Source organism: Streptococcus sp. NLAE-zl-C503 (assembly GCF_900104285.1).
Classification (GTDB): Bacteria; Bacillota; Bacilli; order Lactobacillales; family Streptococcaceae; genus Streptococcus.
In genome coordinates, this window is the sequence record NZ_FNJT01000001.1 from 243398 (window position 1) to 301068 (window position 57671).

At 41.6% G+C, this 57671-nt stretch carries 60 protein-coding genes, 2 pseudogenes and 1 other annotated feature (1 of these 63 cut by a window edge); of the genes and pseudogenes, 59 read left to right on the plus strand and 3 right to left on the minus strand.

Annotation, left to right across the window (positions count from 1 at the left end; translation table 11 throughout):
• From BLS46_RS01155 to BLS46_RS01190, 8 genes are all read left to right on the plus strand, one after another.
• Nucleotides 1–678, plus strand: a 678-nt coding sequence (locus BLS46_RS01155) for an LPXTG cell wall anchor domain-containing protein (RefSeq protein ID WP_257365823.1), incomplete at its 5' end; no start/stop codon positions are given.
• Between the two features lie 253 nt (nt 679–931).
• Nucleotides 932–2266, plus strand: coding sequence for a methylenetetrahydrofolate--tRNA-(uracil(54)-C(5))-methyltransferase (FADH(2)-oxidizing) TrmFO (trmFO, locus tag BLS46_RS01160; RefSeq protein ID WP_093584916.1), 1335 nt, complete (start codon nt 932–934; stop codon nt 2264–2266).
• Nucleotides 2267–2349: 83 nt separating this feature from the next.
• A complete protein-coding gene (gene pyrH, locus BLS46_RS01165; protein WP_000002990.1) occupies nt 2350–3087 on the plus strand; it encodes a UMP kinase in 738 nt (245 codons plus the stop codon).
• Nucleotides 3088–3095: 8 nt separating this feature from the next.
• A complete protein-coding gene (frr, locus tag BLS46_RS01170) occupies nt 3096–3653 on the plus strand; it encodes a ribosome recycling factor (RefSeq protein ID WP_093584919.1) in 558 nt (185 codons plus the stop codon).
• Nucleotides 3654–3712: 59 nt separating this feature from the next.
• Nucleotides 3713–4567 (plus strand): RNA-binding virulence regulatory protein CvfB, encoded by an 855-nt coding sequence (gene cvfB / locus BLS46_RS01175; RefSeq protein ID WP_093584922.1) that lies wholly within the window; start codon nt 3713–3715, stop codon nt 4565–4567.
• 11 nt (nt 4568–4578) lie between these two features.
• Nucleotides 4579–5184, plus strand: coding sequence for a GrpB family protein (locus BLS46_RS01180; RefSeq protein ID WP_093584925.1), 606 nt, complete (start codon nt 4579–4581; stop codon nt 5182–5184).
• Nucleotides 5181–5396 carry a YozE family protein gene (locus BLS46_RS01185; protein ID WP_001232085.1) on the plus strand — a complete coding sequence of 72 codons (216 nt, stop codon included), beginning with the start codon at nt 5181–5183 and terminating at the stop codon, nt 5394–5396. Before BLS46_RS01180 ends, BLS46_RS01185 begins: the two co-directional genes overlap by 4 nt.
• A gap of 80 nt (nt 5397–5476) precedes the next feature.
• Complete coding sequence (locus BLS46_RS01190) at nt 5477–6463, plus strand: PhoH family protein (protein WP_093584928.1); 987 nt, start codon at nt 5477–5479, stop codon at nt 6461–6463.
• A 57-nt stretch (nt 6464–6520) separates the two neighbouring features.
• Here BLS46_RS01190 and ald read toward each other — a convergent pair whose 3' ends face one another.
• A complete protein-coding gene (gene ald / locus BLS46_RS01195) occupies nt 6521–7633 on the minus strand; it encodes an alanine dehydrogenase (protein ID WP_093584931.1) in 1113 nt (370 codons plus the stop codon).
• Nucleotides 7634–7812: 179 nt separating this feature from the next.
• Here ald and BLS46_RS01200 point away from each other — a divergent pair, with 179 nt between their 5' ends.
• The 24 genes and pseudogenes from BLS46_RS01200 (at nt 7813) to BLS46_RS01315 (ending at nt 30147) form a co-directional block, all read left to right on the plus strand.
• A complete protein-coding gene (locus tag BLS46_RS01200) occupies nt 7813–8382 on the plus strand; it encodes a GNAT family N-acetyltransferase (protein ID WP_093584934.1) in 570 nt (189 codons plus the stop codon).
• A gap of 65 nt (nt 8383–8447) precedes the next feature.
• Nucleotides 8448–9098, plus strand: coding sequence for a helix-hairpin-helix domain-containing protein (locus tag BLS46_RS01205; RefSeq protein WP_093584937.1), 651 nt, complete (start codon nt 8448–8450; stop codon nt 9096–9098).
• Complete coding sequence (locus BLS46_RS01210) at nt 9082–11322, plus strand: DNA internalization-related competence protein ComEC/Rec2 (RefSeq protein WP_093584940.1); 2241 nt, start codon at nt 9082–9084, stop codon at nt 11320–11322. The genes BLS46_RS01205 and BLS46_RS01210 overlap by 17 nt, the downstream gene beginning before the upstream one ends.
• A 211-nt stretch (nt 11323–11533) precedes the next feature.
• Nucleotides 11534–11674 carry a hypothetical protein gene (locus tag BLS46_RS09865; protein WP_180364028.1) on the plus strand — a complete coding sequence of 47 codons (141 nt, stop codon included), beginning with the start codon at nt 11534–11536 and terminating at the stop codon, nt 11672–11674.
• Nucleotides 11675–11717: 43 nt separating this feature from the next.
• On the plus strand, nt 11718–12311 hold the full coding sequence (locus BLS46_RS01220) for an ATP-binding cassette domain-containing protein (RefSeq protein ID WP_093584946.1): 594 nt from the start codon (nt 11718–11720) through the stop codon (nt 12309–12311).
• A complete protein-coding gene (locus BLS46_RS01225) occupies nt 12308–13492 on the plus strand; it encodes a hypothetical protein (RefSeq protein WP_093584949.1) in 1185 nt (394 codons plus the stop codon). The genes BLS46_RS01220 and BLS46_RS01225 overlap by 4 nt, the downstream gene beginning before the upstream one ends.
• 157 nt (nt 13493–13649) lie before the next feature.
• Nucleotides 13650–13781, plus strand: a sequence feature (ribosomal protein L20 leader region).
• Between the two features lie 15 nt (nt 13782–13796).
• Complete coding sequence (gene infC / locus BLS46_RS01230) at nt 13797–14327, plus strand: translation initiation factor IF-3 (RefSeq protein ID WP_000848184.1); 531 nt, start codon at nt 13797–13799, stop codon at nt 14325–14327.
• Nucleotides 14328–14359: 32 nt separating this feature from the next.
• Nucleotides 14360–14560, plus strand: a complete 201-nt coding sequence (gene rpmI / locus BLS46_RS01235) for a 50S ribosomal protein L35 (RefSeq protein WP_001125942.1) — start codon at nt 14360–14362, stop codon at nt 14558–14560.
• A gap of 51 nt (nt 14561–14611) precedes the next feature.
• Nucleotides 14612–14971: a 50S ribosomal protein L20 gene (gene rplT, locus BLS46_RS01240; RefSeq protein ID WP_000124830.1), complete on the plus strand. Its 360-nt coding sequence runs from the start codon at nt 14612–14614 to the stop codon at nt 14969–14971.
• 58 nt (nt 14972–15029) lie between these two features.
• The gene (locus tag BLS46_RS01245; protein WP_061416641.1) at nt 15030–15410 is read left to right on the plus strand and encodes a lactoylglutathione lyase; all 381 of its coding nucleotides are present in this window, start codon (nt 15030–15032) and stop codon (nt 15408–15410) included.
• A gap of 247 nt (nt 15411–15657) precedes the next feature.
• A complete protein-coding gene (locus BLS46_RS01250) occupies nt 15658–16458 on the plus strand; it encodes a dihydroorotate dehydrogenase electron transfer subunit (RefSeq protein ID WP_093584952.1) in 801 nt (266 codons plus the stop codon).
• Nucleotides 16421–17407: a dihydroorotate dehydrogenase gene (locus tag BLS46_RS01255; RefSeq protein ID WP_180364029.1), complete on the plus strand. Its 987-nt coding sequence runs from the start codon at nt 16421–16423 to the stop codon at nt 17405–17407. The genes BLS46_RS01250 and BLS46_RS01255 overlap by 38 nt, the downstream gene beginning before the upstream one ends.
• 131 nt (nt 17408–17538) lie before the next feature.
• On the plus strand, nt 17539–19548 hold the full coding sequence (locus tag BLS46_RS01260; protein WP_093584958.1) for a glucosaminidase domain-containing protein: 2010 nt from the start codon (nt 17539–17541) through the stop codon (nt 19546–19548).
• A gap of 171 nt (nt 19549–19719) precedes the next feature.
• A complete protein-coding gene (locus tag BLS46_RS01265; RefSeq protein WP_093584962.1) occupies nt 19720–20763 on the plus strand; it encodes a DNA/RNA non-specific endonuclease in 1044 nt (347 codons plus the stop codon).
• A gap of 98 nt (nt 20764–20861) precedes the next feature.
• Complete coding sequence (locus tag BLS46_RS01270; RefSeq protein WP_093584966.1) at nt 20862–21788, plus strand: aldo/keto reductase; 927 nt, start codon at nt 20862–20864, stop codon at nt 21786–21788.
• A gap of 99 nt (nt 21789–21887) precedes the next feature.
• Nucleotides 21888–22124 carry a DUF2829 domain-containing protein gene (locus BLS46_RS01275; protein WP_045591612.1) on the plus strand — a complete coding sequence of 79 codons (237 nt, stop codon included), beginning with the start codon at nt 21888–21890 and terminating at the stop codon, nt 22122–22124.
• Entirely contained in the window at nt 22117–22815 is a 699-nt protein-coding gene (locus BLS46_RS01280) for a 3-oxoacyl-ACP reductase (RefSeq protein ID WP_093584969.1), read from the plus strand. The genes BLS46_RS01275 and BLS46_RS01280 overlap by 8 nt, the downstream gene beginning before the upstream one ends.
• A gap of 9 nt (nt 22816–22824) precedes the next feature.
• A complete protein-coding gene (locus BLS46_RS01285) occupies nt 22825–23304 on the plus strand; it encodes an NUDIX hydrolase (RefSeq protein ID WP_093584972.1) in 480 nt (159 codons plus the stop codon).
• A 7-nt stretch (nt 23305–23311) separates the two neighbouring features.
• Nucleotides 23312–24041 (plus strand): annotated as a pseudogene (locus tag BLS46_RS01290) (GNAT family N-acetyltransferase).
• Between the two features lie 41 nt (nt 24042–24082).
• Nucleotides 24083–24931, plus strand: coding sequence for a putative PEP-binding protein (locus tag BLS46_RS01295; protein WP_125415119.1), 849 nt, complete (start codon nt 24083–24085; stop codon nt 24929–24931).
• A complete protein-coding gene (locus BLS46_RS01300) occupies nt 24928–25368 on the plus strand; it encodes an ASCH domain-containing protein (protein WP_093584975.1) in 441 nt (146 codons plus the stop codon). The genes BLS46_RS01295 and BLS46_RS01300 overlap by 4 nt, the downstream gene beginning before the upstream one ends.
• Nucleotides 25369–25489: 121 nt before the next feature.
• Nucleotides 25490–28036 (plus strand): M1 family metallopeptidase, encoded by a 2547-nt coding sequence (locus BLS46_RS01305; protein ID WP_093584978.1) that lies wholly within the window; start codon nt 25490–25492, stop codon nt 28034–28036.
• A gap of 109 nt (nt 28037–28145) precedes the next feature.
• Entirely contained in the window at nt 28146–28820 is a 675-nt protein-coding gene (gene ciaR / locus BLS46_RS01310) for a two-component system response regulator CiaR (protein WP_000590630.1), read from the plus strand.
• Nucleotides 28810–30147 (plus strand): sensor histidine kinase, encoded by a 1338-nt coding sequence (locus tag BLS46_RS01315; RefSeq protein WP_093584981.1) that lies wholly within the window; start codon nt 28810–28812, stop codon nt 30145–30147. The genes ciaR and BLS46_RS01315 overlap by 11 nt, the downstream gene beginning before the upstream one ends.
• A gap of 66 nt (nt 30148–30213) precedes the next feature.
• Here BLS46_RS01315 and BLS46_RS01320 read toward each other — a convergent pair whose 3' ends face one another.
• Complete coding sequence (locus BLS46_RS01320; RefSeq protein ID WP_093584984.1) at nt 30214–30498, minus strand: DUF3270 domain-containing protein; 285 nt, start codon at nt 30496–30498, stop codon at nt 30214–30216.
• A 386-nt stretch (nt 30499–30884) separates the two neighbouring features.
• Between BLS46_RS01320 and BLS46_RS01325 the strand changes: the two genes are divergently transcribed.
• The 10 genes from BLS46_RS01325 (at nt 30885) to BLS46_RS01370 (ending at nt 40355) form a co-directional block, all read left to right on the plus strand.
• Entirely contained in the window at nt 30885–31940 is a 1056-nt protein-coding gene (locus BLS46_RS01325; protein WP_093584987.1) for an ABC transporter permease, read from the plus strand.
• 13 nt (nt 31941–31953) lie between these two features.
• Entirely contained in the window at nt 31954–32634 is a 681-nt protein-coding gene (locus BLS46_RS01330; protein WP_093584990.1) for an ABC transporter ATP-binding protein, read from the plus strand.
• Nucleotides 32635–32758: 124 nt separating this feature from the next.
• Nucleotides 32759–33688, plus strand: coding sequence for a peptidase U32 family protein (locus tag BLS46_RS01335; protein WP_093584993.1), 930 nt, complete (start codon nt 32759–32761; stop codon nt 33686–33688).
• Between the two features lie 105 nt (nt 33689–33793).
• Entirely contained in the window at nt 33794–34477 is a 684-nt protein-coding gene (rpiA, locus tag BLS46_RS01340) for a ribose-5-phosphate isomerase RpiA (protein ID WP_093584997.1), read from the plus strand.
• A gap of 13 nt (nt 34478–34490) precedes the next feature.
• A complete protein-coding gene (locus tag BLS46_RS01345; protein ID WP_093585000.1) occupies nt 34491–35702 on the plus strand; it encodes a phosphopentomutase in 1212 nt (403 codons plus the stop codon).
• 1 nt (nt 35703) lies between these two features.
• Nucleotides 35704–36264, plus strand: coding sequence for a DUF1697 domain-containing protein (locus BLS46_RS01350; protein WP_093585003.1), 561 nt, complete (start codon nt 35704–35706; stop codon nt 36262–36264).
• Nucleotides 36261–37070, plus strand: coding sequence for a purine-nucleoside phosphorylase (locus tag BLS46_RS01355; RefSeq protein ID WP_093585006.1), 810 nt, complete (start codon nt 36261–36263; stop codon nt 37068–37070). Before BLS46_RS01350 ends, BLS46_RS01355 begins: the two co-directional genes overlap by 4 nt.
• Before the next feature lie 2 nt (nt 37071–37072).
• The gene (locus BLS46_RS01360; RefSeq protein WP_038805089.1) at nt 37073–38356 is read left to right on the plus strand and encodes a chloride channel protein; all 1284 of its coding nucleotides are present in this window, start codon (nt 37073–37075) and stop codon (nt 38354–38356) included.
• 402 nt (nt 38357–38758) lie between these two features.
• Nucleotides 38759–39469: a purine-nucleoside phosphorylase gene (deoD, locus tag BLS46_RS01365; RefSeq protein WP_093585009.1), complete on the plus strand. Its 711-nt coding sequence runs from the start codon at nt 38759–38761 to the stop codon at nt 39467–39469.
• Between the two features lie 154 nt (nt 39470–39623).
• A complete protein-coding gene (locus tag BLS46_RS01370; protein ID WP_093585012.1) occupies nt 39624–40355 on the plus strand; it encodes an NAD-dependent protein deacylase in 732 nt (243 codons plus the stop codon).
• A 199-nt stretch (nt 40356–40554) separates the two neighbouring features.
• Here the strand turns inward: BLS46_RS01370 and pavA are convergent, their stop codons facing one another.
• Nucleotides 40555–42210 (minus strand): Rqc2 family fibronectin-binding protein PavA, encoded by a 1656-nt coding sequence (pavA, locus tag BLS46_RS01375; RefSeq protein WP_093585015.1) that lies wholly within the window; start codon nt 42208–42210, stop codon nt 40555–40557.
• 104 nt (nt 42211–42314) lie between these two features.
• Between pavA and ybeY the strand changes: the two genes are divergently transcribed.
• From ybeY to BLS46_RS09870, 17 genes and pseudogenes are all read left to right on the plus strand, one after another.
• The gene (ybeY, locus tag BLS46_RS01380) at nt 42315–42812 is read left to right on the plus strand and encodes an rRNA maturation RNase YbeY (protein ID WP_093585018.1); all 498 of its coding nucleotides are present in this window, start codon (nt 42315–42317) and stop codon (nt 42810–42812) included.
• Entirely contained in the window at nt 42793–43188 is a 396-nt protein-coding gene (locus BLS46_RS01385) for a diacylglycerol kinase family protein (protein WP_084947806.1), read from the plus strand. The genes ybeY and BLS46_RS01385 overlap by 20 nt, the downstream gene beginning before the upstream one ends.
• Before the next feature lie 16 nt (nt 43189–43204).
• On the plus strand, nt 43205–44104 hold the full coding sequence (gene era / locus BLS46_RS01390) for a GTPase Era (RefSeq protein ID WP_000143275.1): 900 nt from the start codon (nt 43205–43207) through the stop codon (nt 44102–44104).
• Nucleotides 44105–44152: 48 nt separating this feature from the next.
• Nucleotides 44153–44977 carry a DNA-formamidopyrimidine glycosylase gene (mutM, locus tag BLS46_RS01395; RefSeq protein ID WP_093585022.1) on the plus strand — a complete coding sequence of 275 codons (825 nt, stop codon included), beginning with the start codon at nt 44153–44155 and terminating at the stop codon, nt 44975–44977.
• Nucleotides 44977–45582, plus strand: a complete 606-nt coding sequence (gene coaE / locus BLS46_RS01400; protein ID WP_093585025.1) for a dephospho-CoA kinase — start codon at nt 44977–44979, stop codon at nt 45580–45582. The genes mutM and coaE overlap by 1 nt, the downstream gene beginning before the upstream one ends.
• Nucleotides 45569–46768 (plus strand): multidrug efflux MFS transporter PmrA, encoded by a 1200-nt coding sequence (locus BLS46_RS01405; RefSeq protein WP_093585028.1) that lies wholly within the window; start codon nt 45569–45571, stop codon nt 46766–46768. The genes coaE and BLS46_RS01405 overlap by 14 nt, the downstream gene beginning before the upstream one ends.
• Nucleotides 46768–46917, plus strand: coding sequence for a 50S ribosomal protein L33 (rpmG, locus tag BLS46_RS01410; RefSeq protein ID WP_007519517.1), 150 nt, complete (start codon nt 46768–46770; stop codon nt 46915–46917). The genes BLS46_RS01405 and rpmG overlap by 1 nt, the downstream gene beginning before the upstream one ends.
• A 39-nt stretch (nt 46918–46956) precedes the next feature.
• Nucleotides 46957–47190, plus strand: coding sequence for a preprotein translocase subunit SecG (gene secG, locus BLS46_RS01415; RefSeq protein WP_000282517.1), 234 nt, complete (start codon nt 46957–46959; stop codon nt 47188–47190).
• A 96-nt stretch (nt 47191–47286) separates the two neighbouring features.
• On the plus strand, nt 47287–49641 hold the full coding sequence (rnr, locus tag BLS46_RS01420; RefSeq protein ID WP_093585031.1) for a ribonuclease R: 2355 nt from the start codon (nt 47287–47289) through the stop codon (nt 49639–49641).
• Complete coding sequence (gene smpB / locus BLS46_RS01425; protein WP_001051742.1) at nt 49604–50071, plus strand: SsrA-binding protein SmpB; 468 nt, start codon at nt 49604–49606, stop codon at nt 50069–50071. Before rnr ends, smpB begins: the two co-directional genes overlap by 38 nt.
• Nucleotides 50072–50085: 14 nt before the next feature.
• Nucleotides 50086–50946 carry an SAM-dependent methyltransferase TehB gene (tehB, locus tag BLS46_RS01430; protein WP_093585034.1) on the plus strand — a complete coding sequence of 287 codons (861 nt, stop codon included), beginning with the start codon at nt 50086–50088 and terminating at the stop codon, nt 50944–50946.
• 177 nt (nt 50947–51123) lie between these two features.
• The gene (locus tag BLS46_RS01435; RefSeq protein WP_093585037.1) at nt 51124–52272 is read left to right on the plus strand and encodes a PDDEXK family nuclease; all 1149 of its coding nucleotides are present in this window, start codon (nt 51124–51126) and stop codon (nt 52270–52272) included.
• Between the two features lie 74 nt (nt 52273–52346).
• Nucleotides 52347–53303 carry a competence protein CoiA gene (locus tag BLS46_RS01440; protein WP_093585040.1) on the plus strand — a complete coding sequence of 319 codons (957 nt, stop codon included), beginning with the start codon at nt 52347–52349 and terminating at the stop codon, nt 53301–53303.
• 18 nt (nt 53304–53321) lie between these two features.
• A complete protein-coding gene (pepF, locus tag BLS46_RS01445; RefSeq protein ID WP_093585044.1) occupies nt 53322–55124 on the plus strand; it encodes an oligoendopeptidase F in 1803 nt (600 codons plus the stop codon).
• 1 nt (nt 55125) lies between these two features.
• Nucleotides 55126–55839 carry an O-methyltransferase gene (locus BLS46_RS01450; RefSeq protein WP_093585047.1) on the plus strand — a complete coding sequence of 238 codons (714 nt, stop codon included), beginning with the start codon at nt 55126–55128 and terminating at the stop codon, nt 55837–55839.
• A 47-nt stretch (nt 55840–55886) separates the two neighbouring features.
• Nucleotides 55887–56510, plus strand: coding sequence for a recombinase family protein (locus BLS46_RS01455; protein ID WP_093585050.1), 624 nt, complete (start codon nt 55887–55889; stop codon nt 56508–56510).
• Nucleotides 56511–56816: 306 nt separating this feature from the next.
• Nucleotides 56817–57671, plus strand: a pseudogene (locus tag BLS46_RS09870) (hypothetical protein) (its annotated part continues 32 nt past the right edge of the window); the annotation flags it as partial.

Sequence of the window (57671 nt, forward strand, 5' to 3'; positions counted from 1 at the left end):
AGCGTATCTGCTTCAATCAGTGCATCTGAATCAGCAAGCAACAACTCAAGTAGTACTTCAGTTTCAACAAGTACTTCAGTAAGCTTGAGTAACAGCGTAAGCACATCTACATCACTTAGCAATAGCGTTTCAAGTAGTTTGAGTACAAGTGCGTCACAACAATCTAACTCATTCAGCTATAGTAAGGGTGAGCCAACAAGCGAATCTAAGCCAGAGTTTAACCTTCCTAGCTACCTTGAATCTGTAAGTGCAAGTGAATCAGTTTCACTCAGCAAATCAGTAAGTGTGTCATTGAGCGATAGTACTTCAGCATCAATCAGCGCAAGTGAGTCAGTCTCAACAAGCACAAGCTTGAGTGACAGCATTTCTGCATCAATCAGTGCAAGCAACAACTCAGGTAGTGGTTCAGGTTCAACAAGCACAAGCTTGAGCAACAGCGCAAGCACCTCAGCTAGCTTGTCTGACAGTGCTTCAATCTCAAGTGCATTGAACCACTCACAAGCTCCTGCACAACAACCTGCTGGACCAGGACGTTCAAACGGTAGAAAACTTCCAAATACAGGAACTGCAAGTAACCAATTTGCTGGTCTTGGATTAGGAGTAGCTGCCTTGGCAACTGCCTCTCTTCTTGGCAAGAAGAAGAAATCAGCAGCTTCTGAAATGGACCTAGAGGATTAAGTTTCAGGAACTGTCTAAAATGGAATGCTTGTTCCCATTCTAGCGATTGAAACAAGAACCCCAGATAGCCTTAGGCTATCTGGGGTTTATTTGTGGACTTATTTTTAATCTATAGGCCTTTTTAGTTCTTTCTGTCTACCTTTTTTGTTATACTAGTAGGAGTGATTATTTATAGAAAGTTTATGGGAGGCTGTTACTAAAAGCCTGAAAAAGGAAGAACGGATTTTTCTCCCATAATGGTAAAAAAAGTCTTATGTCTCAATCTTATATCAATGTTATCGGAGCGGGATTGGCTGGTTCTGAAGCAGCCTACCGAATCGCAGAGCGTGGTATTCCAGTTAAACTCTATGAAATGCGAGGCATCAAGTCAACGCCCCAGCACAAAACAGACAATTTTGCTGAGTTGGTTTGTTCCAATTCCTTGCGTGGAGATGCTCTGACAAATGCTGTTGGGCTTCTCAAGGAAGAAATGCGTCGTTTGGGTTCTGTTATCTTGGAATCTGCTGAGGCAACACGAGTTCCTGCTGGTGGAGCCCTTGCAGTGGACAGAGACGGTTTCTCCCAAATGGTGACCGAAAAAGTAGCCAACCATCCCTTGATTGAAGTGGTTCGTGATGAAATTACAGAATTGCCGACTGATGTTATTACGGTTGTCGCTACTGGTCCTTTGACTAGTGACTCTCTAGCTGAGAAGATTCATGCTCTTAATGGCGGAGACGGTTTTTATTTCTATGATGCTGCAGCGCCTATCATCGATGTCAACACCATTGATATGAGCAAGGTCTATCTCAAGTCTCGATACGATAAGGGAGAAGCAGCCTATCTCAACGCTCCCATGACCAAGCAAGAATTTATGGATTTCCATGAAGCCTTGGTCAATGCGGAAGAAGCACCGCTCAATTCTTTTGAAAAAGAAAAGTACTTTGAGGGTTGTATGCCAATCGAAGTCATGGCTAAGCGTGGCATTAAAACCATGCTTTATGGTCCTATGAAGCCAGTCGGTCTTGAGTATCCAGACGACTATACAGGACCTCGTGATGGAGAATTCAAAACACCTTATGCAGTTGTCCAGCTCCGTCAGGACAATGCGGCTGGTAGTCTCTACAATATCGTTGGATTCCAGACCCATCTTAAATGGGGAGAACAAAAGCGTGTCTTCCAAATGATCCCAGGTCTTGAAAATGCGGAGTTCGTCCGTTATGGTGTCATGCACAGAAATTCTTACATGGATTCCCCAAATCTTCTTGAGCAGACCTATCGTTCTAAGAAACAGCCAAATCTATTCTTTGCTGGCCAGATGACGGGTGTGGAAGGCTATGTCGAGTCAGCAGCGTCAGGCTTAGTTGCGGGTATTAACGCGGCTCGACTCTTCAAGGGAGAAAGTGAGGCTATTTTCCCAGAGACCACAGCGATTGGAAGTCTGGCTCATTACATCACTCATGCTGACAGCAAACACTTCCAACCAATGAATGTCAATTTTGGGATTATCAAGGAGTTAGAAGGCGAGCGTATCCGTGATAAGAAGGCTCGTTATGAAAAAATTGCAGAGCGTGCTCTTACTGACTTAGAGGAATTTTTGACTGTCTAATTTTTTTGAAAGAATTGCTCATGATACTATAAAAATCTAAGAAATTGTGATAAAATAGGTAGGATGAAAAAAGGAGAGTAAAAATGGCGAACCCCAAGTATAAACGTATTTTAATCAAGTTATCAGGTGAGGCCCTTGCAGGCGAACGTGGCGTAGGGATTGATATCCAAACAGTTCAAAAAATCGCAAAAGAGATTCAAGAGGTTCATAGTCTAGGGATCGAAATTGCCCTTGTTATTGGTGGAGGAAATCTCTGGCGTGGTGAACCTGCAGCAGAAGCAGGAATGGACCGCGTTCAGGCAGATTACACTGGAATGCTTGGGACCGTTATGAATGCTCTTGTGATGGCAGATTCATTGCAACAAGTTGGTGTTGATACGCGTGTGCAGACAGCTATTTCTATGCAACAAGTGGCTGAGCCTTATGTACGTGGACGTGCCCTTCGTCATCTTGAAAAAGGTCGAATCGTTATCTTTGGTGCCGGAATTGGTTCACCTTACTTCTCAACAGATACAACAGCAGCTCTTCGTGCGGCTGAAATCGAAGCAGATGCCATTCTTATGGCTAAAAATGGTGTCGATGGTGTTTACAATGCCGATCCTAAGAAAGACAAGACAGCCGTTAAGTTTGAAGAATTGACTCACCGTGATGTTATCAATAAAGGTCTTCGTATCATGGATTCAACAGCTTCAACTCTCTCTATGGACAACGACATTGACTTGGTGGTCTTCAACATGAACCAACCAGGCAACATCAAACGTGTCGTATTTGGTGAAAATATCGGAACAACAGTTTCAAACAATATCGAAGAAAAGGAATAAGAAAGATTATGGCTAACGCAATTATTGAAAAAGCGAAAGAGAGAATGACTCAGTCTCACCACTCACTTGCACGTGAATTTGGAGGTATCCGTGCAGGTCGTGCCAATGCAAGCTTGCTAGACCGTATACATGTAGAATACTATGGAGTAGAAACTCCACTAAATCAAATCGCATCTATCACTATTCCAGAAGCGCGTGTTTTGTTGGTAACACCATTTGACAAGTCTTCATTGAAAGACATCGAACGCGCCTTGAACGCTTCAGACCTTGGTATTACACCAGCTAACGACGGCTCTGTGATCCGCTTGGTTATCCCAGCTCTTACAGAAGAAACTCGTCGTGACCTTGCTAAAGAAGTGAAGAAGGTCGGTGAAAATGCTAAAGTGGCTGTCCGTAACATCCGCCGCGACGCTATGGACGAAGCTAAAAAACAAGAAAAAGCAAAAGAAATCACTGAAGACGAATTGAAGACTCTTGAAAAAGATATTCAAAAAGTAACAGACGATGCTGTTAAACACATCGACGACATGACTGCCAATAAGGAAAAAGAACTTTTGGAAGTCTAAAAATAAACAGAAAAACTCAGTTGGCATTGCTGGCTGAGTTTTATTCGAAAGAAGGAAATATGAATACAAATCTTGCAAGTTTTATCGTTGGACTCATCATCGATGAAAATGACCGTTTTTACTTTGTGCAAAAGGATGGTCAAACTTATGCCCTTGCTAAGGAAGAAGGTCAGCATACAGTAGGGGATACGGTCAAAGGTTTTGCCTACACGGATATGAAGCAAAAACTACGTTTGACAACCTTAGAAGTGACTGCCACTCAGGACCAATTTGGGTGGGGAACGGTAACAGAAGTTCGTAAGGACTTGGGTGTTTTTGTCGATACCGGTCTACCTGATAAAGAAATCGTTGTGTCACTCGATATCCTCCCTGAGCTCAAGGAACTCTGGCCTAAGAAGGGTGACAAACTCTACATCCGTCTTGAAGTGGACAAAAAAGACCGAATCTGGGGACTCTTGGCTTATCAAGAAGATTTCCAACGTCTGGCTCGTCCTGCCTACAACAACATGCAGAACCAAAACTGGCCAGCCATTGTTTACCGTCTCAAGCTGTCAGGGACCTTTGTCTATCTGCCAGAGAATAATATGCTTGGTTTCATTCACCCAAGTGAGCGCTATGCAGAGCCACGTTTGGGCCAAGTTCTAGATGCGCGTGTCATCGGTTTCCGTGAAGTGGACCGTACCTTGAACCTATCCCTCAAACCACGTTCTTTTGAAATGTTGGAAAATGATGCCCAGATGATTTTGACCTACTTGGAAAGCAATGGCGGTTTCATGACCTTAAATGATAAGTCATCCCCTGAGGACATCAAAGCAACCTTTGGTATCTCTAAAGGTCAGTTCAAGAAAGCACTCGGTGGCTTGATGAAGGCTGACAAAATTAAGCAGGACCAGTTTGGGACAGAGTTGATTTAAGCCTTATAGACATGAAAAAGAAACTTGAAGAAATGAGTTTAGAGGAACTCTGGCAACTTTTTCCTATTTTTCTGGTAGAGCACAAGTCAGAGTGGAAAGACTGGTATGAATCGGAAAAAGCAAATCTGAAAAAAATATTGGGCGCAAATCTTATTAAAAGAATAGAACATATCGGTAGCACTGCTATTCCTAATATTTGGGCTAAGAACATCGTTGATATTTTATTAGAAGTAGGTAGAATAGAGGATTTAGCAAGAGTTAGGGATCTATTGGTGAAGAATGGTTGGCTAGTGATGTCGGAGAGTCCTAACAGGATTTCGCTAAATAAAGGCTATACAGAGAAGGGATTTGCTGAGAAAATTTTTCATCTACATTTGAGAATGACGGGAGATCATGACGAGATTTATTTTAGAGATTATCTCTGTCAGCATCCAGATATCGCCCAAGCGTATCAGGAATTAAAACTAGGTTTGTGGAAAAAATTTGAACATAATCGAGATGCCTATACAGATGCGAAAACAGATTTTATAAATCACTATGTATCAGAGGCTAAGTCCAGGAATTTTCAAGAATCAGAAAAGTGTCATCCAAAAAGTCTTGATAGGAGAAAAAATTGAGAAAATCATTTTACACATGGCTCATGACCGAGCGCAATCCTAAAAGTAACAGTCCCAAAGCCATCCTAGCAGACCTCGCTTTTGAAGAGTCGGCTTTTCCAAAACACACAGATGATTTTGATGAGGTGAGTCGCTTTTTGGAGGAGCATGCCAGTTTCTCTTTTAACTTAGGAGACTTTGACTCTATCTGGCAAGAATACTTAGAACACTAGAGACAATGAGATGATGCTAGTATTTTATTGTTCTCTTTGCTATAATAAAAAGAAATAAAAGGATTAGAGAGGTTCTTTATTTGAAGGAACATTCAATAGACATTCAACTTAGTCATCCGGATGACCTGTTTCATCTTTTTGGATCCAATGAGCGCCATCTTCGTTTGATGGAAGAAGAGCTCGATGTGGTGATTCATGCCCGTACGGAGATTGTCCAGGTTTTGGGAGAAGAGTCTGCTTGCAAGGAAGCTCGTCAGGTTATCCAAGCCTTGATGGTCTTGGTGAATCGTGGAATGACCGTTGGTACGCCAGATGTGGTGACAGCGATTAATATGGTTAAAAACGATGAAATCGACAAGTTTGTCGCCCTTTACGAAGAAGAAATCATCAAGGATAATACTGGGAAGCCTATCCGTGTCAAAACACTGGGTCAAAAACTTTATGTGGATAGTGTCAAACAGCACGATGTGACCTTTGGAATTGGGCCAGCAGGGACAGGGAAGACCTTTCTTGCAGTGACCTTGGCAGTGACAGCTCTTAAACGTGGGCAGGTCAAGCGAATTATCCTAACTCGTCCAGCAGTGGAAGCAGGTGAGAGTCTAGGATTTCTTCCGGGTGATCTCAAAGAGAAGGTGGATCCTTACCTTCGACCAGTTTATGATGCCTTGTATCAGATTCTGGGGAAAGACCAGACGACTCGTCTCATGGAGCGTGAAATTATCGAAATCGCTCCCCTTGCCTACATGCGTGGTCGGACCTTGGACGATGCCTTTGTCATTCTGGATGAGGCGCAAAATACGACCATCATGCAGATGAAGATGTTCCTGACTCGTTTAGGTTTTAATTCTAAGATGATTGTCAATGGAGATATCAGCCAAATTGACCTGCCGCGAAATGTCAAATCAGGTTTGATTGATGCTCAAGAAAAGCTCAAGAACATTCATCAAATTGACTTTGTTCATTTTTCAGCTAAGGATGTGGTTCGCCATCCAGTTGTCGCTCAAATTATCCGAGCCTATGAACCAGCTCCAGTTAAAAATGAAGAGAAGAACCAAGAAACAGAATAGCAAAAAAAGCAGTTCACATCTGAACTGCTCTTTTTGCTTTTTTATGAGTGTCTAACTTTAAACAAGTTCGTCGATAGACGTATGATCTTTATCGAGTCCTTCGGCAACTGGTAGGCTAGTTAAGTAACCTTGATAAGTGGTCACACCTTGACGTAAGCCTTCATCTTCAGAGATTGCTTTCTTAAATCCTTTCCCGGCCAAAGCCTCGATATAAGGAAGGGTGACATTGGTTAGGGCGATGGTTGAAGTACGAGCAACCGCACCAGGAATATTGGCAACGGCATAGTGGAGAACACCGTGTTTTTCATAAATAGGCTCATCGTGCGTGGTCACACGGTCAGCTGTTTCGATGACGCCACCTTGGTCAACAGCAACGTCAACGATGACAGAGCCTGGACGCATTTGTTTGACCATCTCATCTGTCACCAATTTCGGTGCTTTGGCACCAGGGATGAGAACCGCTCCAATAACCACATCAGCATCTCTCACACTTGCTTCAATGTTGAAAGAATTTGACATAAGAGTTTGGATTTGGTTCCCAAAGACTTCTTCTAGAACCGAGAGACGCTTAGCACTGATATCTAAAATAGTCACTTGAGCACCAAGACCAAGGGCGATGCGGGCAGCATGTGTACCGACGACACCACCACCGATGATGGTTACTTTTCCTTTTGGAACACCCGGTACGCCACCAAGTAGGACACCAGAGCCACCAGCTTGTTTGGTAAGGAAGTGAGCTCCGATTTGAACCGCCATACGACCAGCAACTTCACTCATAGGAACGAGGAGTGGCAGGTGACCTTGGCTGTCACGGACAGTTTCATAGGCAATTCCTGTTGTTTTTGCTGCTAACATAGCATCTGCTAATTCTGGAGCAGCGGCCATGTGCAAGTAGGTGAAGAGGAGAAGGTCGTCGCGCAAGTAGCCATATTCAGAAGCTAGTGGTTCCTTTACTTTCACGACTAACTCAGCTGCCCAAGCTTCGTCAGCAGTAGCGACAATCTCAGCTCCTTGCTTTTGATAGTCTGCATCAGTAAATCCTGAACCGAGACCAGCATTTGTTTCGATGAGGACACGATGTCCACGAGAAACTAAGCTATGGACACCAGCAGGTGTGAGGGCGACACGGTTTTCATTATTTTTAATTTCTTTTGGAATTCCGATTAACATATAGGTTTACTCCATTTTCTAAATTCGGGTCTTTAAAATCAAACATCACAGAGAAACCCGATTATCGTGATGTTTTTATTTTATATAAATCTGTTTCGAAAATCAAGAAAAACTTTTGCTTTGATGAGCTTTTTTTGATAAGCTAGTAGGAAAATACTTGTAAATAGGGGGAAGTGTGTATGGAATCAATATTTGTGAAATTTGCCCAGTATCCATCTATAGAAACGGAGCGTTTATTGCTCCGACCTGTAACCTTGGATGATGCGGAAGCTATGTTTGAGTATGCCTCAGACAGAGAAAATACGCGTTACACTTTTCCAACCAATCAAAGCTTGGAAGAAACTCAAAATAATATTGCTCAGTTCTACTTGGCCAATCCCTTGGGACGGTGGGGAATAGAATTAAAAAGCAATGGTCAGTTTATTGGAACCATTGATTTGCACAAGATTGATCCTGTTCTTAAGAAGGCGTCTATTGGCTACATTATCAATAAAAAGTATTGGAATCAAGGATTAACGACAGAAGCCAATCGTGCTGTGATTGAGCTAGCTTTTGAGAAAATTGGAATGAATAAGTTGACCGCCCTTCACGATAAGGACAATCCTGCATCTGGAAAGGTCATGGAGAAATCAGGCATGCGTTTTTCACATGCAGAACCATATGCTTGTATGGACCAGCATGAAGAAGGACGAATCGTTACAAGAGTTCATTATGTCTTGACCAAGGAAGACTATTTTGCAAATAAATAAGCAGTTGAAAAGATTTTTCAGCTGTTTTTTCTTCCTCTTGCGAATAACTTAAGAGAGGAGAAAATATGGAAGCAATTATCGAGAAAATAAAAGAGTATAAAATCATTGTCATCTGTGCTTGTTTGGGTTTGGCCCTGGGCGGATTTCTCCTGCTAAAGCCATCTACACAAAAACCCGTCACAGAAACAAATTTGCAGGCTGAAGTTGCAGCTGTTTCAAAGGATTCATCTACAGAAAAAGAAGTGAAAAAGGAGGAAAAGGAAGAGCCTCTGGAACAAGATCAGATCACAGTGGATGTAAAAGGTGCTGTCAAATCGCCAGGGATTTATGATTTGCCAGTAGGGAGTCGGATTCATGATGCCGTTCAGAAAGCTGGTGGCTTGACAGAGGAAGCAGATAGCAAGTCGCTCAATCTAGCTCAGAAAGTTAGTGACGAGGCTCTGGTCTACGTCCCGAGTAAGGGAGAAGAAGCAGTGAGTCAGCAGACTGGTTCTGGAACGACTGCTTCGACAAGTAAAGATAAGAAAGTCAACCTCAACAAAGCCAGTCTGGAAGAACTCAAACAGGTCAAAGGCTTGGGAGGAAAACGAGCTCAGGACATTATCGACCATCGTGAGGCAAATGGCAAATTCAAGTCGGTAGATGAACTCAAGAAAGTCTCTGGCATTGGGGCTAAGACTATAGAAAAGCTAAAAGATTATGTTACCGTGGATTAAGAACTTCCCTATCCCCCTAATCTATCTGAGCTTTTTGTTGCTTTGGCTTTACTATGCTATTTTTGGAGCGTCCTATCTCGCACTGCTAGGTTTTGTTTTTTTGCTGGTCTGCCTCTTTTTCCAATTTCCTTGGAAATCTGCTGGCAAAGTTTTAGCGCTTTGTGGCTTCTTTGGCTTCTGGTTTTTGTTTCAAACTTGGCAGCAGAGTCAAGCTAGTCAAGACTTAGTCGCTTATGTTGAAAAGGTGAGGATTTTACCAGATACCATTAAGGTTAATGGAGATAGTCTGTCATTTCGGGGCAAGGCTGACGGCCGTACCTTCCAAATTTACTATAAACTCCAGTCCGAGGAGGAGAAAGAGCACTTTCAGGCCTTAACAGATCTTCATGAGATTGAACTAGAAGGAAAACTTTCCGAGCCAGAAGGACAGAGAAATTTTGGTGGATTTGACTACCAAGCCTATCTGAAGACTCAGGGAATTTACCAGATACTGACTATCAAGAGCATCCAGTCACTTAAAAAGATTAACAGTTGGGATATAGGTGAAAACCTATCGAGTCTACGTAGAAAGGCTATTGTTTGGATTAAGAGCCATTTTCCCGACCCTATGCGTAACTACATGACGGGGCTCTTGCTGGGACATTTGGACACGGACTTTGAGGAGATGAATGAGCTCTATTCCAGTCTTGGAATTATCCATCTCTTTGCCTTGTCGGGTATGCAGGTGGGCTTTTTCATGGATGCCTTTAAGAAACTCCTTTTGCGATTGGGCTTGACCCAAGAAAAGTTGCAATGGCTGACCTATCCTTTTTCTCTTATCTATGCAGGTCTGACAGGGTTTTCAGCTTCAGTCATTCGCAGTCTTTTGCAAAAGTTACTAGCCCAACATGGTGTTAAGGGCTTGGACAATTTTGCCTTGACGGTTCTTGTCCTCTTTATCATCATGCCCAACTTTTTCCTGACGGCAGGAGGTGTCTTGTCCTGTGCCTACGCTTTTATCTTGACTATGACAAGCAAAGAAGGGGAGGGGCTCAAGGCTGTTGCCAGAGAAAGTCTTGTCATTTCCTTGGGAATATTGCCCATTCTTTCCTTTTATTTTGCAGAATTTCAACCTTGGTCTATCCTTTTGACCTTTGTCTTTTCCTTTCTTTTTGACTTGGTCTTCTTACCGCTTTTGTCTATCTTATTCATTCTGTCTTTTGTTTATCCGGTCACTCAGCTTAACCTTGTCTTTGAATGGTTGGAGAGCATCATTCGCTTGGTATCGCAGATGGCAAGTAGGCCATTAGTCTTTGGACAACCCAGCGCATGGCTTTTGATTCTTCTCTTAGTTTCATTGGCCTTGGTCTATGACTTTAGGAAAAATGTCAAAAGACTAGCAATACTAGGCTTGTTTGTCGTGGGTCTCTTTTTCTTGACCAAGCATCCGCTGGAAAATGAAATCACCATGCTGGATGTTGGACAGGGGGAAAGTATTTTCCTATGGGATGTAACAGGTAAAACCATTCTCATAGATGTAGGAGGCAAGGCAGAATCTAATAAGAAAGTTGAGGATTGGCAAGAAAAGTCGACAACCAGCAATGCCCAGCGAACTTTAATTCCTTATCTTAAAAGTCGAGGAGTAGCCAAGATTGACCAGCTTGTTTTGACCAACACAGACAAGGAACATGTTGGAGATTTGTTGGAGGTGACCAAGGCTTTCCATGTCGGAGAGATTTTAGTATCAAAAGGAAGTTTGACACAGAAGGAATTTGTGGCAGAACTAGAAGCAAGCCAAACCAAGGTGCGCAGTGTGACAGCAGGGGAGAATTTACCGATTTTTGGCGGTTACTTAGAAGTCCTATCTCCAAGGAAGATTGGATATGGGGATCGTGATGATTCCCTGGTTCTTTATGGGAGACTTTTGGATAAGCACTTTCTCTTCACAGGAAATTTGGATGAAAAAGGAGAGAAGGAGTTGATGAAGCACTATCCAGACTTGAAAGTAGATGTCTTGAAAGTCGGTCAACATGGTTCTAAAGCATCATCAAATCCAGTTTTCCTAGAAAAACTCAAACCAGAAATTACACTCATCTCAGTTGGAAAGAACAATCGTGCTAAACTCCCCCATCAGGAAACCCTGACCCGACTGGAAGGTATCAATAGCAAAGTTTACCGAACAGACCAGAACGGAGCTATTCGCTTTAAAGGATGGAATAGTTGGCGAATTGAAAGCGTTCGTTAGGAAGAAAAATGTTATATATTAGTGAAATAAACTAAAAATCTGTTGCATAATACCGAGAAAAACGATATAATGAGAGTGCTTTCAAGAGTAATGATATAAATGCAATGAAAACATGAAAAATCAGAAAAAGTCGTTTTATTAGCTAGTTTGTTCTCTATTGGTCTTTTTCAGTCCAGTGTATCTGCTGTGACAGTCACTAAGAGTTATCGGTATGATTGGAACACTGTTGGGGGATATAGTACCAACTATCACAACCATCAATATGCTTGGATTCCGTCATGGTCTCGTTATGACAGCTACGATGAATATAAAGTTGATTCTGGCTGGAATTACGATCGTTATGAGGTCATAAAATACTATTAATCGTTAAAGAGTTAGAAAAAGGAGGGCTGGATATGATAACTCTTACTCATGTTACCTTAAAAACGCGACAAGTCATCTTGCAAGATGTTGATTTCACCTTTAAAAAAGGTAGGATTTATGGCCTTCTTGCTATCAATGGCTCTGGAAAGACGACACTGTTCCGAGCTATTAGCAAGCTGCTTCCCCTTAGTAGTGGACATATCGCAGCCTCTCCTTCTTTGTTTTATTATGAGAGCGTTGAATGGCTGGATGGAAACTTAAGTGGGATGGACTACCTTCGTCTCATAAAAAACATCTGGAAGTCAGATCTAAACTTGGGGGACGAAATCGCCTATTGGGAAATGTCTGACTATATCAACCTTCCCATCCGCAAGTATTCCTTAGGGATGAAGCAACGCTTGGTGATTGCTATGTATTTCCTTAGTCAGGCGAAATGCTGGCTCATGGATGAGATTACAAATGGCTTAGACGAGTATTATCGACAGAAGTTTTTTGATAGACTGGCACAAATCAATAGAAAAGAACAGCTGGTTCTTTTGAGTTCCCACTACAAAGAGGAGTTAGTGGAGATTTGCGATAGCATGGTAACCATTCATCAGGGGCAGATAGAAGAGGTTCCGTTATGAAAGATATTAGCCTATTTTTATTAAAAAAAGTTTTCAAAAGTCGCTTAAACTGGATTATCTTAGCTTTATTTGTATCTGGACTCGGTGTTACCTTTTATCTTAATAGTCAGACTGCAAACTCCGTCAGCTTGGAGAGCGAGTTGGAAACCCGTCTTGTAAAAAATGAGAGAGTCATCAATGAATATGAAGAGAAACTCTCCCAAATATCTGATACCAACTCGGAGGAATACCAGATTGCTAAAATTAATTTAGAATCGCAAAAAAATCTTTTGACTCAAAAGAAAGAAATTCTGGCTTTGTTAAAAGAAGGACGCTGGAAAGAAGCCTACTATTTGCAGTGGCAAGCTGAGGAAAAGAGTTATGAAATTGTATCGAAGCAACCGACTTCTAGCTCTGACTTTAAAATGGCGGTTGACCGCCAACGGAAGATTTATCAAGCCCTGTATCCCCTGAACATAAAAGCACATACTTTGGAGTTTCCGACCCACGGGATTGATCAGATTGTCTGGATTTTAGAGGTTATCATCCCAACCTTATTTGTGATTGGTATTATTTTTATGCTAACACAACTGTTCGCAGAAAGATATCAAAATAATCTCGATACAGCTCAGTTATATCCTTTTTCAAAAGTGACATTTGCCATGTCCTCTCTTGGAGTTGGGGTGAGTTATGTAACCGTGCTGTTTATCGGAATCTGTGGATTTTCTTTTCTAGTGGGAAGTCTGATAAGTGGTTTTGGACAGTTAGACTATCCCTACCCGTTCTATAGCTTAACCAATCAAGAGGTAACTATTGGGAAGATACAAGATGTGTTATTTCCTAGCTTGCTCTTAGCTTTCTTAGCCTTTATCGTCATTGTGGAAGTCGTCTACTTGATTGCTTACTTTTTCAAGCAAAAAATGCCTGTCCTCTTTCTTTCCCTCATTGGGATTGTTGGCTTGTTGTTTGGTATCCAAACGATCCAGCCTCTTCAAAGGATTGCACATCTGATTCCCTTTACTTACTTGCGTTCAGTGGAGATTTTATCTGGAAGATTACCTAAGCAAATTGATAATGTCAATCTAAATTGGAGCATGGGGCTAGTCTTACTTCCTTGCCTGATTATCCTTTTGTTAGCGGGGATTCTATTTATCGAAAGATTGGGAAGTTCACGTAAAAAGGAAGTTTTTAATAGGTCTTAGCGTTTCTATACTGAAGGTGAGGAAAAAACTAACACAGGGAGGGAACCAACTAGGTTCTCTCTTTTTGATGCGGACATCAAGAAGAAAACAGAAAGTTTTTTTAAAAAATAACTTTTTATCTTGACAAGGGATAGAAAACTTGGTATCATATAAAAGTTGAGAAAAGCAGAAGTGAGAGCTTCTCGCCTTGTGACATCAAGTTGCCTGGCCCTACGGATGAAAAGTTTCTAAGAAACGCTATCATAACGTGCGGGCTTGTATTATTACGAGCCCGCTCTTGTTTTTCTCTAATAATAAAAAAGAGGTGAAAACCATAGCAAAGCAAGACTTATTCATCAATGATGAAATTCGTGTACGTGAAGTTCGCTTGATCGGTCTTGAGGGAGAACAGCTAGGCATCAAGCCACTCAGTGAAGCGCAAGCATTGGCTGATAGTGCAAATGTTGACTTAGTATTGATTCAACCCCAAGCCAAACCGCCTGTTGCTAAAATTATGGACTACGGCAAGTTCAAATTTGAGTACCAGAAAAAGCAAAAAGAACAACGTAAAAAACAAAGTGTTGTTACTGTGAAAGAAGTTCGTCTGAGTCCAACTATTGACAAGGGAGACTTTGACACAAAACTTCGCAATGCACGTAAATTCCTTGAAAAAGGAAATAAAGTTAAGGTATCTATTCGCTTTAAAGGGCGTATGATCACCCATAAAGAGATTGGTGCAAAAGTTTTAGCCGAGTTTGCTGAAGCAACACAAGATATTGCGATCATCGAACAACGAGCTAAGATGGATGGACGCCAAATGTTCATGCAGTTGGCGCCAGCAACTGACAAAAAATAATTGTCAGAAAGTTAAATAAAGGAGAAAAAATCATGCCAAAACAAAAAACACACCGCGCATCAGCTAAACGTTTCAAACGTACAGGTTCTGGTGGACTTAAACGTTTCCGTGCTTACACTTCTCACCGTTTCCACGGAAAAACTAAGAAACAACGTCGTCATCTTCGTAAAGCATCTATGGTGCATTCAGGAGATTTCAAACGTATCAAAGCAATGCTTACTCGCTTGAAATAATAGCCTAATAGTAAGTAAACAATTCTAGGAAATATTTGGAGGAAATAAAACATGGCACGTGTTAAAGGTGGCGTTGTATCACGCAAACGTCGTAAACGTATTCTTAAATTAGCAAAAGGTTACTATGGAGCTAAACACATCTTGTTCCGTACTGCAAAAGAACAAGTAATGAACTCTTACTATTATGCATACCGTGACCGTCGTCAGAAAAAACGTGACTTCCGTAAATTGTGGATCACTCGTATCAATGCGGCAGCTCGTTTGAACGGACTTTCATACTCACAATTGATGCATGGTTTGAAATTGGCTGAAATCGAAGTTAACCGTAAAATGCTTGCTGACTTGGCTGTTAACGATGCAGCAGCTTTCACAGCTCTTGCAGATGCAGCTAAAGCAAAACTTGGTAAATAATAATTGATAAGACTGGAACAGAATTGTCCCAGTCTTTTTAGAAATAAAGGAGAAAGCTATGGCTTCAAAAATGCTACACACTTGCTTGCGAGTAGAAAACCTTGAAAAATCAATCGCATTTTATCAAGACGCTTTTGGTTTTAAAGAATTACGTCGCAAGGATTTTCCAGATTATGCCTTCACCATTGTCTATCTAGGACTTGATGGTGACGACTACGAGTTGGAATTGACCTATAACTATGACCACGGCCCTTACGTGGTAGGAGATGGATTCGCCCATATCGCCCTCAGTACACCTGACCTTGAAGCACTTCATCAAGAACATAGCGCGAAAGGCTATGAGGTTACAGAGCCAAAAGGCCTACCAGGAACCCCACCAAACTATTACTTTGTCAAGGATCCTGATGGCTACAAGGTTGAAGTCATTCGTGAAAAATAATCCCGTACAGTCAAGTAGAATGTTCGTTTTCTACTTGACTTTTTTACTTTGAAAGAGTATACTAATACAAATTTAACCTTTAAGGGGAGTCCAGAGAGACTCACAAGGTGTCAGATAAAAGGGATAGGGGGTTCTCTGTGGGGACTTTTTAAGTGTGCGCATGAGTTCTAGCCTAACCCAACTGAGGCCTTGCATTAGCAAGGCCTTTTCTTTATCTGGTCCCCTTAAAATTTAAGGAGGAAAAGTCATGAATCCCACATGTAAGAAGCGTTTGGGTGCCATTCGTTTGGAAACCATGAAGGTGGTCGCACAAGAGGAAATTGCGCCAGCAATCTTTGAATTAGTCCTAGAAGGGGAGATGGTTGAAACCATGCGAGCAGGTCAATTTCTACATCTGCGCGTGCCTGATGATGCCCATCTCTTGCGCCGTCCTATTTCAATTTCGTCTATCAATAAGGATAAGAAGCAGTGTCATCTCATTTATCGGATTGAGGGTGCTGGGACCGCCATTTTTTCAACATTAAGTCAGGGTGATACTCTTGATGTGATGGGGCCTCAGGGAAATGGTTTTGACTTGTCTGACTTGGACGACCAGAACCGAGTTCTCCTCGTTGGTGGTGGGATTGGTGTTCCACCCTTGCTCGAGGTAGCCAAGGAATTGCATGCGCGTGGGGTGAAAGTAGTGACAGTCCTCGGTTTTGCCAACAAGGATGCTGTTATTCTCGAAACCGAATTGTCCCAATATGGTCAGGTCTTTGTAACGACAGATGATGGTTCGTATGGCATCAAGGGAAATGTGTCAGTCGTCATCAATGATTTAGACGGTCAATTTGATGCTGTTTACTCATGTGGGGCTCCGGGAATGATGAAGTACATCAATCAAAGATTTTATGATCATCCAAGAGCCTACCTATCTCTGGAATCTCGTATGGCTTGTGGGATGGGGGCTTGCTATGCCTGCGTCCTAAAAGTTCCAGATAGTGAGACTGTCAGTCAACGCGTCTGTGAAGATGGCCCTGTTTTCCGCACAGGAACAGTTGTATTATAAGGAGAAAGTCATGACTACAAATCGCTTACAAGTTTCTCTACCAGGCTTGGACTTGAAAAATCCTATCATACCAGCATCAGGCTGTTTTGGTTTTGGTCAAGAATATGCCAAGTATTATGATTTAGACCTTTTAGGCTCTATTATGATCAAGGCGACGACACTTGAACCCCGTTTTGGCAATCCTACTCCTAGGGTGGCAGAAACAACTGCTGGTATGCTCAATGCAATCGGCTTGCAAAATCCTGGTTTAGAAGCTGTTTTAGCTGAAAAGTTGCCTTGGTTGGAAAGAGAATACCCAAATCTTCCTATCATCGCAAATGTTGCAGGCTTTTCAAAACAAGAGTACGCTGCTGTTTCTCGAGGAATTTCCAAGGCTACAAATGTAAAAGCTATCGAGCTCAATATCTCTTGTCCGAATGTGGATCACGGCAATCATGGACTTTTGATTGGGCAAGATCCTGACTTGGCTTATGAAGTGGTAAAGGCAGCTGTGGAAGCTTCCCATGTGCCAGTTTATGTCAAGTTAACCCCTAGTGTGACGGATGTTGTCACCATTGCCAAAGCCGCAGAAGATGCAGGAGCAAGTGGCTTAACCATGATCAATACCCTTGTTGGTATGCGCTTTGACCTCAAAACTAGAAAACCAATCCTAGCCAATGGAACAGGTGGAATGTCAGGTCCAGCAGTCTTTCCAGTAGCCCTCAAACTCATCCGCCAAGTCGCCCAAACAACAGGCCTTCCCATCATTGGAATGGGGGGAGTGGATTCGGCTGAAGCAGCCCTAGAAATGTATTTGGCAGGAGCATCTGCTATTGGTGTTGGAACAGCCAATTTTACCAACCCTTATGCTTGTCCTGATATCATCGAACATCTGCCAAAAGTCATGGACAAATATGGCATTAGCAGTTTGGAAGATCTCCGTCGAGAAGTTAAAGCCAGTCTGAGATAAACTAGGTCTTCCTTATCGTCAACAAGACATAGAATCTTCATCAATTTGTAATATTTTCGTTAGTCAACTATGTTACAATAGGTTTTATAAAATAGTAATAGTGTAGATAGTTTTCTACTGAGGAGAATAAAATGAAGAAGATACTACTTGCAAGTACTGTTGTTCTTTCTATGGCAGGATTTGCAAAGACATCTGTACATGCTGAAGAATCTCAGGTTACGAAAAAAACTCAGACCACAGATGTAGTCGAGAAAAAAGAGGAAGCTGCTCCCAAGAAAGAAGTTCCTAAAGTCGAGGCGAAGAAAGAGCCAGCTGTAAAAGAGGAAAATCCTTCCAAAAAGGAAAAAAAAGAGGAAGTTATTAAGGAAGGTTGGAAAAAAGAGCAAGGAAACTGGCGTTTTTATGAAAATAACCAGCCTGTCGTAAACTGGAAAAAAATTAGTGGTACTTGGTATTACTTTGACAAAAACGGTATTATGCTCAGCAATACTATAGTTGATGGTTACCTTATCAAAGGTAACGGTACTATGGCAGAAAATGTTTGGGTGAAAATATCTGACAAGTGGTACTATGCTACAGCTTCGGGAAAGATTTCTCGCGACAAATGGGAAAATATTGAAGGTAGCTGGTACTATTTTGATAAAAACGGAATCATGCTTAGTCGCACCATCTATAATGACTATCTCTTCCAAGGTAGTGGCGCAATGGCAGAAAATGATTGGGTAAAAATATCTGACAAGTGGTACTATGCAACAGCTTCGGGCAAGATTTCTCGCAATAAGTGGGAAAAGATTGAAGGTTCTTGGTATTACTTTGATAAAGATGGTGTCATGCTTAGTCGCACCATCTATAATGACTATCTCTTCCAAGGTAGTGGCGCAATGGCAGAAAATGATTGGGTAAAAATATCTGACAAGTGGTACTATGCAACAGCTTCGGGCAAGATTTCTCGCAATAAATGGGAAAAAATCAAAGGAACATGGTACTATTTTAATAGCGATGGTGTGATGGCAAGTAGCCAGTGGAAAAGTGACTACTTTCTGAAAGATAGTGGCGCTATGGCGGAAAAAGAGTGGATTTTTGATAAATCCTACAATAGCTGGTTCTACTTGAAGTCAGGTGGGGCCTACGCTTCCCGTGAATGGATTGGCTCATACTACCTTAAATCTGGTGGCTATATGGCCAAAAATGAATGGATTTTTGACAAAGATTACGATGCTTGGTACTATCTAAAAGATGATGGTCGATATGTAACAGGTACTTTTAAGATCAAAGGTAAAGAGTATTCCTTTCAGAATAATGGGAAGTGGATCTCAGAGGCAAAATATTACAAAGTAAAACCGATTACTGCTTATGTTTATAGTGCTTCTGGTGAAAGATTGAGTTATGTATCACAGGGAACCATCGTCTCGCTTGGAGATGCCCAATCTAAAAAAGATAGTCAAATACCAGTCAATATTTCTGGTTTATCCGGCTTCATGAATAAAAGTGATTTAGTAGCTATTGATAAAGATAGTGAATTTGTCCCTCATTATACAAGTGATGGCAAGTATTTTTACCATGAGTTATCACCTTATGTAAGTCTCCGTGTTGCGCCACATAGCTCAGCTATGACTATTGGTAAGAAATATTATTCAACTGATGGAATTCATTTTGATGGTTTCACCATTGAAAATCCCTTCCTCTTTAGAAATTTAACTAAACCAAGTAATTACAGCGCAGCTGAATTGGATAAAATTTATTCTTTGATGAATATTCGGGATAGTCGCCTCGCTGGTAAGGGAGCTGTTTTTAAGGAAGCTGAGGAACGATATGGTGTAAATGCTCTTTACCTAATGGCTCATAGTGCACTTGAGAGTGCTTGGGGGCGGAGCCAGATTGCCAAGGATAAGAATAACTTCTTTGGAATTGCGGCTTATGATTCGAGCCCATATGCCTCAGCCAAAAAATTTGACGATGTGGACAAGGGAATTCTCGGAGCGGCCAAGTGGATTCGTGAAAATTACATTGACTATGGCAGAGACCACCTTGGAAACAAAGCGACAGGAATGAATGTTCGCTATGCTTCTGATCCATACTGGGGTGAGAAAATAGCCAGCATCATGATGACCATTAACAGCAAACTTGGTGGGAAAGACTAATCAAAAGAAATCAACGGTAACTACTGAAAAGTGGTTATCGTTTTTGTTTTGGACATTGGAAGAAAAATAGTATAATAACGGCCTCTTTATTCTTGAATAATTAACAAAATGATAGTAGAATGAAAGAGGAGATGTTAATCTAATTACTATATGAAAACAAAGGAGACTTTCATGAAAAAGTTACTATCCTTCTCAATTGCCTTGCTTTCGATTACAACACTAGTTGCATGTTCTGGACATAAGGTAGAATCAAAGGTTCCAGAAGAAAAAATTGAACAGAAGCAAATTAAGTTCGATGAAAAGTTATTTAAAGAAGCTGGACTCTTGCCTTTTAAAAATGAAAAGCAACTAGAACTTGGGGAATTGGATTCTAAATCACGCGCGACGGGTGCTCATATTCAACTCAAGGACAGCGATGAACCAACTGAGAAGAGAGAGCCTAAGATAAGTTATAACCCAGTTGGTTGGCACAATTATAATTTTTATTATGGAGATGGCTCTAAAAAGGCTTGGTTGATGAATCGTGGTCATTTGATTGGGTACCAGTTTAGCGGATTGAACGATGAAAAGAAAAACTTGGTTCCTATGACTAACTGGCTCAATGCTGGTACATATTATGGTACAGATAACACAAATCAAGAAAGCATGCTTTATTACGAAAATCGATTGGACTCTTGGTTGGCCAATCATCCGAACTACTATCTTGACTACAAGGTGACCCCAATCTATCAGAAAGATGAATTGATTCCGAGACAAATTGAATTGCAGTATGTGGGAATTGATGAAAATGGCAAACTCTTGGAAATCAAGTTGGGTGGTAGTAAGGAAAAGATTGATCAGTATTCTGTGACGCATGTCGTTTTAGACAATGTTTCAGCTAATGCGGAAATCAATTACTTGGACGGTACGGCTAAAAATACAGTTGAAAACAAAGAAGAAAAAGCTAAAAAAGAAGCTGAAGAAAAGGCCAAGAAGGAAGCTGAGGAAAAAGCCAAGAAAGAGGCTGAAGAAAAAGAAGCAGCTGAAAAGAAAGCAAAAGAAGAAGAACAGGAAAAAGCACGTCAGGCCGCACAAGAAAAGGAAGAAAGCCAAGAATCAAACTCGCAATCAACTAATTCAGGTGGCTACTTTAGAGATAAAAACGGAAGATGGCACAGACCAAATGGTAAATTTGCTTCTAAGAAAGAAATTAGAGAAGCGGGATTGCAGTGGTAGGAAGAATTTAGTAGATATACAGTCAAAAAGCCGTTGGAAAACGGTTTTTTGTTATAATTAATTAAATGAAGAATTTAGCATTAAAGGAGAAAAACTTGATGAGATACATAACTCTTGGTCAAGATGACAAAGAATTATCAGAAATTGTTCTCGGAATGATGAGAATAAAAGATAAGTCTGTAAAAGAAGTTGAAGAGCTTGTAGAAACAGCACTTTCTGTTGGAATCAATGCTTTTGACTTGGCTGATATTTATGGTCGTGGTCGTTGTGAAGAACTGTTAGGTATTGTCCTAAAAAATCGTTCAGATTTAAGAGAAAAGATGTGGATTCAGTCCAAATGTGGCATTCGCATTGAAGAATTTACCTATTTTGATTTTTCTAAGGACTATATTATAAAATCAGTTGACGGAATTTTGCAAAGATTGAAGATTGATCATCTAGATAGCTTGCTTCTTCATCGACCAGATGCTTTGATGGAATCTGACCAAGTAGCAGAAGCCTTTGATCTTCTTTATAAACAAGGTAAGGTCCGAGATTTTGGAGTTTCTAATCAAAATCCTATGATGATGGAGTTGCTTAAAAAAGATGTCAAGCAGCCGTTAGCTGTTAATCAACTACAATTGAGTGCGGCTTTTACTCCAGGATTCGAATCAGGTTTTCATGTTAATATGGAAGATAGTCAAGCAACTATGCGAGATGGCAGCGTTTTTGAATATTGCAAATTACACGATGTGGTCATTCAAGCATGGTCTGTCTTACAATTCGGGTATTTTAAAGGGAACTTTGTTGGTAATGAGAAATTTCAAGCTTTGAATCAAGTACTTGATCGTCTAGCTTTTAAATATGGAGTAACCCCTTCAACTATTGCCATTTCTTGGATATTGCGTTATCCAGCAAAAATGCAGGCAGTCGTAGGTACAACAAATCCTAAGCATTTGAGAGAAGTTAGCCAAGCGGCAAACTTTAGCTTAACAAGAAAAGAATGGTATGAAATTTATCTTGCAGCAGGGAATAATTTGCCGTAAGTAGAAGCAGATTTAAATAAATCACAGTCAAAAAGCCGTTGTAAAGCGGTTTTTTTGTTATAATGAAGGGGAGAATTATTGATATTAAAGGAGAAAAACATGACATTTGAAGAGATCCTGCCTGGATTAAAGGCTAAGAAAAAATACGTACGTACTGGTTGGGGAGGTGCTGAAAACTATGTCCAACTTTTTGACACTATCGAGCAAAACGGGGTTGCCCTTGAAGTGACACCTTATTTCCTAATCAACGTGTTTGGAGAAGGAGAAGGTTTTTCCATGTGGAGCCCGACACCATGTGATGTTTTGGCGACGGATTGGGTAGAAGTGCATGACTAGACGTGTATTGATCACGGGAGTGAGTTCAGGAATTGGTCTAGCTCAAGCTCGCCTCTTTTTAGAGAAGGGTTATCAAGTTTATGGTGTGGATCAAGGAGAAAATCCAGTTTTAGATGGTGATTTCCACTTTTTACAGAGAGATTTAACTCTTGACTTGGAGCCAATTTTTGACTGGTGCCCTCAGGTGGATGTTTTGTGCAATACTGCTGGAGTTTTGGATGCTTACAAACCACTTTTGGAACAGACAGCGCAGGAAATTCAAGAAATCTTTGAAATCAACTATGTGACTCCAGTTGAGATGACACGACATTATTTGACGCAAATGCTGGAAAGTAAAAAGGGAATCATCATCAATATGTGTTCGATTGCCTCAAGTCTAGCTGGTGGAGGTGGTCACGCCTATACTTCCTCTAAGCATGCCTTGGCTGGCTTTACCAAGCAGTTGGCTCTAGACTATGCAGAAGCTGGGATTCAGGTCTTTGGGATTTCTCCCGGAGCAGTCAAGACAGGTATGACTGCTGCAGACTTTGAACTAGGTGGATTGGCGGACTGGGTAGCTAGTGAAACGCCTATCAAGCGTTGGATTGAACCAAGTGAGATTGCTCAAGTTAGCCTTTTCTTGGCTAGCGGTCAGGCATCTGCCATGCAAGGACAAATCCTGACAGTGGATGGTGGCTGGAGTTTGAAGTAGGGGAATCTGATGGAAATCAAAAATCACTTTGGTGTTTATGGCGTTTGCTTTGAAAATGGGAAGTTACTCTGCATTGAGAAAACGAGAGGTCCTTATCGACATCGTTTTGATCTACCTGGTGGTAGCCAGGAAGTAGGTGAAGGGCTGACAGAAACCCTTAAGAGAGAAGTTCTGGAAGAGACAGGATATAAGCTTAAAGGTTACGCTAATCCTAGGATTTATGATGTGCTGGTTCAAGAAGATGGGCAAGACTTTGCAGTACACCATATCATGGCATTTTATGATATAGTACTTGATTTCGAACGCTATCAAAAATCACTTCCTCATGAAGTTCTTGATGGAAGTAATGATTCAGCAAATGCACTTTGGTTGAATTTGGAAGAAATTACTGCCGATAATGCTTCTCCTTTAGTGTTGCAGGTTAAGGCAGAGTTACTAGGATTTCCAGAATTAGATATGACAAGCTATAGAAATTGGAAGGTGAAGTAGGGGGATAATGGAACTATTTAAAACATGGAAGAAAAATATGGTTCTCTATGGTCTTAAATCCCAAATCGGAACTGTCTACCGAAACAGTGATAGGACAACAAGTTTTTATGATGTTGGGAATTTTCTATACCTAGCAGGGAAGTTGGATTCCAGATTTTGGGAAGATTTTTGTTAGAAAATATGGTTTAGATTATAAGATTATTATTTCAGAAAATACCAATTGGCAAGATTTTCTGCATCGGAAAGTGGGGCTAAATTCTTTTACTCGCTATTCTTTTAAAGATAAGACAAATTTTCAAGTTGAATTTCTAAATGATCTAGTTAGTCATTTAGAGGAAGGTTACAATATTGTGCCTATTGATAATCATATTTATACCTGCTTTTCTGAGGAAGAATGGTCACAAGATTTAAAGGGAGATTTTGAGTCCTATCAGGATTTTGCTTTAAAAGGTGGATTTGGCTTTGTGGTTCTTAAAAATAATGAACTGATTGCTGGGATTTCCTCAGGGTTAGTTTACCGTGGAGCAGTTGAAGTGGAAGTTGCAACTAGACCAAACGAACAAGGAAATGGCTTTGCTAAAAAGCTTGGTGCTGCAATGATTCTAGAGAGTTTAAATAGAGATATGTTTCCTCTTTGGGATGCTCATAACGAGGCTTCCAAAAAAGTAGCAGAATTTTTAGGATATGAGTTAGTTGAACCTTATGAAGCTTTTGAACTGGAAGAAAGTTTTATATAATAATATCTGATATTGTATCTTTTAAGACGAGGTGAATGGACATGCAAAACCAACTGGCTCTTAGTGGAGAAAAAATTATTAAAAAAGTTTATCCTCAGTTATTGCACCACGTCGGTATGATTCGTGGGGAATACTTGTTGAGAGAGCTTAACCAAAACATCCTGTTACCAAGTTGTCAGCAATTTATAAAAGATTATCTAGATACTATCTGTTCCCTATACTCAGATGAGGAGGTCTGGTATCGTTTTTCAGAATTAACGAATACAGAAGCTAATTATCTAAAGGGGACTAAAGAGTATTTTGATGAAAATCATCCCTTATTTGGATATAGAGGAACTAGGCGTTTATTGGCGTGTCCGAATGAATTTCAGGCTGAGGCACGTGTCGTTACAAAAGTTTATCAAACCAATCCCAATCTGTCTGTTATTTTTCCTTTTGTGAATGATGCTGAGCAGTTAAAGCAAGCTATTACAGTATTGCGTGAGCATGGTTTTACTGGGAAAATCGGCACAATGGTTGAATTACCGTCAGCTTATTTTGACTTGGACAGGATAATGGAAACTGGTATTTCAAAGATTATAGTTGGAATGAATGATTTGACTTCTTTTGTTTTTGCAACTGTGAGAAACAGTCAATGGCATGATGTGGAAAGTCCAATAATGTTAGATATGCTAAGAGATATGCAGAATAAAGCAAGGATAAAAAAGATTGACTTTGCTGTAGCAGGCTATCTGAATGCTTCTTTCATAGAAAAAATGAATCAGTTGGGTATCAAGTGCATTATCCACTACAGTTCTATTCCAGAGATTTTTAATTTAGAGATTGACCATCCAGACCACCTCAAACGTGTAAAAGAAGTAAGTAAAAAATTACAAAGGAGTAACCTATGACACCGCAAGAAATGTGGAAAGCATACAAGCAAATCAACCCCTCTATCGGCGATGAGATAGATGCCTGGGCTTTTGGAGTAGATGCCGATCTCTTGGCAGATTTGGTTTTAAAAGGCGAAAAGACAGCAACCGCCTCAGCCTACGATCTCTACGCATTAGAAGGCGAATCTCTACCACAAGAAGGGACCTTTGACATCATTTTAGATAGCCAAGATCGGGCTGTCTGTATTATCGAAATTACAAAGGTTTCCGTTCAGCCTTTTCATCAAGTGTCAGCCAACCATGCCTATAAGGAAGGGGAAGGAGACAAATCTCTGGCCTATTGGCGTCAGGTTCATGAGGAATTTTTCACTGAGTGGTTGAGGGAGGCTGGACTGACTTTTACACCTGACAGCAAGGTTGTTTTAGAAGAATTTCGCAAGGTCTACCCACTGTAGACCGCTAGGAGGAAGAAAGTTTTGGAAATCACCGTCCAATCCTTTTTTCTTAAGCAAAACATGATATAATAAGTTTGTTTGAAGAAGAGTAAAACTCTTAAACTTAGAATAGGAGAAAACTATGCAAGCAGTTGAACATTTTATTACGCAATTTGTTCCTGAACACTATGATTTATTTTTAGACTTGAGTCGTGAGACCAAAACGTTTTCTGGTAAGGTGACCATTACTGGTCAAGCACAGAGTGACCGTATTTCCCTTCACCAAAAAGACTTGGAAATCACTTCTGTAGAAGTCGCGGGTCGGGCTCGTCCATTTACAGTTGATCATGACAATGAAGCACTTCATATCGAATTAGCTGAGGCTGGTCAAGTTGAATTAGTCATTGCTTTTTCAGGAAAAATCACAGACAACATGACAGGGATTTACCCTTCTTACTACACAGTAGATGGTGTCAAGAAGGAAGTCTTGTCTACTCAGTTTGAGAGCCATTTTGCGCGTGAAGCCTTTCCGTGTGTAGATGAGCCAGAAGCCAAAGCAACCTTTGATCTCGCTCTTCGTTTTGATCAGGCAGAAGGTGAGTTGGCCTTGTCAAACATGCCTGAAATTGATGTTGAAAACCGCAAGGAAACAGGTATCTGGAAGTTTGCGACAACACCTCGTATGTCTTCCTACTTGTTGGCTTTTGTTGCTGGTGACTTGCAAGGGGTGACCGCTAAAACTAAAAATGGTACCCTCGTAGGAGTATACTCAACCAAAGCACATCCACTTTCTAACCTTGATTTCTCATTGGACATCGCCGTTCGCTCGATTGAGTTCTACGAAGATTACTACGGAGTTAAATATCCAATTCCTCAATCACTCCACATCGCCCTTCCTGACTTCTCAGCTGGTGCCATGGAAAACTGGGGTCTGGTAACCTACCGTGAAGTTTACTTGGTTGTGGATGAGAACTCGACCTTTGCCAGCCGTCAACAGGTAGCCCTTGTCATCGCACACGAGCTTGCCCATCAATGGTTTGGTAACCTCGTTACTATGAAATGGTGGGATGACCTCTGGCTCAATGAAAGCTTCGCTAACATGATGGAATACGTCTGTGTCGATGCCATCGAGCCAAGTTGGAATATCTTTGAAGACTTCCAAACAGGTGGTGTGCCGGGAGCACTTAAACGTGATGCGACTGATGGCGTTCAGTCTGTCCACGTCGAAGTCAAACACCCAGATGAAATCAATACCCTCTTTGACGGAGCTATCGTCTATGCCAAAGGAAGCCGTCTCATGCACATGCTTCGTCGTTGGCTAGGTGATGCTGATTTTGCTAAAGGTTTGCATGCTTACTTTGAAAAGCACCAATATGGAAATACCATTGGTCGTGATCTATGGAATGCTCTCGGACAAGCGTCAGGACGTGATGTTGCAGCCTTCATGGACTCTTGGTTGGAACAGCCTGGTTATCCAGTTCTCACTGTCAAAGTTGAAAATGATGTCTTGAAGATTTCACAAAAACAATTCTTTATCGGTGAGCACGAAGACAAGAACCGTCTCTGGGTGGTGCCACTGAACAGCAACTGGAAAGGTTTGCCAGATACACTCGAAACTGAAAGTATTGAAATCCCTGGCTACGCAGCTCTTCTTGCTGAAAATAAAGGAGCCCTTCGTCTCAACACTGAAAATACAGCCCACTACATTACCGACTATCAAGGAGACTTGTTAGAAGCTGTTCTTGCTGAGCTAGAGACACTTGATAACACAAGCAAACTGCAAATCGTTCAAGAACGTCGTTTGTTGGCTGAAGCAGGGCACATTTCTTATGCTGACTTGCTCCCAGTCCTTGATAAACTTGCTAAGGAAGAGTCTTACCTTGTCGTTTCAGCTGTTTCTCAAGTTATTTCTGCCCTTGAGCGCTTTATCGATGAAGGAACAGAAACTGAGAAAGCCTTTAACTGTCTGGTTGCTAAATTGGCTCGTCACAACTATGATCGTCTTGGTTTTAAAGCCAAAGATGGTGAATCAGATGAGGATGAATTGGTTCGTCAGTTAACTATTTCCATGATGATTCGCTCCAATGATGCAGGAGCTAGTCAAGTCGCTAGCCAAATCTTTGCAGCTCACAAGGAAAATCTTGCAGGACTTCCAGCAGCCATCCGTGCACAAGTTCTCATCAATGAAATGAAACACCATGAGACCAAGGACTTGGTCGCAACTTATCTGGACCTCTACACTCATGCGACAGATGCTGTTTTCAAACGCCAGTTGGCAGGAGCTCTAGCATACAGTACAGATGCTGACAATATCCAAACCTTGATTCGTTCATGGAAGGATAAGTTTGTTGTGAAACCACAAGACTTGTCTGCTTGGTATTACCAGTTCCTAGATCATCAAACAACTCAAGAAACTGTTTGGGTCTGGGCGCGTGAAAACTGGGATTGGATCAAGGCAGCTCTTGGAGGAGATATGAGCTTTGATAGCTTTGTTATCCTACCTGCCCATGTATTTAAGACAGAGCAACGCTTGGCAGAGTACAAGGAATTCTTTGAGCCACAGCTCTCTGACCTTGCTCTTAGCCGTAACATTCGCATGGGGATCAAGGATATCGCAGCGCGTGTTGACTTGATTAAGCGTGAGAAAGCAGCAGTAGAAGCTGTTGTAGCACAATATGCTAAAGCTTAATTCGTTCGAAATGTAAATAAAAACTCAACTTTCTATCTGAAAACAAGAGAGAGTTGAGTTTTTTTTAAGGCAATTTTGGTATAATAATTATAACAAGGAGGAGTTTCTGATGATAAAAATCTTATTAGTAGAAGATGACCTAGGTCTGTCAAACTCAGTATTTGACTTTTTAGATGATTTTGCAGATGTCATGCAGGTCTTTGATGGAGAAGAAGGTCTCTACGAAGCTGAAAGTGGCGTCTATGACTTGATTTTGCTTGACCTGATGTTGCCTGAAAAAAATGGATTCCAAGTCTTGAAAGAGTTGCGCGAAAAAGGAATTACGACACCAGTCCTGATCATGACTGCTAAGGAAAGTTTGGATGACAAGGGACATGGTTTTGAGTTGGGAGCGGATGACTACCTCACCAAACCTTTCTACCTAGAAGAACTCAAAATGCGGATTCAAGCTCTTCTCAAACGTTCAGGTAAGTTTAACGAAAACACCTTGACCTATGGAGATATTGTCGTCAACCTTTCAACGAATGAAGTTAAGGTGGAAGACACTCCTGTGGAACTGCTCGGAAAAGAGTTTGAGTTATTGGTTTACTTCCTTCAAAATCAAAATGTCATTCTTCCCAAGACACAAATTTTTGATCGTCTATGGGGATTTGATAGCGATACGACTATTTCCGTTGTAGAAGTCTATGTCTCAAAAGTTCGTAAGAAATTGAAGGGAACAGCCTTTGCTGAAAATCTTCAAACCTTGCGTAGTGTCGGGTATATTTTAAAAGATGTTCAATAAACTAAAAAAAACATGGTATGCGGATGATTTTAGCTATTTCATTCGAAACTTTGGAGTGTTCACCCTGATCTTCTCTGCTATGACCTTGATTATCCTTCAGGTCATGCACTCGAGTCTCTACACTTCTGTAGATGAAAAACTACAAGCCCTTAGTAGTAGTCCCCAAGCGGTTATCCAGTTAGCCCTTAATCGGGCAACCGAAGAGGTCAAGGATATTCAACCAGCAACAGCGGATGCAAGCAAGGCTGAAATCAAGCCCAATGTCAGCTCCAATACGGAAGTCTTGCTCTTTGACAAGGATTTTAACCAGCTCTTATTGGGCAATCGCTTTTTAGGCTTGGACAAGATCAAGCTGGACAAGAAAGAGTTGAATCATATTCGGCAAATCCAAGTTGTCAATAGCTACGGTCAGGAAGAAACCTACCGGATGATCTTGATGGAAACAAATTCGTCCACTGTTTCAAGCAACGTCAAATATGCGGCGGTTTTAATCAATACCAGTCAGCTTGAGCAAATCAGCCAAAACCATGAGCATTTAATCGTAGTGGTCATGGCCAGTTTCTGGCTTCTGTCTTTAATTGCTAGTGTTTACCTTGCCCGTGTCAGTGTCAAACCCTTGCTGGAAAGTATGCAAAAGCAGAAGTCCTTTGTTGAAAATGCGAGCCACGAACTGAGAACGCCTTTGGCTGTTTTACAAAATCGTTTAGAAAATCTCTTTCGAAAACCAGAAGCGACGATCATGGAATCCAGCGAAAGTATTGCTTCTAGCCTCGAAGAAGTTCGCAACATGCGCTTCCTTACAACCAACCTTCTCAATTTAGCACGTCGAGATGATGGACTTAAGCCAGAAATAGCAGAAGTTTCTCCACAATTCTTTAAAACCACCTTTACAAACTATGAGTTAATTGCTTCTGAAAATGATCGAGTTTTTGACTATGAAAATCGGATTTATCGTCCCTTCATGACCGATCAGTTGCTCTTAAAACAACTCATGACCATCTTGTTTGATAATGCCATCAAGTATACCGAAGAAGATGGAAAAATTGAGTTTGTGGTTTATGCTACAGATCGCCACCTCTATCTAACAGTAGCGGATAATGGGATTGGAATCTCAGCTGCTGACAAGAAGAAAATCTTTGACCGTTTTTACCGTGTAGACAAGGCGAGAACCCGTCAGAAAGGTGGCTTTGGCCTTGGATTATCTTTGGCCAAGCAGATTGTTGATGCTTTACGAGGAACGATTAGCGTCAAAGATAACAAGCCTAGAGGAACGATTTTTGAAGTTAAAATCGCTATCCAATCTCCTCCAAAACGAAAGAATAAATAAAAAAGACAGTTTTGAGAAACTGTCTTTTTAGATAACAAGAAAAGAGGTTGGTAGTAGTACCAACCTTTATTTTGAAAGTTTTCGTTTAATCATCTTTCGTTGAAGTTGTAAGAGGACGAAACTTGTTCCCATTGCAGCGATAAAAGATAAAGCTGTATTTAATTTTAAGGCTAAAAAGATAAAGCTAAAAAGTGCCATAAAAATACAGAAACAAGCGATATTTACAAAAAATAAAATCTCTTTTAGGTTAGGGCCGACTGGGGCTTCAGGTGTGTAATCTTGGTAAAGCGGAGTTTGTTTCGATTCGGGAATTTGTTCAAACTCATAAGCTTCTAATTTTCTTGCGGGCATGATTCTCTCCTTAACAGTACCTAACTATTTTATCATTTTTTATGCAGAGAATTGTTACAGAATGGTTACAAAACTACTAAAGTCTCTTATCATCTTCTAAGTCACTCTTCTTGACACCTACTAGGGAAAGTGATAGCATGGATGTTACACTTAAAACAGATGACCTAACCTTCTCTATTATAAATATACTGAGAAAGGAAAGGATAACTTATATAAATTGATAGCAAGCTGAGGCTTTTTCCTAAGATGATTTGTTGAGTTGCTACCTGGATACTTTTGAAGAGTTTTGGTAGAAGTTGTTTTGAATGGATGGAAGGACAGCGATTCTGTCTATTGGTCTGGGTGGCTTTTAAACTACCTCTGGGGAAAAGTTAAAGGAGATAAGCATGTATCTTGCTATCAAAGAAATAGTACGAAATAAACTTCGATATAGTTTGATTCTAACTACCATTTTTCTTATCGCTTTCATGGTCTTTTTTATGACCAGTTTAGCTCTTGGGCTTGTGCGGAACAACCGGGCCGCTATTGATAATTGGCAAGCAATGGGTGTCGTTTTATCCGACTACGCAAATGATAATTTGACAGCATCCTTTATTCCTGAAAAGGACTACAAGGATAAGAGTTCTGAAGAGGCTGCTCCATTGGGCTATATGTTCGCTGTGACCAATCTAGTCGATGGTAGTGAAAAGGTCAATGTTTCCATTTTTGCTCAAGACTGGGACGCTTTTATCTCTCCTAGTTTGACGGAGGGTCGTTATCCTGAAGGAGATGATGAGGTTGTCGTGGATCAGTCTTTTGAAAACTATGGGATTAAGCTAGGCGATGCCATTCAGCTCAATGGAAGCGAGGCAAGTTACAAGATTGTAGGCCTGACTCAAGGAAATAAATTTTTCACTGAGCCTGTTGTCTTTACGAGTCTGACAACTTACTGGACCTTACAAGGAACCTTGAAAGCCAATCGTTCTATCTCTGCCTTGGTATTGAAAAATGATATAGAAGTGGTCGGGGATGGACTGAAACAGATTTCTATTCCAAGAATGATATCGAAAATTCCTGGTTACACACCTCAGGTTAATGTATTTTCAGGGATGATTCTCGCTATGATTGTTATCACAGGCTTGATTGTGGGTATTTTTGTTTATATCATTACTATCCAAAAACTAGGTCTTTATGGAATAATGCGGGCTCAGGGAATACAGACCAAAACCATTGTATGGTCCCTTTTCTGTCAAATCTTCCTCCTAGCTGGTATGGGGATTGCTTTAGCCTTGCTGGCTATTGGTGGAGTGATTTTAGTCTTACCAGCTACCTTCTTTTTCTACCCAAGTTGGATAGCCTACACTATCCTAAGTTTGGTAATTTGCTTGATGGCCCTTCTAGGTGGTGTCATTTCACTTCCACGCTTGCTAAAGGTGGACCCGATTACTGCGATTGCAGAGTGATAAGGAGAATAGTATGACAGCATTGATTGAAATGAATCAAGTGACAAAAACTTACGGGGAAGGAAAGATGAAAGTCGTAGCCCTGCATGAGACGAATTTTCAGCTAAATGCTGGAGAGTTCGTGGCTATCGTTGGACCTTCGGGATCTGGAAAGACGACCTTTCTAACAACTCTAGGACAACTTCAGGAAGCATCGAGTGGAAAGATTCTAGTAAAGGGGAAGGAAACAGGCAGTTTGACGGAGAAGGAAAAAACAGACCTCCGTTTTAGAGAGTTTGGCTTCATTCTCCAGGCTTCAAACTTAATTCCTTTTCTAACGGTCAAGGAACAGCTGGATTTGATTGACAGACTGGATAAGGGAAAAAATAGTAAAAGTGACCGAAAAGAGCTCTTTGAGTTGTTGGATTTGGAAAAGGTCCAAGATCATTATCCCAAGGCCCTATCAGGTGGCGAACGTCAACGTGCGGCGATAGCTAGAGCGCTCTATAACAATCCAAGCATTGTGCTTGCAGATGAGCCGACAGCCAGTCTAGACACTGAGCGTGCTTACCAAGTAACGGAGATGTTGGCTGCCATTGCTCATGAACAAGGTAGAGGAGTTGTCATGATTACACATGATACACGCCTTCTTGATAAGGTTGACCGTATTTATGTCATGAATGATGGCCACCTAGTTGAAGAAACACGTGCATAAAATAGAGTGAATGGTACAAGTTACTGTTCACTTTTTGATTGGGAAAGATAGAAATAAGTTTAACTTTTTGTGAAACTCTCAGTACCCATAGCTGATTTTTGAGAAATGTGGTATAATTTTTCTTATGGAAAAGATTATCATTACAGCAACTGCTGAAAGTATTGAACAAGTTGAACAGTTACTAGAAGCTGGCGTAGACCGTATCTACGTCGGTGAGAAAGATTTTGGTCTTCGTTTGCCAACGACCTTTAGCCAGGATGAGTTGCGAGAAATCGCCAAGCTCGTTCATGAAGCAGGCAAGGAATTGATTGTTGCAGTCAACGCCCTCATGCACCAAGATATGATGGACCGTATCAAGCCTTTCCTAGACTTCTTGGAAGAAATCAAGACAGATTATATTACAGTAGGAGATGCGGGTGTCTTTTACGTGATCAACCGTGATGGCTATTCCTTTAAGACCATCTACGATGCTTCAACCATGGTAACTAGCAGTCGTCAGATTAACTTCTGGGGTCAAAAGGCAGGAGCATCTGAGGCGGTTTTAGCGCGTGAAATTCCATCTGCTGAACTCTTCAAGATGCCAGAAATTTTGGAAATTCCTGCTGAAGTGTTGGTTTACGGAGCTAGTGTCATTCACCATTCTAAGCGACCACTTTTGCAAAACTACTATAACTTTACGCACATCGATGATGAAAAAACGCGTAAACGTGACCTCTTCTTGGCTGAACCAAGTGATCCAGAGAGCCATTACTCTATCTTTGAAGATAATCATGGTACCCATATCTTTGCAAATAACGACCTTGATTTGATGACCAAATTGACAGAATTGGTGGAGCATGGTTTTACCCATTGGAAGCTAGAAGGACTCTACACACCAGGTCAAAACTTTGTTGAGATTGCTAAACTCTTTATCCAAGCGCGTAGCTTGATCCAAGAGGGCAAATTCAGTCATGACCAAGCCTTCTTGTTAGATGAGGAAGTGCGCAAGTTACACCCTAAAAACCGTTTCCTCGATACGGGATTCTATGATTACGATCCTGATATGGTTAAATAGGACACCAAAACCCGAAATAAAAATGTTCGGGTTTTTCAAGTGTATTCATGAAATAAAAACGGATACATGTTATAATAAAAGTAGCTCTTTAATGGAGGTGTTTAAGTGGAGAATCTGAAAAAGATGGCAGGTATCAAGGCTGCTGAGTTTGTCAAGGATGGTATGGTAGTCGGTCTGGGAACTGGTTCTACGGCCTACTATTTCGTAGAGGAAGTAGGTCGTCGCATTAAGGAAGAGGGTTTGCAGATTACTGCTGTGACGACTTCCAGTGTGACCAGTAAACAGGCTGAAGGTCTTAACATCCCGCTCAAGTCGATTGATCAAGTGGATTTTGTCGATGTGACGGTTGACGGGGCGGATGAAGTAGATAGCCAGTTCAACGGAATCAAAGGTGGTGGTGGTGCACTTCTCATGGAGAAGGTTGTCTCAACACCCTCAAAAGAATATATTTGGGTGGTGGATGAAAGCAAACTGGTAGAGAAACTAGGTGCTTTTAAATTGCCTGTGGAAGTCGTTCAGTATGGTGCAGAACAGGTCTTTCGTCGGTTTGAGCGAGCTGGCTACAAACCAAGTTTCCGTAAAAAAGACGGTCAACGTTTTGTGACCGATATGCAGAACTTTATCATTGACCTAGCCTTGGATGTCATTGAAGATCCGATTGCCTTCGGGCAAGAGTTGGACCATGTCGTTGGTGTCGTAGAGCACGGTTTATTCAACCAAATGGTGGATAAGGTCATCGTTGCTGGACGAAATGGCGTTCAGATTTTAACTTCAACAAAAGGGAAATAAAAGGAGACAGACTATGTCAAAATTTAATCGTATTCACTTGGTGGTACTGGATTCCGTGGGAATCGGTGCTGCGCCAGATGCCAATAACTTTGTCAATGCGGGGGTTCCAGACGGAGCTTCTGACACACTGGGACACATTTCAAAAACAGTTGGTTTGAATGTGCCAAACATGGCTAAAATCGGTCTAGGAAATATTCCTCGTGAAACTCCCTTGAAGACTGTACCAGCTGAAAGCAACCCAACAGGATATGTGACAAAATTGGAAGAAGTATCTCTTGGTAAGGATACTATGACTGGACACTGGGAAATCATGGGACTCAACATTACGGAGCCTTTCGATACTTTCTGGAACGGATTCCCAGAAGAAATCTTGACAAAAATCGAAGAATTCTCAGGACGTAAGGTCATTCGTGAAGCCAACAAACCTTACTCAGGAACAGCTGTTATCGATGACTTTGGACCACGTCAGATGGAAACTGGGGAGTTGATTATCTATACTTCAGCTGACCCTGTTTTGCAGATTGCTGCCCACGAAGACATCATTCCTTTGGATGAACTCTACCGTATCTGTGAATACGCTCGTTCAATTACACTTGAACGTCCTGCCCTTCTAGGCCGTATCATTGCCCGTCCTTATGTGGGTGAGCCAGGTAACTTCACTCGTACGGCAAATCGTCGTGACTTGGCCGTTTCTCCATTTGCCCCAACTGTTTTGGATAAATTGAATGAGGCTGGTATCGATACTTACGCTGTTGGTAAAATAAACGATATCTTTAACGGAGCTGGTATCAATCATGACATGGGGCACAACAAGTCAAACAGCCACGGAATTGATACATTATTGAAGACCATGGGACTTGCTGAGTTTGAAAAAGGATTCTCCTTCACAAACTTGGTTGACTTTGATGCCCTTTACGGCCACCGCCGCAATGCTCATGGTTACCGTGATTGCTTGCATGAGTTTGATGAACGCTTGCCTGAAATTATCGCAGCCATGAGAGAGAACGACCTTCTCTTGATTACTGCGGACCATGGAAATGACCCAACCTATGCTGGAACTGACCACACTCGTGAATACATTCCACTTTTGGCTTACAGTCCTTCCTTTAATGGAAATGGTGTCATTCCTGTCGGACATTTTGCAGATATCTCAGCGACAGTTGCGGATAACTTTGGTGTTGAAACTGCCATGATTGGGGAAAGTTTCTTAGATAAATTGGTATAAGATGACGCGCTATGCTTTACTGGTAAGGGGCATTAATGTCGGTGGGAAAAATAAAGTTGTCATGGTGGATCTTCGTCAAGAATTGACAGAGTTGTGTTTGGAGAAGGTTGAAACCTACATCAACAGTGGCAATATTTTCTTTACTTCGACAGACCCCAAAGAACGATTGGTTGAAAAGTTAGAGGCATTCTTTGAAATCCATTATCCATTTATTCAGAGCTTTTCCTTGCTAAGTCAGGAAGACTATGAAGCAGAGCTGAAGAATCTGCCAGATTGGTGGACCAAAGATTTGGCACGAAAAGACGTTCTCTTTTACACGGAGGGTTTGGATGTAGCTCAAGTCATTGAGAAAGTTGAAAGTTTGGAACTGAAAGATGAAGTGGTTCATTTTGGAAGACTTGGGATTTTCTGGGGGAAAATCTCAGAGGAATCCTACTATGCAACTGCCTATCATAAGTACTTGCTCAAGATGCCTTTTTATCGCAACATAACCGTTCGCAACGCTAAAACTTTTGACAAAATCGGTCAAATGCTAAAAAATAATAAAGGAGACACACAATGACATTTTTAGATAAAATCAATGAAACTGCTGCCTTCCTGAAAGACAAGGGTATTCAAGCACCTGAGTTCGGTCTAATCCTTGGATCGGGTCTTGGAGAATTGGCGGAAGAAATCGAGAATCCAGTTGTAGTAGACTATGCAGACATTCCAAACTGGGGTCGTTCGACAGTAGTCGGTCACGCTGGTAAATTGGTATATGGTGACCTTGCAGGTCGCAAGGTCTTGGCTCTTCAAGGTCGTTTTCATTTCTACGAAGGCAATCCTCTGGAAGTCGTGACTTTCCCAGTACGTGTGATGAAAGTTCTCGGATGTGAAGGTGTCATTGTAACCAATGCAGCTGGCGGTATTGGTTATGGTCCTGGTACCTTGATGGCTATCTCAGACCATATCAATATGACGGGGCAGAACCCATTGATGGGTGAAAATTTGGATGATTTTGGTCCACGTTTCCCAGATATGTCTAAAGCCTACACTCCAGAGTATCGTGCTACTGCCCATGAAGTGGCTAAGAAACTTGGTATCAAGCTTGATGAAGGTGTCTATATTGCTGTAACAGGTCCGACATATGAAACACCTGCAGAGATTCGTGCCTATAAGACACTTGGAGCAGATGCAGTTGGTATGTCCACTGTTCCTGAAGTTATTGTGGCAGCCCACTCAGGCTTGAAAGTTCTCGGTATTTCATGTATCACTAACCATGCTGCTGGTTTCCAAGAAGAACTCAACCACGAAGAAGTTGTAGAAGTGACTGAGCGTGTCAAAGGTGACTTCAAAGGTTTGCTTAAAGCGATTCTTGCTGAATTGTAATCATGTTAATAGAATTGAGGAGTATTTTTCGAAAAATCCCTTATAATTTTAGATTATTCGTAGCAGTGATTCTGCAAGGAATAGTTTCGGGTTTATCTGGTATATTTCTCCATTATCTTTTAGAGATGGTGGAGGGGCTAGCTTTTGGTCAGTCAGAGCACCATAGTGGATTTTTGACAGATGGAGTTTCCTCCTCACGGATAGGACTAAGTTTAATAATCGTGGGTCTTAGCTCGTCCTTAGTCTGGTACTTCTTGCAAAAAGGGTCGAAGATTTATTCCATCAAAGCTCAGATGAAGGATGAGACTTCACAATACAAGCTTCATTTTTTAAGACAGCTATTTCATTCAATTTGGCAGATTATTGCAGTTGGAGGGGGAGCGCCTATTGGCAAAGAAGCTGCGCCACGAGAGATTGGAACTCTATTTGCAGGGCCAATTGGAAAAATATGTATACTGTCTATGAAGGATCGCATCTTTCTCCTTGCTTGTGGTGCTGGTGCTGGTTTAGCGGCTGTCTATCAGGTTCCATTAACAAGTGTTTTCTTCGTTTTTGAGACTCTAGGAATTACTTTATCTATCAAGCGATTTGTCTTAGTCGGTTTGACTACCTATGTGTCAACCTATATAGCAGGCTGGGTTATTTCAGATCATGCTCTCTACCAGATTCCAGCTATTGCATGGTCATTAAAGGAAGTGTGGTTTGCCCCTTTATTACTTCTCTTCTTAACCCCCCTAGCTTGGCTTTTTGGTCGTTTAAGTAAAGAAGTGTCTTCAAACAGGATAAAAGATAAACGAATACTTCTCACATTGCCTTCAGCTTTTCTTTTTCTTGTTGGTCTGGCAATTTACTTTCCGCATCTACTTGGCAATGGACGCATGATGGCTCAGGAAATTTTAAATGGTAGCGATGGTAAAACAGTGCTTCTCATGTTTTTCCTAAAAGCAGTGGTCGTTCTTATTATCCTTTGGGCAGGGGCCTATGGTGGTACTCTTACGCCATCTTTTGCCTTGGGGATGGCTGGAGCTGCTCTCTTAGGCATGATTCTAGGTTTGGACAGCCAGCCAAGCATTTTGCTTTTGGGATCGGTTTGCTTTTTATCTGTGACCTTGAGGGCACCCATTTCTGCAACCGGATTAGTTATAGGTTTCACTGGGCTAGGTATAGATTCTCTTCCGTATCTCTTAGTAACTGCTTTCCTGGCTTATGGTTTTGCAAAAGTGTTAGATCGCTTTCCTTGGGCTAGCATACTGTGTAAGATGTCAAAGAACAAAGTAATTAGGTAGGAAATGCCCGTTTCTTCTAATCAAGGATTTATCTTAAAAGATTAAAAACTATTGTCAGTTTATCAATAACTGTTTTAAATAAAAATGTAGTAGGCTTATCGGAGTCATGATTGAATACGATTTTTCCTAGCTATGAAATATAAAAATAAAAAAAAGAAAGGTAGAGCGAGATGTTCAGATTTGAACACGAGCGGAAAACTTTTCTAAAAAAATTGAAAGGTAGGTAGTTTGGGTTTGAATTGAACCCGTGCTGTTCTCCTATTTGTCATCAAAATTAAGAAAGAAAGGAATTGAACCCACCCTAAAAGCAGTGGGAAAAAGATAGTTGGTCTAGCGAGCATCGCTCACTGCACCCAACTCCTATTTTCCCTTTGCTTTTTGACGGGTTTGGTATCTTATATTATGTCTATCCATATTGCTGCTAAGCAGGGTGAAATTGCTGATAAAATTCTTCTTCCGGGGGATCCTCTTCGTGCGAAATTTATTGCGGAGAATTTCCTTGAAGATGCTGTTTGTTTTAACGAAGTGCGTAACATGTTTGGCTACACTGGCACTTACAAGGGTCACCGTGTATCTGTCATGGGAACTGGGATGGGAATGCCATCCATCTCTATTTATGCGCGCGAGTTGATTGTCGACTACGGAGTAAAGAAATTGATCCGTGTGGGAACGGCTGGATCTTTGAATGAGGATGTTCACGTCCGTGAATTGGTCTTGGCTCAAGCAGCTGCAACCAACTCAAACATCATCCGCAACGACTGGCCACAGTACGATTTCCCACAAATCGCTAGCTTTGGTTTGCTGGACAAGGCCTACCATATTGCCAAAGAACACGGTATGACCACCCACGTTGGGAACGTTTTATCATCAGATGTCTTTTACTCAAACTACTTTGAAAAGAACATCGAGCTTGGTAAATGGGGAGTTAAGGCTGTGGAAATGGAAGCAGCAGCCCTTTACTATCTTGCTGCCCAACATCACGTTGATGCACTTGCTATCATGACCATTTCTGATAGCTTGGTCAATCCAGATGAAGATACCACTGCAGAAGAACGCCAAAATACCTTCACCGATATGATGAAGGTTGGTTTGGAAACCTTGATTGCAGACTAAACATCGTATTACTTTGAGATAAGGTTATTTCTAAGATTGATTCAAATGCTTTAATCTCAAATACATAAGTAATGATAAAGGAAGAGTTGAAAATCAGATTGTTTGGAGCGATTGGTTTTCAACTTTTTTAGAACCCAGCTTAAGGAGAAATGTGATGGATAAAATTGAACAATTACAAGACTTGATAGATCAAAGCCAAAGGATTGTTTTCTTTGGAGGGGCAGGAGTGTCAACCGAGTCTAATATCCCAGATTTTCGTAGTTCAGATGGTGTTTATAGTCAACAGTTAGACCGTCATTTTACGGCAGAGCAACTCGTTTCTCGGACTATGTTTGAGCGCTATCCAGAAGATTTTTTTGACTTTTATAAGAAATACCTGATTTATCCAGAAGCCAAGCCTAATGCTGCTCATACTTATCTAGCTGCTTTGGAAAAGACAGGCAAGCTAAAGGCTGTTGTGACACAAAATATTGATAGTCTTCATGAAATAGCAGGCTCCCAAAAGGTCTTTAAATTGCATGGGAGCGCGGACCGAAATTACTGCTTAGGTTGTCAACGTTTCTATAACTTAACTGGTTTTCTGGCCCTCAAGGGACCTGTTCCCCACTGCCTAGACTGTGGCAAGGTGGTCAAGCCTGACGTGACCTTGTATGAAGAATCACTTGACATGGGTGTCTTTAGCCAAGCTGCACAAGCTATTCGGCAAGCTGACTTGCTGATTATTGGTGGGACTTCCTTAGTTGTTTATCCTGCAGCTAGCCTAGTAAACTATTTTTCTGGGACAAATCTGGTCGTTATCAATAAAACCAGTACTCCACAAGACAGCCAAGCTACATTGGTCATTGAAGGCAAGATAGGAAAAGTATTTTCGAAATTGAGACAATAAAAGAATTTTAGAAGATAGCAACAAAACCTTGTTACTTGAAAGAGAAAACTATCTCATTTATTGACCACAATTTCGCTCTTTAAGAGTTACTAAAAAATGGCTGAGAAAATCAAAACACCTTCACCGATATGATGAAGGTTGGTTTGGAAACCTTGATTGCAGAGTAAAATGTAAACGAAAATCCTGATTTCAAGTGGAATCAGGATTTTTTCATAGATGCGATTTTTTCGGGGTCTGGTGTGACACGGAGGGTCTTTTGTCCTGTGTAGGTTACAAAACCGGGTTTGCCACCAGTTGGTTTGTTGAGTTTTTTAACTTCAATCATATCCACCTGAACTAGATTTGACAAGCGCCCTTTGGAGAAATATGCAGCAAGTTCTGCAGCGTCCGTCTTAACTTCATCAGATGGGTCAAGATTTCCTGAGATAACGACATGGCTTCCAGGGATGTCCTTGGCATGGAACCAAAGTTCTTCCTTGCGAGCCATTTTAAAGGTTAGTTCCTCGTTTTGCAGGTTATTGCGTCCGACATAGATGATGGTCTTGCCATCGCTCGCCAGATATTGTTCTGGTTTTTTGCGTTTCTGGATTTTTTCACGTTGGCGTCTTCTAATGAAACCTGTTTGGATCAATTCTTCACGGATTTCAGCGATTTCCTCCAGTCCAGCTTGGTTGAGAACCGTTTCAACGCTTTCCAGATAAAGAATGGTGGCCTTGGTTTCTTCAATCAGTTCAGTCAGATATTTGACAGCTTCTTTGAGCTTCTGGTAACGTTTAAAATAGCGTTGGGCATTCTGGCTGGGAGTTAGTGCCTTATCAAGAGCAATTGTGATAGGCTGATTGGTGTAGTAGTTGTCCAAGGTAACCTGATCTTGGTCATTAGGTACTTGATGAAGGAAGGTTGTCAACAATTCCCCTTTTTGACGAAATTCCTCAGCATTGTCTGTCGCCAGTAACTCTTTTTCTTGTTTTTTCAGCTTATGTCGATTTTTCTGAAGTTCATTTTCAACACGACGAATCAGTTCACTGGCTTGCTGTTTGACGCGATCGCGCTCGGCCTTGTCTTTGTAGTAGGTATCCAGAAGATCAGAAAGACTGGCAAAAGGCTCTCCTACACGATTCGCAAAAGGAACTGGGCTGAAAGAAGTCTCTGTCAAAAATGGTTTGCTTGCTTGACTGAAAAAGTTACGGAAAGTTGATAGTTTATCATGAACCAATAGCCTTTCCAATTCGTTTGCCGTATCGCGTCCTAGACCTTGAAAGAGGTTTTGAAGATTTTTTGCTGTTAGCTCTTGGGTTTGAAGGATTTCAAAGAGCTTTTCATCCTTGACAGTAAAAGGATTGAGAGACTCGGTACTTGGTGGAGCGATATAGGTCGATCCAGGAAGTAAGGTGCGGTAGCTATTTTGTGAAAAGCCGACGTGTTTGATGACTTCGAGGATTTTATGGCTACTTTTATCCACGAGGAGAATATTGCTGTGTTTGCCCATGATCTCGATAATCAAGGTAGCCTGGATATGGTCTCCAATTTCGTTTTTATTGGAAACCGTGATCTCCACAATTCGGTCATTTTCCACTTGCTCGATGGACTCAATTACGGCACCTTGCAAATACTTTCTCAAAACCATGATAAAAGTAGAAGGTTGGGCTGGGTTTTCAAAGGTCGTTTGGGTCAGCTGAATGCGCCCAAAAACTGGATGAGCAGAGAGGAGCAGGCGATGGCTTTGGCGATTGCTACGGATTTGCAAGACCAACTCTTGTTCAAAAGGTTGATTGATTTTCTGGATGCGACCATTGACCAACTCTCTTCGTAATTCCTCAACCATGTGGTGTAAAAAAAATCCGTCAAATGACATCGTTCTCTCCTTGTGATTGTATTCCATAGTATTATATCAAAAAGGTAGAATAAAATCATGGAAATATGGTATAATAAAGCCAAGTAAAGAGAATCGAGAAGTACATGTATATTGAAATGGTAGATGAAACTGGTCAAGTTTCACAAGAAATCTTGCAACAAACCCAAGAAATTTTGGAATTTGCAGCCCAAAAAATAGGAAAAGAAGACAAGGAGATGGCAGTCACTTTTGTGACCAACGATCGTAGCCACGAACTCAACCTCGAGTACCGTGATACGGATCGTCCGACAGATGTCATCAGCCTTGAGTATAAACCAGAGTTGGATATTGCCTTTGATGAAGAAGATTTGCTTGAAAATCCTGAATTAGCAGAGATGATGTCTGAGTTTGATGCCTATATTGGGGAACTTTTCATCTCTATCGATAAAGCGCATGAGCAGGCTGAGGAATACGGTCACAGCTTTGAGCGTGAGATGGGCTTCTTGGCGGTACACGGCTTTTTACACATTAACGGCTATGATCACTACACTCCGGAAGAAGAAGCGGAGATGTTCGGTTTACAAGAAGAAATTTTGACAGCCTATGGACTCACAAGACAATAAACGAAAATGGAAAAATCGTGACCTTGTATCCAGTTTAGAATTTGCCATCACAGGGATTTTGACTGCTATCAAGGAAGAACGCAATATGCGAAAACATGCAGTGACGGCTCTAGTAGTCATCCTTGCAGGTTTTGTTTTTCAGGTGTCACGGATCGAATGGCTCTTTCTCCTAATGAGCATTTTCTTAGTAGTAGCCTTTGAGATTATCAACTCTGCTATTGAAAATGTGGTGGATTTAGCCAGTCACTATCACTTTTCTATGTTGGCAAAGAAAGCCAAGGACATGGCAGCAGGTGCCGTGCTGGTGGTCTCTCTTTTTGCTGCGGTGACAGGTGCACTTATCTTTCTCCCACGCATTTGGGATTTATTATTTTAAACACTAAGAGGAAATTATGACATTTAAATCAGGCTTTGTAGCCATTTTAGGGCGTCCCAATGTTGGGAAGTCAACCTTTTTGAATCACGTCATGGGTCAAAAGATTGCCATCATGAGTGACAAGGCGCAAACAACGCGCAATAAAATCATGGGGATTTACACCACGGATAAGGAACAAATCGTCTTTATCGACACACCTGGAATTCATAAGCCTAAGACGGCTCTTGGAGATTTCATGGTGGAATCAGCCTACAGCACCCTTCGTGAAGTAGATACTGTACTCTTCATGGTGCCAGCTGATGAGCCACGTGGTAAGGGCGACGATATGATTATCGAGCGTCTGAAAGCTGCCAAGGTTCCTGTGATTCTGGTGGTGAATAAGATTGACAAGGTCCATCCAGACCAGCTTTTGGCTCAGATTGACGACTTCCGTAACCAAATGGACTTTAAGGAGATTGTCCCAATTTCAGCCCTTCAGGGAAATAACGTTTCTCGTCTAATTGACATCCTTAGTGAAAATCTTGAGGAAGGTTTCCAGTACTTTCCGTCTGATCAAATCACAGACCACCCAGAGCGATTCCTAGTTTCAGAAATGATTCGTGAGAAGGTCTTGCACCTAACTCGTGAAGAGATTCCTCACTCAGTTGCAGTAGTGGTTGACTCTATGAAGCGTGACGAAGAGACAGACAAGGTTCATATCCGAGCAACCATCATGGTCGAGCGTGATAGCCAAAAAGGCATTATCATCGGAAAAGGTGGCGCTATGCTCAAGAAAATTGGGACCATGGCCCGTCGTGATATCGAACTCATGCTAGGGGACAAGGTTTTCCTAGAAACTTGGGTCAAGGTCAAGAAAAACTGGCGTGATAAAAAGCTAGACCTAGCTGACTTTGGCTATAATGAAAAAGAATATTAAGTAGAGGTGGGCTCATGCCTGCTTCTTGTTTTTACAGAAGGAGGAACGATGCCTGAATTACCAGAGGTTGAAACGGTTCGTCGTGGCTTAGAAAAATTGATTTTGGGAAAGAAGATTTCTAATATAGAGATTGCTTATCCCAAGATGATCAAGACAGATTTGGACGAGTTTCGAAAGGAAGTGCCTGGCCAAGTAATTGAGTCCATGGGGCGCCGTGGAAAATATCTACTTTTTTACCTGACAGATAAGGTCTTGATTTCCCATCTGCGGATGGAGGGCAAGTATTTTTACTATCCGGACCAGGTTCCTGAACGCAAGCATGCCCATGTTTTCTTCCAGTTTGAGGACGGGGGAACGCTTGTTTATGAGGATGTGCGCAAGTTTGGCACCATGGAACTGCTGGCGCCAGACCTATTGGAAGCATACTTTGTTTCTAAAAAACTAGGGCCTGAGCCAAGAGAGCAGGACTTTGATTTGCAGGTCTTTCAAGCTGCCCTATCCAAGTCTAAAAAGCCTATCAAATCCCATCTCCTAGACCAAACCTTGGTAGCTGGTCTTGGCAATATCTATGTGGATGAGGTCCTCTGGCGGGCTCAGGTCCATCCAGCTAGATCTTCTCAGAGTTTAACATCAGAAGAAGCGTCAGCTATTCATGACCAGACCATTGCTGTTTTGGGACAGGCTGTTGAAAAAGGGGGCTCAACCATTCGAACCTATACAAATGCCTTTGGGGAAGACGGAACCATGCAGGATTTTCATCAGGTCTATGATAGGACTGGTCAAGCATGTTCACGCTGTGGTACCATCATTGAGAAAATCCAGCTTGGTGGACGTGGAACTCATTTTTGTCCTCAGTGTCAAAGGAGGAACTGATGGGAAAAATCATTGGAATCACAGGAGGAATTGCCTCTGGGAAGTCAACTGTGACAAATTTCCTAAGAGAGCAAGGCTTTCAAGTGGTAGATGCTGACCGACTTGTCCATCAGCTACAAAGACATGGTGGGCGTCTATATCAGGTCTTAGTTCAGCATTTTGGACAGGAAATTCTCTTAGAAAATGGAGAACTCAATCGTCCTCTTCTAGCTAGTCTCATCTTTTCAAATCCTGAGGAGCAGGAATGGTCTAAGCAAACACAAGGAGAGATTATTCGTGAGGAACTGGCAACATTGCGAGATCAGTTAGCCCAGACAGAAGCTATCTTTTTTATGGATATTCCCCTACTTTTTGAACAGGGATATGCCAACTGGTTTGATGAAACGTGGCTGGTCTATGTGGACCATGATATCCAATTAGAACGTTTCATGAAACGGGATCATCTTTCTAAGGAAGTAGCTGAGTCCCGTCTGGAAGCCCAGTGGCCTTTAGAAGAAAAGAAAAAATTGGCGAGTCATATATTAGATAATAATGGCAGTCGTGACCAGCTTGTGGGGCAAGTAGTGAAGTTACTTGAAGGAGGCGATAGCTGTGCAAGAGATTAGTTGGAAAGATAATCTTCGTGTCGCCTGGTTCGGTAGTTTTCTAACGGGAGCCAGTATTTCCTTGGTCGTCCCTTTTATGCCTATCTTTGTAGAGCAGTTGGGAATCGAGAGTGACCAAGTTGCTTTCTATGCTGGATTAGCCATCTCAGTTTCGGCTGTTTCAGCAGCTTTGATTTCTCCTATCTGGGGTATTCTTGCTGACAAGTACGGTCGTAAACCCATGATGATTCGAGCTGGCCTTGCCATGACCATCACTATGGGAGGTTTGGCATTCGTGCCGAATATCTATTGGTTAATCTTTCTTAGATTACTAAATGGCGTATTTACAGGTTTCGTACCGAATGCGACAGCTTTAATAGCCAGTCAAGTCCCCAAGGATAGGTCTGGCTATGCTTTGGGGACTTTATCAACTGGAGTAGTAGCTGGAACCCTAACCGGCCCCTTTGTAGGTGGCTTGATTGCTGAAATTTTTGGTATTCGCAATGTCTTTTTATTGGTGGGTGCTTTCCTATTTTTAGCTGCAATCCTAACCATTTTCTTTATCAAGGAAGATTTTCGACCAGTGGCTAAGGAGAAGGCAATACCAACAAAAGAGTTGTTTAGTTCTATTAAACACTCTCATCTTTTGATTAATTTGTTTTTAACCAGCTTTGTCATTCAATTTTCAGCTCAATCAATTGGTCCTATCCTGGCTCTCTATGTGCGGGACTTAGGGCAGACTGAAAATCTCCTCTTTGTATCTGGTTTGATAGTATCGAGTATGGGATTTTCTAGCATGATGAGTGCTGGAGTGATGGGAAAACTAGGAGATAAGGTGGGAAATCATAGACTTTTAGTTGCAGCGCAGATTTATTCAGTCATCATTTACCTTCTTTGTGCCCATGCAACCAGCCCCATTCAACTTGGCTTGTATCGTTTTCTATTTGGTTTGGGAACGGGTGCTCTGATACCAGGTGTTAATGCATTGCTTAGTAAGATGACTCCCAAAGCAGGCATTTCAAGGATTTTTGCCTTTAACCAAGTCTTTTTCTACCTTGGGGGTGTTGTTGGTCCCATGACTGGTTCAGCAGTAGCAGGGCAATTTGGCTACCACTCTGTTTTTTATGCGACAGCAGCCTGTGTGGCTTTCAGTTGTTTATTTAACTTAGTTCAATTTAGATCATTATTAAAAGTAAAGGAAATCTAGTGCGAGTAAAAATTAATCTCAAATGCTCCTCTTGTGGCAGCATGAATTACCTAACCAGTAAGAACTCCAAAACCCATCCAGACAAGATTGAGGTTTTAAAGTATTGTCCCAAGGAAAGAAAAGTAACCCTACATCTTGAATCTAAGTAGAATTTATGGTAAAATAATAGGGATTTTAAGGAGTTTGATATGTACAACCTATTATTAACCATTTTATTAGTATTATCTGTTGTGATTGTGATTGCTATTTTCATGCAACCAACTAAGAACCAATCCAGCAATGTATTTGATGCCAGCTCAGGTGATTTGTTTGAACGTAGTAAAGCGCGTGGTTTTGAAGCTGTGATGCAACGTTTGACAGGTATTTTAGTCTTTTTCTGGCTAGCCATTGCCTTAGCATTGACGGTATTATCAAGTAGATAAGAAATGGGCGAGACTAGGTCTTAGCCTATTTTTATTTTTAATGACACTTCTAAAGTTATCAATCAAAAAGAAATTATAAAAATCTAGAAAGAAAACATGAAAGATAAAATTAAAGAATATTTGCAAGAGAAGGGGCGAGTGACGGTAAATGACCTGGCTCAGGCTCTCGGAAAGGATGGGTCCAAGGATTTCCGTGAGTTGATTAAAACCCTGTCTCTGATGGAAAGAAAGCACCAGATTCGATTTGGAGAAGATGGTAGCCTCACCTTAGATCAGAAGAAGAAACATGAAATCACCCTCAAAGGGATTTTTCATGCCCATAAAAATGGCTTCGGCTTTGTCAGTCTGGAAGGTGAAGAGGACGATCTTTTTGTAGGAAAAAACGATGTCAACTATGCCATTGATGGCGATACCGTTGAGGTCGTTATCAAGAAAGTCGCTGACCGCAACAAGGGAACAGCAGCAGAAGCCAAAATTATCGATATCCTAGAGCATAGTCTGACGACCGTTGTCGGGCAAATCGTTCTGGATCAGGAAAAACCCAAGTATGCGGGCTACATCCGTTCAAAAAATCAGAAAATCAGCCAGCCCATCTATGTTAAGAAACCAGCTATCAAGTTGGAAGGGACAGAGGTTCTCAAGGTCTTTATTGATAAATACCCAAGTAAGAAACATGATTTCTTTGTTGCTAGTGTTCTCGATGTGGTCGGACACTCGACTGATGCTGGAATTGATGTACTTGAAGTCTTGGAATCCATGGATATTGTCTCAGAATTTCCAGAAGCTGTTCTCAAGGAGGCAGAAAGTGTGCCAGAAGCTCCGTCTCAAAAGGATATGGAAGGTCGTCTGGACCTGAGAGATGAAATCACCTTTACCATTGACGGTGCGGATGCCAAGGACTTGGACGATGCGGTGCATATCAAGGCCTTGAAAAATGGAAATCTAGAACTCGGAGTTCATATCGCAGATGTTTCCTACTATGTGACCGAGGGTTCTGCCCTCGACAAGGAAGCTCTTAACCGCGCGACTTCTGTCTACGTGACAGACCGAGTGGTGCCAATGCTTCCAGAGCGTTTGTCAAACGGTATCTGCTCTCTCAATCCTCAAGTAGATCGCTTGACCCAGTCTGCTATTATGGAAATTGATAAACACGGTCGTGTGGTTAATTACACCATTACCCAAACAGTTATCAAGACTAGTTTCCGTATGACCTATAGCGCTGTTAATGACATCCTAGCTGGTGATGAGGAAAAGAGACAAGAGTATAAGAAAATTGTTCCTAGTATCGAACTCATGGCCAAGCTTCATGAAACTCTAGAAAGTATGCGAGAGAAACGTGGTGCCCTTAATTTTGATACCAGTGAAGCTAAGATTCTGGTGGATAAAAAAGGCAAGCCTGTGGATATCGTCCTTCGCCAACGTGGCATTGCAGAGCGCATGATTGAGTCCTTCATGTTGATTGCTAATGAAACTGTTGCGGAACACTTCAGTAAACTGGAACTTCCTTTCATCTATCGAATTCACGAGGAGCCCAAGGCTGAAAAAGTTCAGAAGTTTATTGACTATGCTTCGAGCTTTGGTTTGCGGATTTATGGAACTGCCAGTGAAATTAGCCAGGAGGCGCTCCAAGACATCATGCGTGCTGTTGAGGGAGAACCCTATGCAGATGTATTGTCCATGATGCTTCTTCGTTCCATGCAGCAGGCTCGCTATTCAGAGCACAATCACGGTCACTATGGACTAGCAGCTGACTATTATACTCACTTTACCAGCCCCATTCGCCGTTATCCTGACCTTCTAGTCCATCGGATGATTCGCGACTATGGGCGTTCCAAGGAAATAGCAGAGCATTTTGAGCAAGTGATTCCAGAGATTGCGACCCAGTCTTCCAACCGTGAACGTCGTGCCATCGAGGCAGAGCGTGAAGTCGAAGCTATGAAAAAGGCTGAGTACATGGAAGAATACGTGGGCGAAGAGTATGATGCGGTTGTATCCAGCATCGTCAAATTCGGTCTCTTTGTTGAATTGCCAAATACAGTCGAAGGCTTGATTCACATTACCAATTTGCCTGAATTTTATCATTTCAATGAGCGTGACTTGACTCTCCGTGGGGAGAAATCAGGAATCACTTTCCGTGTAGGACAGCAGATTCGTATTCGCGTAGAAAGAGCGGATAAGATGACTGGTGAGATTGATTTCTCCTTTATCCCAAGTGAGTTTGATGTGATTGAGAAGGGCTTGAAACAGTCTAGTCGTAGTGACAGAGGGCGTGGTTCAAATCGTCGTTCAGATAAGAAGGAAGATAAGAGAAAATCAGGACGCTCAAATGATAAGCACAAGCATTCACAAAAAGACAAGAAGAAAAAAGGCAAGAAACCTTTTTACAAGGAAGTAGCTAAGAAAGGAGCCAAGCATGGCAAAGGGCGAGGGAAAGGTCGTCGCACAAAATAAAAAGGCGCACCACGACTATACAATCGTAGATACGCTAGAGGCAGGAATGGTGCTGACAGGAACGGAAATCAAGAGTGTACGTGCTGCACGTATCAATCTCAAGGACGGCTTTGCCCAAGTAAAAAATGGGGAAGTCTGGCTGAGCAATGTTCATATCGCCCCTTACGAAGAGGGCAATATCTGGAACCAGGAACCTGAACGCCGTCGCAAACTCCTGCTCCATAAGAAACAAATCCAAAAGTTGGAACAAGAGACCAAAGGGACAGGGATGACCCTTGTTCCCCTTAAAGTCTATATAAAAGATGGCTACGCCAAACTCCTTTTAGGACTTGCCAAAGGGAAACATGATTATGATAAACGGGAGTCAATCAAGCGTCGTGAACAAAACCGCGACATCGCGCGTGTCATGAAAGCTGTCAACCAGCGTTAAGAAGAGGAAGTGAAATGGAAAAACTAATTGCCTATAAACGAATGCCCTTGTGGAATAAAGAGACCATGCCTGAAGCTGTTCAGCAAAAGCATAATACTAAAGTCGGTACTTGGGGAAAAATTACTGTCTTGAAGGGGGCGCTCAAGTTTATTGAGTTGACTGAAGATGGTGAGGTTCTAGCTGAACACCTCTTTGAAGCAGGGGCTGACAATCCCATGGCGCAACCGCAAGCCTGGCACCGAGTAGAGGCCGCAACAGACGATGTAGAGTGGTACTTGGAATTTTATTGTAAACCTGAGGATTATTTCCCTAAGAAATACCAGACCAATCTAGTCCATTCAGAGGTCCTAGAGGCTATGCAAACGGTAAAACCTGGAAGAGCCTTGGATTTGGGTTGTGGTCAAGGCCGTAACTCTCTCTTTCTTGCACAGAATGGTTTTGATGTGACAGCTGTGGATCAAAATGAATTGTCCCTTGAAATCTTGCAAAGCATCGTAGAGCAAGAGGATCTAGACATGCCTGTCGGACTTTACGATATCAATTCGGCCAGCATTAGCCAAGCCTATGATTTCATCGTTTCAACAGTTGTTCTGATGTTCCTACAAGCGGACCGCATTCCAGCTATTATCCAAAATATGCAGGAGCACACCACGGTCGGTGGCTATAACCTTATCGTCTGTGCCATGGACACGGAGGATTATCCTTGCTCGGTGAACTTCCCATTCACCTTTAAAGAAGGGGAGTTGGCAAACTACTACAAGGACTGGGAATTGGTTAAGTATAATGAAAATCCAGGATATCTGCACCGTCGTGATGAAAATGGCAATCGGATTCAACTACGATTTGCGACTATGTTAGCTAAAAAAATCAAGTAAATTAAACATCTGCAAGCGAATAGAAACTACTTTGCAAGTTTTCTATTCGTTTTTGTTTGCGTTGGTTGATTGGGGTGAACAGAATTTTATGCTATACTAGAAGTAGGAAGAGTGAGCAGTAGAGCTGTATTGCTGTCACTCTCAGCGCAAGAAGTTGTAGATGATGGAGGTGGTCGAATGGCGAGTCTTTTGGTGGAACTGTATGATCGGCATGTATTGGAAAAGAATGTCTACCAAGCATTTGTCAGTGACTGTGACGAGATTCTCTTTCTATCTTTGACGAAAATAAGTAATAACGATAAACTTTCACTGCGCCATTTTATCTTGTATGAGGTTCCCCATATCCAACGAGTGACCTTTCGTCAACTATCCTTAGAACAGATGTCTGATCAGTTAGATTATTGCTTAGCAGGCTATGACCAAGTTGTCCTTGATGTATTTGGTGGAGATTCGCTACTAGCCTTATCCCTCTATCAATACGGCTTGGATCGGGACCTCCCCATCGTTGCCATGGATGTCGAGCGGGGAAAACAATACAAGTGGGTAGCTGGTCAGTTAGAAAAAGAAGACTTGGACATTCCAACCCTAAGTATCCAACAGTTGATAGCCTTGCGTGGTGGAAAAATGCTCAAATCCAAACGCCCTATCCACTCGGCTCAGCAAATTGCTGCCATCAAAAAATTAGCCAGCTCAGCTATTGCCAATCCCGCACGCTGGTACCAAGTGACCCAATTTTTCTCGCTTGCTAAAACCAATGATCTATATGCTGAGACCGAAAAAATACTGGAAAATAATGGCAAGTATTACCACTATCCAGAATCCCTTATTTCTTTACTTGTGGAAGCGGGAATGCTTTGTATGGAAAGCGAAGACAAGAAACGAGTAGCATACAGTTTTCCAAGTCAAGAAGCTCAAGTCTTTTGCCGCAACAAGGGGCATATTTTAGAGGTATATCTCTATCTCTTGGCGCTTGAATCTCAGCTGTTTGATGAGTGCATGATAGGCGGTGAGATTGATTGGAATGGCATTTTTCCAGAGGCGGACAATGTTCAAAATGAGATTGATGTCATTTTGAGAAAGGGACGCTCGATTACCTTTATCTCCTGCAAGATGACAGATTTATCAGTTGAAGCCATCAACGAACTAGAAGTCTACGCCAATCATTTTGCTGGGGAGAGTTGCCTCAAGTTAATTGTCTGTACGGGGAAAATCAATCCCGTTTATGCCAATCGCTGTCAGGAATACGGCGTGATGGTCATTAGAAGTGAGCAGATTCCCAATCTCATTCCCATGCTGAAAAAATACTCTAAGAGGTTTAAAAGATAGAAAAGCAATATGAAAGACTGGAATTCCAGTCTTTTTTAGTTCTTTTTCGAATAAATGAGAAAAGGAGGTAGACCATGTTTGTAGCCAGAGATGTACAGGGAAAATTGGTGAATGCCCTCGAAAAAGATGTGACCAAGCAAGCTTATACTTGTCCAGCCTGTGGGGGCGGACTACGATTACGCCAAGGACAGAGCATTCGAACGCACTTTGCCCATGAAAGGTTAAGGGATTGTATTGCCATTTTTGAAAATGAAAGTCCAGAACACTTGGGCAACAAAGAGGCCCTTTATCACTGGGCCAAGAAGGACAATCAGGTGGCCTTAGAATATAATCTGCCCGAGATTCAGCAGATAGCGGATGTTCTCGTCAATGAGAAACTAGCGTTGGAGGTTCAGTGCAGCCCTTTGTCTCAAAAGCTTTTAGGCGATAGAAGTCAAGGATACCGAAGTCAGGGCTATCAGGTTATCTGGCTACTGGGAGAAAAACTCTGGTTAAAAGAGCGATTAACACAACTGCAAAGGGGATTTCTTTATTATAGTCAAAATATGGGTTTCTATGTCTGGGAACTGGATCTCAAAAGGAAAGTCTTGAGACTCAAATATCTTCTGCATCAGGACCTACGTGGCAAGCTTCATTTTCAGGTCAAAGAATTTCCCTATGGTCAAGGAAATCTCTTGGAAATTCTACGATTTCCTTATCAAAAACAAAAGCTAGCTAGTTTTACAGTTTCTCAAGATTCAACTATCTGTCACTACATTCGCCAACAGTTGTACTACCAAACGCCTTACTGGATGAAGAAGCAGGAGGAAGCTTATCATCAAGGAGACAATCTATTAAACCGTCAACTAGACGACTGGTATCCCCAGGTCAGACCGATAGAGTCAGGTGATTTTTTGCAGATTGAAACGGATTTGACTAGCTATTATAGAAATTTTCAGGCCTACTATCAAAAAAATCCGAAAAATAATCGCCAAAAGCTCTATCCACCAGCTTTTTATCACTTATATTTCTCAAAAAATGTGGTAAAATAGAAAGGATGGAGGAATCTTATGGTATTACAACGACATGAAATAAATGAAACAGATACATGGGATCTTTCAACAATCTACCCAACAGACCAGGCTTGGGAAGAAGCCTTGAAAGATTTAACTGAAAAAGTACAAACAGCATCTCAGTATGAGGGGCATCTCTTGGATAGCGCAGACAGTTTGCTTGAGATTACAGAATTCTCACTTGACTTGGAACGCCAAGTTGAAAAGCTTTATGTCTATGCACATATGAAAAATGACCAGGACACGCGTGAAGCCAAGTATCAAGAGTACTATGCCAAGGCTATGGCCCTATACAGTCAGTTAGAACAATCCTTTTCATTCTATGAACCTGAGTTTATGGAGATTAGCGAAGAGCAGTATGCGGCTTTCCTAGAAGCTCAACCAAAACTCCAAGTTTACAAACACTTTTTTGATAAGCTCTTGCAGAAGAAAGACCATGTTCTTTCGCAACGTGAAGAAGAATTGCTTGCTGGAGCAGGAGAAATCTTTGGTTCTGCTAGTGAAACTTTCGCTATTTTGGACAATGCGGATATTAGCTTCCCATATGTTCTTGATGATGAAGGCAATGAAGTGCAACTCTCACACGGTACTTACATCCGTTTGATGGAGTCTAAAAATCGTGAAGTGCGTCGTGGTGCCTATGAAGCCCTTTATGCAACTTATGAGCAATTCCAACACACTTACGCTAAGACTTTGCAGACAAATGTTAAGGTGCAAAACTATCGAGCAAAGGTTCGTAACTATAAGAGTGCTCGCCATGCAGCCCTCGCAGCAAACTTTGTTCCAGAAAGTGTCTATGACAATCTAGTAGCAGCAGTTCGCAAATATTTGCCGCTCTTGCATCGTTACCTTGAACTTCGTTCTAAAATCTTGGGGATTTCTGATCTCAAGATGTACGATGTCTACACACCACTTTCGTCAGTAGATTATAGTTTTACTTATGAGGAAGCCTTGAAAAAGGCAGAAGAGGCCTTGGCAGTCTTGGGTGACGACTACTTGAGCCGTGTCAAACGTGCCTTTAGCGAGCGTTGGATTGATGTCTATGAAAACCAAGGCAAGCGTTCTGGTGCTTATTCTGGTGGTTCTTACGATACTAATGCCTTTATGCTTCTAAACTGGCAGGATAATTTAGATAATCTCTTTACCCTTGTCCATGAAACAGGTCACAGTATGCATTCAAGCTATACTCGTGAAACTCAGCCTTATGTTTACGGGGATTACTCAATCTTCTTGGCAGAGATTGCCTCAACGACCAATGAAAATATCTTGACAGAGAAATTGTTGGAAGAAGTAGAAGATGATGCAACTCGCTTTGCTATTCTCAATAACTTCCTAGACGGTTTCCGTGGAACAGTTTTCCGTCAAACTCAATTCGCTGAGTTTGAACATGCCATTCACCAAGCAGACCAAAATGGAGAAGTCTTGACAAGTGATTTCCTCAATAAACTCTACGCTGACTTGAACCAAGAGTACTATGGACTCAGCAAGGAAGACAATCCTCAGATCCAATACGAGTGGGCACGCATCCCACACTTCTACTATAACTACTATGTTTATCAATATTCAACTGGTTTTGCAGCTGCTTCAGCCTTGGCTGAGAAGATTGTCCATGGAAGTCAAGAAGACCGTGACCGCTATATCGACTACCTCAAGGCAGGTAAGTCTGACTATCCGCTCAATGTTATGAGAAAAGCGGGAGTGGATATGGAGAAAGAAGACTATCTCAACGATGCCTTTGCAGTCTTTGAACGCCGCTTGAACGAGTTTGAAGCCCTTGTTGAAAAATTGGGACTGGCTTAAGATGGTAGAGTCTTATAGTAAAAATGCCAATCACAATATGCGACGTCCCGTCGTCAAGGAAGAAATCGTAGAACTCATGCGCCAGCGTCAAAAGCAGGTGACAGGTTCCTTGAAAGAATTGGAAGTCTTCGCACGCAAGGAAAACATTCCTATCATTCCCCATGAAACGGTCGCTTACTTTCGATTTCTCATGGAGACCATACAGCCCAAGAACATTTTGGAAATTGGGACGGCAATTGGCTTTTCGGCCCTTCTGATGGCGGAACATGCACCAAATGCTAAGATTACAACCATTGACCGTAATCCTGAGATGATAGGCTTTGCCAAGGAAAACTTTGCCCACTTTGACAGTCGTAAGCAAATCACTCTCTTAGAGGGGGACGCAGTTGATGTCCTATCAACCTTGACAGAAACCTATGACTTTGTCTTTATGGATTCGGCCAAGTCCAAGTATATCGTCTTTCTACCAGAAATCCTCAAACACTTGGAAGTTGGTGGAGTAGTAGTTTTGGATGATATTTTCCAAGGAGGCGATGTTGCCAAGGATATCATGGAAGTCCGTCGGGGTCAACGCACAATCTATAAGGGATTACAAAGACTTTTCAAAGCAACTTTGGACAATCCAGATTTAACGGCGACTCTAGTTCCGCTCGGGGATGGAATTCTCATGCTGAGAAAAAATGTGGAAAATGTGACCTTGCCAGAAATGGAATAAATAAAAAATAGTACAATCCTCCTGTATCAAGTAATAGGAGGATTTTTATGTCTCAAAACATCATCAATATCGGCTATGCACGCGTTTCAACTCATAAGCAAGATTTGGGCTTAGAGGTGCAAATCGAAGCTCTCAAGCATTGTGACCAGCTTTTTATCGAGTGTGAGTCTGGTTCAAATAATACACGCTCAGAGCTCGAAAAGGCTCTAAAATTGGCTCAAACGCTTTCGAAAAAAGGAATGCAAGTCACTTTCACCATCTACAAGCTTGATAGGCTCACCCGCTCCATGTTTAAATTGATGAAAATAATCGAGCAGCTCAACGAACATCAAATCCAGCTCATCAGCCTGTATGAAAAACTGGAAACCGACTCACTCATTGGTAGGTTACTTTGTATGATTTTAGGTTTTGTGGCAGAAAGTGAACTGGAAAATTTGCGATTTCGTACCCGTGAAGGACTTCGTAAAGCCAAGGAAAAAGGCGTCAAACTTGGTGCTAAGCGAATATCGAAAGAGAAGGAGGAGAGAATTATTCAGCAGTATTTAGCAGGGGAATCAAGCATCAGAACAATTGCAAAAAAAGAACGAATTTCGACCTCAACCATCTATAAAGTATTGGAACGCAACGATGTGGCCAACAATCGAAAAAAAGTTTCGCAAATTTCTTGCTAAAAACCAGACAAAATGCTACAATGAAGGCGTAAATATGTTTCGATTAACGACCGTTCGGCGAAACATTCAAAATAACAATGTGAATATTTCAGAAAATACGAATTTAACAAGGTTTTGAGCCTGTGTTGGATTTGTATTTTTTTTGTTTTTTAAGTGTATCGTTTAACGGTCCTTACGCGATACACCAAAACCCTTGTCGCTCAAGTGGTTGAGGTGAATTTTACGAAATACTAAAATAAAAAAAATTAGGCTTTTTATAGTATTTGCTCACCTAAAAAGTAATACTACATTCCTAAGGAGGAAATTATGAAAACGAATAAAGTGACTAAACTTGGTATTTCTTTGCTTTCTGTTGCAGCTCTTGGCGTTGTTGCGCCAGCTTTGACCAATAACCCTGTTTTTGGGGTTTCTATTGTAAAAGCGGAAGAGCAGCAGAAACCGTTAAAATACCGTATTGATTACATCGGAGAATCAGGAGAAAAGGTTGCTCCGTCAGAATTTGGGGTTTTAAACCCTGGCGAAACGGTTAATATCTATAAAGATATTGAAGGTCACGAGGTAGTTTCACGTTTTGAGTGGCTACCTGGCTATAACATGGATTATGATACATTAAGTACATATTCTGGTTTCGTGGATGGATATAACTATATGTATCTTAAATATAAGAAGTTAGATCCAGCACCAACACCAAAACCGGACCAAGGACAAGATCCAGCTAAGCCAGACCAAGGTCAAGGTCAAAAAGATCCAGCACCAGCACCAACTCCGAAACCAGAAGTTAAGCCAGAGACCAAACCTTCAGAAACACCAAAACCAGAAGTAAAACAGGAAACAAAACCATCTGAAACTCCGAAACCAGAAGTAAAATCAGAACCAGCGCCAAAAGAAGAAGAAAAGCAGGAGCCCCTCAAATACCGCATCACTTATTATAATATTGAAACAAGAGAGACACTTGGTCAAATGACGGGCGTGATAAATCCCGGGCAGACTATCAATATCTATAAAAAATTTAATGGACATGAGATAATCTCAAAGGATAGCTGGATGCCAAACTATGACATGACGTATGACATAGTTAATGAATACTTCTATGGCTCGGTAGACGGATACAATGATCTGCGCCTAGAATACAAGAAAGTAGAGGAGCCAACTCCGGAACCA

Excerpts from the sequence above, each read along its gene's own strand:
- trmFO (WP_093584916.1), top strand. The coding sequence starts at position 932 with ATGTCTCAATCTTATATCAATGTTATCGGAGCGGGATTGGCTGGTTCT.
- pyrH (WP_000002990.1), top strand. The coding sequence starts at position 2,350 with ATGGCGAACCCCAAGTATAAACGTATTTTAATCAAGTTATCAGGTGAG.
- frr (WP_093584919.1), top strand. The coding sequence starts at position 3,096 with ATGGCTAACGCAATTATTGAAAAAGCGAAAGAGAGAATGACTCAGTCT.
- cvfB (WP_093584922.1), top strand. The coding sequence starts at position 3,713 with ATGAATACAAATCTTGCAAGTTTTATCGTTGGACTCATCATCGATGAA.
- BLS46_RS01180 (WP_093584925.1), top strand. The coding sequence starts at position 4,579 with ATGAAAAAGAAACTTGAAGAAATGAGTTTAGAGGAACTCTGGCAACTT.
- ald (WP_093584931.1), bottom strand. The coding sequence starts at position 7,633 with ATGTTAATCGGAATTCCAAAAGAAATTAAAAATAATGAAAACCGTGTC.
- BLS46_RS01200 (WP_093584934.1), top strand. The coding sequence starts at position 7,813 with ATGGAATCAATATTTGTGAAATTTGCCCAGTATCCATCTATAGAAACG.
- BLS46_RS01205 (WP_093584937.1), top strand. The coding sequence starts at position 8,448 with ATGGAAGCAATTATCGAGAAAATAAAAGAGTATAAAATCATTGTCATC.
- BLS46_RS01210 (WP_093584940.1), top strand. The coding sequence starts at position 9,082 with ATGTTACCGTGGATTAAGAACTTCCCTATCCCCCTAATCTATCTGAGC.
- BLS46_RS09865 (WP_180364028.1), top strand. The coding sequence starts at position 11,534 with ATGATTGGAACACTGTTGGGGGATATAGTACCAACTATCACAACCATC.
- BLS46_RS01220 (WP_093584946.1), top strand. The coding sequence starts at position 11,718 with ATGATAACTCTTACTCATGTTACCTTAAAAACGCGACAAGTCATCTTG.
- BLS46_RS01225 (WP_093584949.1), top strand. The coding sequence starts at position 12,308 with ATGAAAGATATTAGCCTATTTTTATTAAAAAAAGTTTTCAAAAGTCGC.
- rpmI (WP_001125942.1), top strand. The coding sequence starts at position 14,360 with ATGCCAAAACAAAAAACACACCGCGCATCAGCTAAACGTTTCAAACGT.
- rplT (WP_000124830.1), top strand. The coding sequence starts at position 14,612 with ATGGCACGTGTTAAAGGTGGCGTTGTATCACGCAAACGTCGTAAACGT.
- BLS46_RS01245 (WP_061416641.1), top strand. The coding sequence starts at position 15,030 with ATGGCTTCAAAAATGCTACACACTTGCTTGCGAGTAGAAAACCTTGAA.
- BLS46_RS01250 (WP_093584952.1), top strand. The coding sequence starts at position 15,658 with ATGAATCCCACATGTAAGAAGCGTTTGGGTGCCATTCGTTTGGAAACC.
- BLS46_RS01255 (WP_180364029.1), top strand. The coding sequence starts at position 16,421 with ATGGCCCTGTTTTCCGCACAGGAACAGTTGTATTATAAGGAGAAAGTC.
- BLS46_RS01260 (WP_093584958.1), top strand. The coding sequence starts at position 17,539 with ATGAAGAAGATACTACTTGCAAGTACTGTTGTTCTTTCTATGGCAGGA.
- BLS46_RS01265 (WP_093584962.1), top strand. The coding sequence starts at position 19,720 with ATGAAAAAGTTACTATCCTTCTCAATTGCCTTGCTTTCGATTACAACA.
- BLS46_RS01270 (WP_093584966.1), top strand. The coding sequence starts at position 20,862 with ATGAGATACATAACTCTTGGTCAAGATGACAAAGAATTATCAGAAATT.
- BLS46_RS01275 (WP_045591612.1), top strand. The coding sequence starts at position 21,888 with ATGACATTTGAAGAGATCCTGCCTGGATTAAAGGCTAAGAAAAAATAC.
- BLS46_RS01280 (WP_093584969.1), top strand. The coding sequence starts at position 22,117 with ATGACTAGACGTGTATTGATCACGGGAGTGAGTTCAGGAATTGGTCTA.
- BLS46_RS01285 (WP_093584972.1), top strand. The coding sequence starts at position 22,825 with ATGGAAATCAAAAATCACTTTGGTGTTTATGGCGTTTGCTTTGAAAAT.
- BLS46_RS01295 (WP_125415119.1), top strand. The coding sequence starts at position 24,083 with ATGCAAAACCAACTGGCTCTTAGTGGAGAAAAAATTATTAAAAAAGTT.
- BLS46_RS01300 (WP_093584975.1), top strand. The coding sequence starts at position 24,928 with ATGACACCGCAAGAAATGTGGAAAGCATACAAGCAAATCAACCCCTCT.
- BLS46_RS01305 (WP_093584978.1), top strand. The coding sequence starts at position 25,490 with ATGCAAGCAGTTGAACATTTTATTACGCAATTTGTTCCTGAACACTAT.
- ciaR (WP_000590630.1), top strand. The coding sequence starts at position 28,146 with ATGATAAAAATCTTATTAGTAGAAGATGACCTAGGTCTGTCAAACTCA.
- BLS46_RS01315 (WP_093584981.1), top strand. The coding sequence starts at position 28,810 with ATGTTCAATAAACTAAAAAAAACATGGTATGCGGATGATTTTAGCTAT.
- BLS46_RS01320 (WP_093584984.1), bottom strand. The coding sequence starts at position 30,498 with ATGCCCGCAAGAAAATTAGAAGCTTATGAGTTTGAACAAATTCCCGAA.
- BLS46_RS01325 (WP_093584987.1), top strand. The coding sequence starts at position 30,885 with ATGTATCTTGCTATCAAAGAAATAGTACGAAATAAACTTCGATATAGT.
- BLS46_RS01330 (WP_093584990.1), top strand. The coding sequence starts at position 31,954 with ATGACAGCATTGATTGAAATGAATCAAGTGACAAAAACTTACGGGGAA.
- BLS46_RS01335 (WP_093584993.1), top strand. The coding sequence starts at position 32,759 with ATGGAAAAGATTATCATTACAGCAACTGCTGAAAGTATTGAACAAGTT.
- BLS46_RS01345 (WP_093585000.1), top strand. The coding sequence starts at position 34,491 with ATGTCAAAATTTAATCGTATTCACTTGGTGGTACTGGATTCCGTGGGA.
- BLS46_RS01350 (WP_093585003.1), top strand. The coding sequence starts at position 35,704 with ATGACGCGCTATGCTTTACTGGTAAGGGGCATTAATGTCGGTGGGAAA.
- BLS46_RS01355 (WP_093585006.1), top strand. The coding sequence starts at position 36,261 with ATGACATTTTTAGATAAAATCAATGAAACTGCTGCCTTCCTGAAAGAC.
- BLS46_RS01360 (WP_038805089.1), top strand. The coding sequence starts at position 37,073 with ATGTTAATAGAATTGAGGAGTATTTTTCGAAAAATCCCTTATAATTTT.
- deoD (WP_093585009.1), top strand. The coding sequence starts at position 38,759 with ATGTCTATCCATATTGCTGCTAAGCAGGGTGAAATTGCTGATAAAATT.
- BLS46_RS01370 (WP_093585012.1), top strand. The coding sequence starts at position 39,624 with ATGGATAAAATTGAACAATTACAAGACTTGATAGATCAAAGCCAAAGG.
- pavA (WP_093585015.1), bottom strand. The coding sequence starts at position 42,210 with ATGTCATTTGACGGATTTTTTTTACACCACATGGTTGAGGAATTACGA.
- ybeY (WP_093585018.1), top strand. The coding sequence starts at position 42,315 with ATGTATATTGAAATGGTAGATGAAACTGGTCAAGTTTCACAAGAAATC.
- BLS46_RS01385 (WP_084947806.1), top strand. The coding sequence starts at position 42,793 with ATGGACTCACAAGACAATAAACGAAAATGGAAAAATCGTGACCTTGTA.
- era (WP_000143275.1), top strand. The coding sequence starts at position 43,205 with ATGACATTTAAATCAGGCTTTGTAGCCATTTTAGGGCGTCCCAATGTT.
- mutM (WP_093585022.1), top strand. The coding sequence starts at position 44,153 with ATGCCTGAATTACCAGAGGTTGAAACGGTTCGTCGTGGCTTAGAAAAA.
- coaE (WP_093585025.1), top strand. The coding sequence starts at position 44,977 with ATGGGAAAAATCATTGGAATCACAGGAGGAATTGCCTCTGGGAAGTCA.
- secG (WP_000282517.1), top strand. The coding sequence starts at position 46,957 with ATGTACAACCTATTATTAACCATTTTATTAGTATTATCTGTTGTGATT.
- rnr (WP_093585031.1), top strand. The coding sequence starts at position 47,287 with ATGAAAGATAAAATTAAAGAATATTTGCAAGAGAAGGGGCGAGTGACG.
- smpB (WP_001051742.1), top strand. The coding sequence starts at position 49,604 with ATGGCAAAGGGCGAGGGAAAGGTCGTCGCACAAAATAAAAAGGCGCAC.
- tehB (WP_093585034.1), top strand. The coding sequence starts at position 50,086 with ATGGAAAAACTAATTGCCTATAAACGAATGCCCTTGTGGAATAAAGAG.
- BLS46_RS01435 (WP_093585037.1), top strand. The coding sequence starts at position 51,124 with ATGGCGAGTCTTTTGGTGGAACTGTATGATCGGCATGTATTGGAAAAG.
- BLS46_RS01440 (WP_093585040.1), top strand. The coding sequence starts at position 52,347 with ATGTTTGTAGCCAGAGATGTACAGGGAAAATTGGTGAATGCCCTCGAA.
- pepF (WP_093585044.1), top strand. The coding sequence starts at position 53,322 with ATGGTATTACAACGACATGAAATAAATGAAACAGATACATGGGATCTT.
- BLS46_RS01450 (WP_093585047.1), top strand. The coding sequence starts at position 55,126 with ATGGTAGAGTCTTATAGTAAAAATGCCAATCACAATATGCGACGTCCC.
- BLS46_RS01455 (WP_093585050.1), top strand. The coding sequence starts at position 55,887 with ATGTCTCAAAACATCATCAATATCGGCTATGCACGCGTTTCAACTCAT.